Source organism: Prauserella rugosa, from assembly GCF_000719975.1.
GTDB classification, from domain to species: domain Bacteria; phylum Actinomycetota; class Actinomycetes; order Mycobacteriales; family Pseudonocardiaceae; genus Prauserella; species Prauserella rugosa.
Genome location: NZ_JOIJ01000009.1, coordinates 56,416 through 111,489 on the forward strand (window position 1 = coordinate 56,416; position 55,074 = coordinate 111,489).

The window sequence follows — 55,074 nt, forward strand, 5'->3', positions numbered from 1 at the left end:
CACGCTCGTCACCGACAAGTCGCGGCCGCAGGCGTACTTCCGGGGCGCCGACCGGCCTATTCCGCACAACCTGTACGTCCGCCCCGGCCGGCTTCCCGGGCAGGATCGCGACGCCGCCCCGCGCCCGGTGACCGACACGGGAGCCGCGCCGGAGGGCGGCAGGCCCGCAGGGCAGCACGAGGTGGCGTTCCGTGCGGCCGCCTACCGCTTCACCTGGTCCGAGTCCGACGGGCGCTACCGGGTTGCGCTCAACGGCTCGCCCGTGACGACGACCGAGGCCGGACCGGCGCTGGCGGGCACGGTGATCGTGCAGCGGACCGAGGTCCGCGAGGGCAGGCAGGTGCGCGACTCGGGAGGGCAGATGTCGCCGGTGGCCGTCACCGTCGGCAGGGGCGAGGCGACGATCCTGCGTGACGGCAGGGCTTTCGAGGCCACCTGGACGCGCGAGGGTCCGCAACAGCGGACCACCTACCGCACGGAGTCGGGCCGGCCCGTGCGGATGGCCGAGGACGGACCGGTGTGGGTGCTGCTCGCACCACGGTGAGCGGCCACCGGTCAGCTGCCGGCAGGTCAGGTGTCGGTGGTCTCCGGCTCCGGGCGCGCGATCATGACCGGACATCCGGCGTTGTGGATCAGCGCATGGCTGGTGGAGCCGAGCAGCATGCCGCGGAAACCGCCGCGGCCCCGGCTGCCCACCACGACGAGCTGTGCCCTGGTGCTCCACTCGATGAGTTCGTGGCGTGGTTTGTCCTTGACCAGCACCCGTTCGACGGGCACGTCCGGGTAGCGCTCGCGCCATCCGGCGAGCCGCTCGGCGAGGCTGCGTTCCTCGGTGTCCCGCACCGGCTCCCAGTCGAAGTGCATCCGGGACTGGCTGAACACCGTCGTGTCGGCGTCGCTCCACGTGTGCACCGCGACGAGGGCGACGCCGCGGAACGAGGCCTCGTCGAAGGCGTGGCCGAGCGCCCGTTCGCTCAGGGGACTGCCGTCGACGCCCACGACCACCGGCCTGCGGTCGGTTCCGCCTGCCCCGTCGGCACCGCGGACCGAGACCACCGGCCCACGGCTGTGCGCCACGAGGGCGATCGTCGTGGATCCGACGATGAGTCCGGTGATCCCGCGGTGCGCGGACGTGCCCAGCACCAGCAGCCGTGCCCGCTCGGAGGCGCGCACGAGGCAGGGAATGGGCTGTTCGGGGTCGAGGAGCGTGTGCACCTCCAGGCGCCGCGTGGTGCGGCCCGCTGCCGCGGTGGCCACACGTCGCGCGCCCGCACCGTCGACTCCGGAGTGTGCTCCGGTGGCGGCGCCGGTGGTGGTGGCGTCGGTGGTGGCGTCGGTGGTGGCGTCGGTGGTGGTGTGGGCGTCGGTGGTGGTGTCTGTGCCGTCGAAGAGGCCTGCCACCTCGTCGAGCGCGGCCTCACGCGCCTCGTGCAGGAACTCCCACCGCCGCCTGCGCATCTCGGCCTTGAACGTGTCGGGCGGCAGGATCGACTCGCCGGTGTAGCGCTCGGGATAGCCGGAGGCGTGCAGGATCTGCAGCGGCGCGCCCCGCATGGCCGCGGCCCTGGCCGCCCAGCGGACGCCCTGCAGTGCGGCCTCCGATCCGTCGGTGGCTGCCACGACGGGCCCGCTGCTGCGCACGATCTCGGTCATCGTCGACCTCCCCTCCGGGAGCGTTCGCCGGCAACGAACGCGACGCCGGTCACGGTACGACGTCGGTCCGCTCCGTGCGCGCTCAGCGGGGAAGTCGCCGCCAGATCGGACGGGGCAGCAGCCGCATCCCGAAGAACACCGGACGCAGGATCCGCGGCACCCAGACCGTGTGCCGGCCCGACCGCAGCGCGCGCACCGTCGCGGTGGCCACCTGGTCCGGGGTGCTGGCGAAGGGTGCGGGGGACATGCCTTCGGTCATCCGGCCGGTGACGAAGCCCGGACGGACGAGTAGCAGGTGCACTCCACTGCCGGCGAGCGCGTCGGCGAGGCCGGAGGCGAATCCGTCGAGGCCAGCCTTGGCCGAGCCGTAGACGTAGTTGGCGCGGCGCACCCGCACCCCGGCGACGGAGGAGAACACGACGATCCGCCCGGATCCCTGGGCGCGCAGGAGGTTCGCGACGTGCGTCAGCACGCTGACGTGTGCGGTGTAGTCGGTGTGCACGACCTGCAGTGCGTGGGCGGCGTCGGCCTCGGCGCGCGCCTGGTCGCCGAGGATGCCGAACGCGGTGACGGCGACGTCGACGGGGCCGTGGGCGGCCATGATCTCGCCGAGGACGTCGGCGTGCCGTGCGGTGTCGTCGGCGTCGAACTCGACGCGGGTGACGCGGGTGGCGCCTGCTTCGCGCAGCCGGTGTTCCTGTTCGTCGAGATCGTGGCTGCGGCGGGCGGCGAGGACGAAGTCCGTGGCTCCGCCACGGGCGAGCCGGGTGGCCACGGCGAGACCGATCTCGCTGCGGCCGCCGAGGACGACGACGGTTCCGTTCATGGCCGGACAGTCTGCTAGACGTCGCGCGGCACGGTGCACAGGACCTGGGCGAGACCGCTGCCGTCGGCCTTGAGGGCACGCTGCTCGGACACGACGACGCCGTTGATCGTGATGCTGCAGGTCACCGCGGGCCGGCCGGCCTGCTTGCTCGCGGCCAGGACGGTGATGCCGAGGTAGCCGTCGCTGCCGGCCGGTTCGGTGAACGAGTGGTCGAACGGCTCGCCGCGGAGCGCGACGTCGCTGCCACGGCGGTCGCGGACGACGCGCATGAGGGTGTCGTCGGGACCGGAGACGTGGATCCGCACGGTGTGCGGCCCGTCGGCCTCGTCCCCGCCGCGGGAGTCCCCGTTGTTCGAGTCCCCCTTACCCGAGTCCCCCTTGTTCGCGTCACCGTGGTCCGAGTTCCCGTGGGGCGGGGTTCCGTGCGGAGACGTGCGGTGGGGTGGCGTGCCGGGGGCCGCGGTGGCCGGTTCGGAGGGCGAGCCCATGCCGGGCGCTTCGAGTGCGGAACTCGCTGCGCCGGTGAGGAGGATGGCGGCTGTCACCGCGGTGGCGACGGCGGCGCGTCGTGCGAGCATGGCCCCTCCTCGCCGGCGGATCCAGGTGCCTGGGATTGTCGCATCCGTGACCGGGTGGCCACGCACCGCGTCGTCCCGTGCGGGTCCACGGCTGGGGTACCCGGCGCCGCGGCGGCGCAGACCCGGCGGCCGGTAGCCTCTCGCGGCATGGCCGACCAGCTGTATTTCCGTCAGTTGCTCGCGGGCCGGGACTTCGCCGTGGGCGACCCGGTCGCGACGCAGATGCGTAACTTCGCCTATCTCATCGGGGACCGGGAGTCCCGCGAGGCGGTCGTGGTCGACCCGGCCTATGCGGTCGGGGACCTGCTGGACGTGCTGGCCGCCGACGACATGCGCCTGACCGGGGTGCTCGTGACGCACCACCACCCGGACCACGTGGGCGGGGACTTCATGGGTTTCTCGTTACCGGGGCTGGCCGAGCTGCTCGGCAGGCAGCAGGTGCCGGTGCACGTCGCCGACGCCGAATCGGAATGGGTGCGGCGCACGACGGGGGTCTCGGAGACCGATCTCGTCGGGCACGCGCACGACGACGTGCTCGACGTGGGTGCGATCGGGATCCGGTTCCTGCACACCCCGGGGCACACGCCGGGCAGTCAGTGCTTCCTCGTCGGCGACAAGCTCGTCGCGGGGGACACGTTGTTCCTCGAGGGCTGCGGGCGCACGGACTTCCCCGGCGGGGACGCCGACGCGATGTACCACAGTCTGCAGGCACTGGCGCGGCTCTCGGGTGATCCCGTCGTGCACCCCGGGCACCTGTACTCGGCCGAGCCATCGGCGCCGCTGTCGGACGTCACGCGGACCAACTTCGTCTACCGCGCCTCGTCGTTGGAGCACTTCCGCGCGATGTTCGGCGGCTGAGCCGGTGCGCGGCGCGCTCGTTCAGTCCATGCCGAGTCGCCGGGTGAGGGTGATCTCGAGGACCACGCGCCGGGGATTGTCCCGCGGCGTGCGGTAGCGCTCGGCGTAGCGCCGTTCGGCCTCGGCGACCGATGCCGGGTCGTCGCGGACGACGGCGCGGCCTTCGAGCGTCGACCACCGCCTGCCGTCGACCTGGCTGACCGCGACCGGTGCGCCGTCCGGTCCGGCGCGGCGGACGTTGCGTGCCTTGACGCTCGTGCCCGAGCAGATCACGCGCGCGACCGTGAAGGTCTCGTCCACCGTCACGCCGACCGGAACCACGTGCGGACTGCCGTCGGCGCGCTGGGTCGTCAGCGTCGCGATGTGGCGTTCCCGCCAGAACTCGTCGAGCGCGGCGGACGGCGGGTCGGACGGGACTGCGGTCTGCGGGCCGGGCGGGGTGGTCATGGGCGTCAGCGTAGGCGGGCCCCTGGCGCGGGGAACCGCACGGGCCGGCGGCGTCACGCGAGCATGCGTGAGAGCGCGAGCGCGGCCGTGCGGACGGCGGGGGCGACGCGCTCGAGGCGCATGCGCGTGGTCCATCCGGACAGCGACAGCGCCCCGACCGCCGTGCCGTCGGAGCCGAGCAGGGGCGCGCCCGCACACACGACGCCGACGCCGGATTCCTCGCGGTCGTAGGCGATTCCCTCCTCGGCGATCGTCGCCAGCTGACGGCGCAGCAGTCCCGGAGCGGTGACGGTGCGCGAGCTGACCCGTTCCAGCTCGCCCGCCAGCAGCGCGTCGACGACGTGGGGTGGGGAGAACGCGAGGATGGCCTTGCCGACCGATGTGGCGTGCGCGGGGAACCGGCCGCCGACGCGGGAGGGCAACGTCGGGGCGTCCGGGCCACGCAGAATGTCCAGGTACACCACCTCGGATCCTTCGAGGACCGCCAGGTGCGCGGTGTTGCGGGTCGCCTCGCGCAGGTCGGCCAGGTACGGGCGCGCGGCGTCGACGAGTTCGCGCTGCTGGAGCGCGAGCTGGCCGATCTCGAACAGCTTCAGCGCCAGCCGCAGTCGGCCCCGCTCGGTGCGTTCCACGAACCCCTCGTCGAGCAGATGTCCCGTGAGGCGGTGGACGCTCGACTTGGGAAGGCCGGTGCGCCGGGCGAGTTCGGACACGCTGAGCGCACCGTCGCCGGGCCGGAAAGCGGTCAGGATCGCGGCGAGGCGGGTTGCCGTGGACGGGGTTGCTGTGGACGGGGTGGCTGTGGACTCGCCCCCGTGCTCGGCCGGCTCGTCCCGGTCAGCGGCACACATGCGTTGATCCTGCCCGATCGGCTCCGGCAGCGTCACCTGTCATGGACACACCACGAGCGACCGCGGCCATCGTCGGTCCCGGCAACATCGGGACGGATCTGCTGGCCAAGCTGCGCCGCAGCCGATGGGTCGAGGTGCGGTACATGGTGGGTATCGATCCGGACTCCGACGGTCTGGCTCGCGCGGCCGATCAGGGCGTGGAGGCGTCGGCGGGTGGCGTCGACTGGCTGCTCGCCCGTGAGGAGCTGCCGGACCTGGTGTTCGACGCGACCTCGGCCAAGGCGCATCTCGCCGCGGCGCCCCGGTACGCCGAGGCGGGCATCCGGGCGATCGATCTGACGCCGGCGGCGGTCGGCCCGTTCACGTGCCCGGTCGTGAATCTCGCCGAGCACATCGACGCACCGAACGTCAACATGATCACCTGCGGTGGGCAGGCGACCATTCCCATCGTCCACGCGGTCAGTAGCGTCACGGCCGTGCCGTACGCCGAGATCGTCGCCTCGGTGTCGTCGCGGTCGGCGGGACCGGGCACGCGCGCCAACATCGACGAGTTCACCGAGACCACGGCCACCGGGCTGGAGGTCGTCGGCGGTGCGGCTCGGGGCAAGGCGATCATCATCATCAACCCGATGGAACCGCCGATGATCATGCGGGACACGGTGTTCTGTGCCGTCGACCCCGGCGCGGACCGCGCGGCCATCGCACAGTCCATTCAGGACACCGTCCGGCGGGTGCAGGAGTACGTCCCCGGCTGCACGCTGAAGGCGGAACCGCAGTTCGACGACCCGAGGCCCGACTGGGACGGGTTGGCCCGGGTGGGCGTGTTCCTGGAGGTGGCGGGCAACGGGGACTACCTGCCGACCTACGCGGGCAACCTCGACATCATGACCGCGGCCGCCGCCAGGGTCGGCGATCTCGTGGCACAGCACATCCTCGAGCAGAAGGCGGTGCACGCATGACCGGCCCGGTCCGGATCGTCGACACGACCCTGCGCGACGGCAGCCATGCGATGGCGCACCGGTTCACCGAACAGAACGTGCGGGACACGGTGCGCGCGCTCGACGACGCGGGCGTGTCGCTGATCGAGGTGACCCACGGCGACGGGCTGGGTGGATCGACGTTCAACTACGGCTTCTCGCTCGTCGACGAGCGGACGCTGATCGCCGCCGCGGTGGAGGAGGCACGGCAGGCCCGGATCGCCGTGCTGCTGCTGCCGGGCCTGGGGACCGTGACCGACCTGCGGGCGGCGGCGGACCTCGGCGCGGGCGCGGTGCGGATCGCGACGCACTGCACGGAGGCCGATGTGTCGGTGCAGCACTTCGCCGCAGCCAGGGAACTCGGCCTGGAGACGGTCGGGTTCCTGATGCTCTCGCACATGGCCGAACCCGAACAGCTGGCGAACCAGGCGCGCATCATGGCCGACGCGGGATGTCAGTGCGTGTACGTCGTCGACTCCGCGGGTGCGCTGATCCTCGAGGAGGCCTCCGACCGGGTCTCCGCCCTGGTCGCCGAGCTGGGCCGCGACGCGCAGGTGGGCTATCACGGGCACCAGAACCTCAGTTTCGGCGTGGCCAACTCGGTGTTGGCGCATCGCGCGGGAGCGCGCCAGATCGACGGCTCCCTCGTGGCGCTCGGCGCGGGCGCGGGCAACTCGCCGACCGAGGTGCTCGCCGCGACGTTCGCGCGGCTGGGCGTCGAGACCGGGGTCGACGCGATGCGTCTGCTGGAGGCGGCCGAGAACGTCGTCAAGCCCTACATCACGCGGCTGCCGGTGATGGACCGTTCGTCGATCGTGCAGGGGTTCGCCGGCGTGTACTCGAGTTTCCTGCTGCACGCCGAACGGGCGGCGCAGCGCTACGGCGTGCCGGCGCACGAGATCCTGCTGCGGGTCGGCGAGCGGCGCTACGTCGGCGGCCAGGAGGACATGATCATCGACATCGCGCTCGAACTCGCCGAGGCGCAGGACGGCGATGCCGGGGGAGCCGCGGCGCGCGGAGCCGGTGCGGGCGCGCCGGAGAGCCGGGCGCGCTCGGCCGCCGGGGCGTGACGGGGTCAGGCGTGCAGCGCGTCGATGCCGAGCACGAGTTTGACGCAGTGCGCCACGAGGCGCTCCCTGCCGACGTCGAGCGTGCCGTCGAGGTAGGCGGTGAACAGGTTCGCGAGTCCGCCGACGAGCGCGGTCGCGGTCATGGCGCGGTCCTGCTCGTCGACCTTGTCGGACAGCTCGTCGCGCACGAGGGCGGCGAACAGGGGGATGCGCTCGACGCCGTGCCTGCTCAACGCGGGGTCGGCCAGCGGCGCGAGCAGCAGCACGTGTCCCTTGCGCGGGTCGTCGATGATGAGCTCGACGAACGCGGTCACGGCCGCCTCCGCCCTGGCGCGGCGGTCGTCGGTCGGCGCCGTCGCCACGGCGTCGACGAGAACGCGGTGCGCCTCGGCCACCACCATGTCGTGGACCGCGACGATCAGCTCGGCCCGGTCGGTGAAGCTCTCGTAGAAGTAGCGCTCGGTGAGCCTGGCGTGCCGGCACACGGCGCGCACACTCACCGCGCCACTGCCGCCCCCGCCGAGCAGTTCGAGGCCGGAGTCCAGCAGTTGCTGCCTGCGGGCGGCCCTGCGGTCGGACAACGTGGTGCCTGCCCACGTGCGGCTCTCGGCGGACATCCTGGATTTCCTTCTGTTGACCACGAACGTTGTCAACCGTACCGTGACCACGAATGTTGACAACGTGTGTAGTCAACTGTGGGAGTCGACGATGACGCGGAGCGCCACCGGGACGGCGCGGGCCGGCGAATCCGGGCCGGAACCGCTCGGTCCGGAATCGCTGACCTGGCGCGTGTTCGGTGACTGGCGTGGTCTGCTCATCGCGCTCTGGGCGGGCAGCATGCAGAACATGCACCCGGAGCTCGGCGCGGGTGTCGAACAGCACTCACAGTTCTTCGACGAGCGGTGGGAACGTCTGTACCGCTCGCTCTACCCGATCGGCGGGGTCGTCTACGACGGGCCGCGCGCCCACGCGACGGCGCGCGAGGTGCGCGGCTACCACACGACGATCAAGGGCATCGACGCGCGCGGCCGCCGTTACCACGCGTTGAATCCGCACACCTTCTACTGGGCGCACGCCACCTTCTTCGTCAGCACGCTGCTCATCGCCGAGAACTTCATGGGCGGCCTGACCGAGGCACAACGGCGGCAGCTGTTCGACGAGCACAAGCGCTGGTACCGGCTCTACGGCATGCCCATGCACCCGGTGCCGGAGACGTGGGCGGAGTTCCAGCAGTACTGGGACCGCATGTGCCGCGAGGTGCTCGAGGACAACAAGGCCACCCGCGACGTACTGGACCTCTCCCGCATCGGCAGGCCACCGATGCTGCCGTGGTTGCCACACCGCGCGTGGACGGCGATCCGCCCGCTGGTGCACCGCGGGTTCGTCTGGCTGACCGTCGGCATGTACGACCCGCCGGTTCGGGAGCTGCTGGGCTACCGCTGGCGCGCACGCGACGCGCGCCTGCACCGACTGGTGGGCAGGGCCGTCGGCCTCGCGTTCCGGTTCGTGCCGTGGCAGCGCCGGTACCATCCACGGGCGAGGGCCGGGTGGCGCAGAGCCCTCGGGACCGATCCGCCCGACGCGCCGCTCGTGGAGACGCCGGAGCGTAACCTGCCGCCGCAGGCCGAGCGCCGGCGGCCCACCCACTACGTGCCGGCCCGGTACCGGCCGGAGCGCGGCGGGAGCTGACATGACGCGAGACCCCGACGACGAGGTCGGGAAGGAGAGTGTGGCGTGAAGCTGGGTTACCACATCGGATACTGGTCCTCCGGTCCTCCCGAGGGGGCGCTCGAGGCGATCACCACCGCCGAACGGCTCGGCTTCGACTCCGTGTGGACGGCGGAGGGATACGGATCGGACGCGTTGACCCCGCTCGCGTGGTGGGGTTCGGCGACCGAACGTGTCACCCTCGGCACGAACATCGTCCAGATGTCGGCACGCACGCCCACGGCCACCGCAATGGCCGCCCTCACGCTCGACCACCTCTCCGGCGGGCGGTTCGTGCTGGGACTGGGCGCATCCGGGCCGCAGGTGGTCGAAGGCTGGTACGGCCAGCCGTATCCGAAACCGCTCGCCAGGACCCGCGAGTACGTCGACATCGTGCGGCAGGTCGTCGCGCGTGAGGCGCCCGTGGTGCACGCCGGCGCGCAGTACCAGTTGCCGCTGCGGGGCGGGACGGGACTCGGCAAACCGCTGAAGTCCACCGTGCACCCGCTCCGCTCGCGCATCCCCATCCATCTCGCGGCCGAAGGGCCGAAGAACGTCGCGCTGTCGGCCGAGATCTGCGACGGCTGGCTGCCGTTGTTCTTCTCCCCGAAGAGCGACGCCTTCTACCGCGCCGCACTCGAGGAGGGGTTCGCCGCGCGCGCCGATGACATGCCGGGCGGCAGGGAGGACTTCGAGGTCGCCGCGTCGGTGCCGGTGATCGTGCACGACGACGTGGAACAGGCGGCGGCGATGATCAAGCCGTCGCTGGCGCTCTACATCGGCGGCATGGGCGCCAAGGAGGTCAACTTCCACCACGACGTGTTCGCGCGCATGGGATACGCCGACGTGGCCGACACGGTGCAGGACCTGTACCTCGCCGGTCGTAAGGACGAGGCGACCGCCGCGATCCCCACGTCGTTGGTGGAGGACACCGCGCTCATCGGCCCGCCCGCCAAGATCCGCGACGAGCTGCAGGCGTGGGAGGAGACCGTGGTGACCACCCTGCTCGTGCGCGGCGATGCCGCGACGCTGCGGCGGGTCGCCGACGTGCTCGGCTGACCGTGCCTGCCTGACCGTGCTTGGCTGAACCGGTGGCACTCCGCGTCGCGGGCCGGCGGTCCGAGGCCTGCGTCCGGTACGCGGCCACGGGGGTGGCAGGATTCCTCCACTCGCACCATCCGAGGAGGAGCATGTCGGCGCTGGGCACCAGAACACGTCTCGGGTACTCGCTCGGGTCGTTCGCGACCGGGGCGTTCGGGACGGTGCCCGGTCTGCTGTTGCTGCCGTACCTGACCGACACGATGGCGGTACCCGCGGCGGTGGCCGGTGCGATCGTGCTCCTGCCGAAGGCGTGGGACGTCCTGTTCAACCCGATCGCGGGGCGGATCTCCGACAGCGCGCTGCGCAAGCACGGCAGCAGGCGGCCGTTGCTCGCCGTCGGGGGACTGGTGCTGGCCGTGTGCTTCGCGGCGTTGTTCGCCGGTCCCGGACTCGGATCGACGGCGGCCGACGCGGCCTACGTCGTGGGCGTGTTCTTCGTCTGTGCCACCGCGTTCGCGTTCTTCCAGGTGCCGTTCAACGCGCTGCCGGCCGAACTCACCGAGGACTACCACGAACGCACGCGCCTGACGTCGTGGCGGATCGCGGTGCTCGCGCTCGCGATCCTCGTCTCGGGCGCCGTGGCCCCGGGGATCGCCGACGGCATCGGCGGCACGGGTGGCTATCGCGTGATGGGCGTGTTCGTCGGCGTGCTGATCGCCGTGGGCGCGGTCGGGGTGTACCTCGGCACGCGTGGTGCGCCGGTCGGCCGGTTGCGGGAGCCGACGCCCGGGTGGCGGGAACTGCTGCGCACCATGCGCGAGTGGCGCGCGTTCCGGTGGCTGCTGGCCGTCTACTTCGTGCAGGCGCTCGGTGTGGCGACGTTGCTCGCCGGGGTGAACTACGTGGCGCGGTACGTGCTCGGTGATCCCGGCCTGCAGTCGATGTTGTTCGCGGGCTTCGTCGGCCCCGCGCTGTTGGTCATGCCGGTGTGGGACCGCATCGGGCGCACGGGTGGCAAGCTCACCGGCTTTCAGGTGTCGTCGGTGCTGCTGGCGATCGCGTTGGGGGCGTTGGCGTTCGCGCAGACGATGGCCACGCCCGCGGTGTTCGTGTTCGTGGCCCTGGCCGGGGTCGGCTACGCGGGGATCCAGGTCTTCCCGCTCGCGATCCTGCCCGACCTGATCTCCGCCGAGGAACGGCGCACCGGCGCCACGCGCGCGGGCATCACCGCCGGAGTCTGGACCGCGGCCGAGACGCTCGGTCTCGCCGTCGGACCCGGCCTGTTCGGGCTCGTGCTCTCGATGGGCGGGTACGTCTCGAGCGCCGAGTCCACGGCGAGCCAGCCGGACAGCGCCGTCACCGCGATCACGCTCGGCTTCTCGGCGTTGCCCGCCGTGCTCGTCGCGCTCGCGCTGCCGTTGCTGCGTCGCAGCGTTCTCGGCGGTGAGCCCCGTCCCGGCGGCTCGCAGGCCGAGCCGGCGGGACGCCGAGGGACGTCCTGATCCTCGTGGGGGCCGGTCACGGCCCGGCGGCTCGGCACCGGCCGGGCCGTGACCGGCCATCCGCGGCGGCGAGGACGTACCGCTGCCGCGGATGATGCGTTACCGGCGGCGTCCGGCCGAGGTGCTGCCGTAGCGGCGGCGGAACTTCTCGACCTGGCCCGCGCTGTCCATGATCCGCTGCGTGCCCGTCCAGAACGGGTGCGACGCGGAACTGATCTCGACGGTCACCAGGGGATAGGTGTTGCCGTCCTCCCATTCGATCGTGCGGTCCGAGGTGACCGTCGATCGCGTCAGGAATCGGTCGCCGGTGTTGGCGTCCTGGAAGACCACCGGGTGGTAGTCGGGGTGGATGCCGGACTTCATGGTTATCGCTCCTCCTGGATCCTGCTGTCAGGTCTGTCCACTGTGTTCAGTGGGTTGACGGGGTCCCTCGGCTCCGATGGTTCCCCGGTGTCGTTCCCCGTCTCGTTGCCCGCATCTGCCTCCGCATCTGCCTCCGCATCTGCCTCCGGGTCGGCCTCCGGGTCGTGGTGGGTTGCCGGGGCAGAGCCGAACGGGTCGGGGTAGCGCCGCCACGCCTCGACGCCTTCGGCGAGCTCCTCGTCGGTGAGCAGCGCCGCCCTGAGCTCGTGCTCGATCACCGCGGGCTCGGCGCGATGGGCCAGGATCACGAGTTCCTGCGCCCGGTCGCCCCACCGCGGATGCCACCGCAGGGACGCGATGGTTCGGCGTTCGGCCGAGACGCGGTCCCACGCCGGCCCGTGCGCGGAGTCCAGCCACGGCCCGGACACCCGGATACCCAGGCCGCCGCCCGCCGATTCGATCCACAGTCGCTCGTCCGGCCTGCTGGCGATCCACGCGCGCCCGCGGGTGCACACGACGCCGTCGAGCAGCACGTCCACGGCGGTGTGCAGACGTTGGGGGTGGAAGGGGCGCCGCGCCGTGAAACTCAGCAGCGACACCCCGCAGTCGGGCTCGAGCGGCGGCTCACCGGACAGCACGGCGCCGCCCGGGTCGCGGGGCAGACCGCGGAAGGCGTGCTCGCCCACGGCCCCGACGAGGCGTTGAGTCTCCACTCCGGACAGTTCGACGAGCGCGGCCCGCGGTGCGAGCCGTTCCAGGACGGCGCCGGTGCGCGCCGCCGTCCACGGATCGGGGGCGTGGCCCGCGAGCACGAGCACGTCGGCGAACTCGGCCTGGGCCACGGCGACCTGCGCCAGGGTGCGGTCGTCGTCGGGGCCGGCGTGCAGACCGCGTTCGCTCAGCGCCTCGTCCCCGGTGGCGTCGGCCAGCCAGGTGGCGTGGTCGATCGCCGTGGCGACGGCCTCGATCCGGACGTCCTCGACGACCGGGCTTCCGTCGAGCAGCACGCGGTGCAGCTCCTCGCACACCTGCTCGGGTTCCAGTGCCTCGTCGAGTCGCAGCACGATGCGTTCGACCGACGGTTCCCGCGCGAGCCTGCGCAGCAGCGGCAGGAGGTCCTCGCGCAGCGTGCAGGAGACGCAGTCGTGGTCGAGCGGTACCGCGTCGAGGCTGTCGTGGTCGCCGAGGCGGACGTAGCGATGCAGGAATCCCTCGTCTGCCGGCCGCAGGTCGTGGTGCACGAGGGCCGTCGAGGCTGAACCCCCGACGAGCCGGTCGGCCAGGCAGCGGGCGGGCGCTTCGGCCACCCCGGATACGAGCACGAGGGGTACGCGGTGCTGGTCGGTCACACCGTGTACTGTAATTGAAAACGATTATCAGAACCAAGGAGGGTTGATGTCGGCGATCTGCCAGGTCACCGGGCGTGCGCCCGGCTACGGCAAGCAGGTGTCGCACTCCCACCGGCGCACGTCGCGGCGGTGGGAACCGAACATCCAGCGGCGCCGCTACTGGGTGCCCAGTGAGAACCGGTGGGTGACGTTGCGGGTGTCGGTCAAGGGCATGAAGACGATCGACAAGCGGGGCATCGACGCCGTGGTGGCGGACCTGCGCGCCCAGGGGGTGAAGCTCTGATGGCGAGCACGACCGACGTCCGGCCCATCATCAAGCTGCGTTCGACCGCGGGTACCGGCTTCACGTACGTGACGCGTAAGAACCGGCGCAACGACCCGGACCGCATGGTGCTGCGTAAGTACGACCCGATCGTGCGCAAGCACGTGGAGTTCAGGGAGGAGCGCTGATGAGCCACTCTCGTGCTGTTTTTGGCTTGTCGGCGCGACCGGGTGTGGGTGTCCCACAGAACACCGAGGAGCGCTGATGGCGAAGAAGTCGAAGATCGCGAAGAACGAGCAGCGGAAGGTTGTCGCTGCGCGGTATGCCGAGCGGCGTGCGGAGCTGAAGGAGACGATTCGCTCGCCGCGGTCGACGCCGGAGGAGAAGGCCGCGGCGGTGTCGGAGCTGCAGAAGATGCCGCGCGATGCGAGTCCGACCCGTATCCGCAATCGCGACGCGGTGGACGGCAGGCCGCGCGCGTACTACGGCGCCTTCGGGTTGTCGCGTATCCGGCTGCGGGAGATGGCGCACCGGGGCGAGCTGCCGGGCGTCAGCAAGTCCAGTTGGTAGGAGGAGATCGGTGAAGCCTGCACCGCAGAAGCGCCGCAAGCGGAATCTGCTGCGCGCCGAGGGCGTGGAGTACGTCGATTGGAAGGACACGGCGCTGCTGCGCAAGTTCCTGTCCGATCGTGGCAAGATCCGCGCCCGGCGGATCACGGGCCTGACGCCGTCGGAGCAGAAGGACGTCGCGAGGGCCATCAAGAACGCCAGGGAGATGGCGTTGCTGCCGTATCCGGTCAAGAAGGGCTGAGGTCCTCCGGGGTCGGCCGCGGGACACGTTCCGGCGTGCGGGCACGGTGCGCCGGAACGTGTCACCCTGGGGCCATGACCGAGCGGGACAGTGGCGCGGATCCGGGCGGCGCCACCGAGATCGACCCGGAACTGCTCGAACTCTCGGCGCGCGTGTTCGACTTCGCCCGCGGCGGTGAGACCGACACGCTGGCCGCCTACGTCGACGCGGGCGTTCCGGTGAATCTGACCAATGACCGGGGCGACACGCTCGTGATGCTCGCCGCCTACCACGGTCATGCCGAGACGGTCGCCGCGCTTCTGGAGCGCGGGGCGGATCCGGATCGGCTCAACGACCGTGGTCAGAGTCCGCTGGCGGGCGCGGTGTTCAAGGGTGAGGCCGACGTGGTGAAGGCACTCGTGGCTGGCGGGGCCGACCCGCACGCAGGTCAGCCGACGGCCGTGGAGACGGCGCGGATGTTCGGCGCAGAGGAACTGCTCACGTTGCTGGGGCCCTGAGCGCACGGAGCTGACAGGGTGTCGTCATGCTGACTGGCATGGCGCAGGAGGAGCACTACCTGGTCGGTCTCGATCTGACCGGACGGCGGGTCGTCGTCGTGGGCGGCGGCACCGTCGCTCAGCGGCGGCTGCCCAGGCTGGTCAAGGCGGGGGCCGTGATCGAACTCGTGTCCCCGGAGACCACCCCGTCGGTCGGTGCGATGGCCGACGAGGGCGAGATCACCTGGACCCGGCGCGAGTACACCGACGGCGATCTGGCCGACGCGTGGTACGCCCTCGCGTGCACGGACGACGCGGAGGTCAACGCCGCGGTGTGCGCGGAGGCCGAGCGCAGGCGCGTGTTCTGCGTCCGTGCCGACTCCGGTCCCGAGGGCAGCGCCGTGACGCCCGCAGCGGGTGAACACGACGGGCTGCTCGTCGGTGTGCTCTCGGGTGGGGAGCCGCAGCGTTCGGCCGTCGTCCGGGACGGTCTGCTCGACGCTCTGCGCTCCGGCGCGGCCGAGGATCCGGGCCGCGGCTACGGGCAGGACGCCGGCGCCGGGGCCCCGCGTCCCGAGGCCGGGGTCGCGCTCGTCGGCGGGGGACCCGGGGACGCCGAGCTGATCACCGTGCGCGGGCGCAGGTTGCTGGCGCGGGCCGATGTCGTGGTCGTCGACCGCCTCGCGCCACGGGAGCTGCTCGACGAGCTGCCGCCGCACGTCGAGGTGATCGACGCGGCCAAGATTCCGTACGGCCGTGCGGCCAGCCAGGACGTGATCAACAGCGCGCTGATCGACAAGGCCAGGGCGGGCAAGTTCGTCGTCCGCCTCAAGGGCGGGGACCCGTACGTGTTCGGCCGCGGGTTCGAGGAGCTGCTCGCCTGCGTCGAGGCGGGCGTGAAGGTCACGGTGGTGCCGGGCATCACCAGTGCGTTCGCCGTGCCCGCGCTGGCCGATGTCCCGGTGACCCATCGCGGTGTGACCCACGAGGTCGTCGTCGTGTCGGGCCACGTGCCGCCCGAGCACGAGACGTCCCTGGTCGACTGGGACGCGCTCGGCAGGCTGCGCGGCACGATCGTGCTGATGATGGGTGTCGAGCGGATCGATCGTTTCGCCGACGCGCTGATCACCGCGGGCCGGCCTGCCGATACCCCGGTGGCGATGATCCAGGACGGCTCGATGCGCACCCAGAAGGTGCTGCGTTCGACGCTCAAGGAGGTAGGAGCCGACGCGGCACGTGAGGGCATCCGGCCCCCCGCGGTGACGGTCATCGGACCTGTCGTCGGGCTGCTGGACACCGGCACCGACGCGGGCTGACGGCCGCCGACGCGCACCTCGTGCGGGACCGGCGGCGCGCGTGGGCGAGGATGATCGCCATGAATGCCGCACGCACCGCCGACACACCCGAGGACCCGTTCGAGGGCCTCGTCTCGCTCGACGTCGCCCGCTCCGGCCACGTGGCCGAGGTGACCCTGCTCGGACCGGCCAAGGGCAACGCGATGGGACCGGACTTCTGGCGTGAGCTCCCGGAGGTCTTCCGCGCACTCGACGCCGACCCCGAGGTGCGGGCCATCGTCCTGACCGGCAGCGGGAAGCACTTCTCGTACGGCCTCGACCTGAACGCCATGCTGCCGGGCTGGGCCGAGTTCCTCGCCGCCGACGCCCAGGCCGGACCCCGCACGAGGTTCCTGGAGGAGATCCGCCGTCTGCAGGACGCGATCACCGCCGTGGCCACCTGCCGCACCCCGATCGTGGCGGCGGTCTCGGGCTGGTGCATCGGTGGCGGTGTGGACCTGATCTCGGCCGTCGACATCCGCCTCGCCAGTGCCGACGCGAAGTTCAGCGTGCGCGAGGTCAAGGTTGCGATCGTGGCCGACATCGGCAGCCTCCAGCGGCTCGGCGGGATCATCGGCGAGGGTCACCTGCGGGAGCTGGCGCTGACCGGCAAGGACGTCGACGCAGCCCGCGCGGAGAAGATCGGCCTCGTCAACGACGTCTACGCCGACCGCGACGAGCTGCTGGCCGCGGCCCGTGGTCTGGCCGACGAGCTCGCGGCGAATCCTCCACTGGTGGTCCGCGGTATCAAGGACGTACTGTCCATGGGCACCGAACAGCAGGTCGATGCCGGACTGCGGTACGTGTCGGCGTGGAACGCGGCGTTCCTGCCGAGCAAGGACCTGGGTGAGGCGGTGCAGGCGTTCCTGGAGAAGCGCCCGCCGCATTTCACCGGGCAGTAGCGGCCGCTGGACCGAGACGGCGAGCAAGGAGAACGACGAGCGTGAGCAACGACGCCACAGCCCCCACGGCCCCGGCAGGTCAGGCGGACGCCGCGGTCCGCGACGCGGGGCGCAGCGCACACGACGAGTTCCGCGCGGCGCGGGACTTCCTGGTGGCCCACCGCGAGGACTACGACGCGGCGTACACCGGATTCCGGTGGCCGGAACTGACGGAGTTCAACTGGGCGCTGGACTGGTTCGACCGGGTCGCGGCGGATCCGGCCAACGCCGAGCGGTACGCCCTGTGGATCGTCGAGGAGGACGGCACCGAGGGCCGCTGGACCTACCCCGAGATGGCTCACCGGTCCAACCAGGTGGCCACGTGGTTGCGCGCGCAGGGCGTGCGCCGCGGGGACCGGCTGATCCTCATGCTCGGCAACCAGGTCGAGCTGTGGGAGACGATCCTGGCGTGCATCAAGCTCGGCGCCGTCGTCATCCCGGCGACCACGCTGCTGGGACCGGCCGACCTGACCGACCGGGTCGAGCGCGGCCAGGCGCGGCACGTGGTGGCCCGATCGGCCGATGCGGGCAAGTTCGCCGACGTGCCCGGTGACTACACGCGGATCGCGGTGGGGGAGCAGGTCGAGGGGTGGGCGTCCTACGCCGAGGCCTACGACGCCGACGCCGACTTCACCCCGGACGGCCCGACGCAGGCCTCGGACCCCCTGCTGCTGTACTTCACCTCCGGCACCACGGCGAAGCCGAAGCTCGTGCAGCACACGCACGTGTCCTACCCGGTGGGTCACCTGTCGACCATGTACTGGATCGGCCTCGAACCGGGCGACGTGCACCTCAACATCTCGTCGCCGGGCTGGGCCAAGCACGCGTGGAGCAACGTGTTCGCGCCGTGGAACGCCGAGGCGACGGTGTTCCTGTACAACTACACCCGCTTCGACGCTGGCGCACTGATGGCCCAGATGGACCGGTGCGGCATCACGAGTTTCTGCGCCCCGCCGACCGTGTGGCGGATGCTGATCCAGGCCGATCTGAGCGCCCTCGCCACGCCGCCCACCAAGGTCGTGGGCGCGGGCGAACCGCTCAACCCCGAGGTGATCGACCAGGTGCGGTCGGCGTGGGGCGTGACGATCCGCGACGGATTCGGCCAGACCGAGACCACCGTGCAGATCGCCAACACCCCCGGACAGGACGTCAAACCCGGTTCGATGGGCAGGGCCGTGCCCGGCTTCTGCGTCGTGCTCGTCGACCCGTCCACGGGGCAGCCGGCGTCCGAGGGTGAACTCTGCCTGGACCTGAGCAGCAGGCCGACCGGCCTCATGGTCGGCTACGCGGGCGACGAGGACCGCACCGCCACGGCGTTCGCGGGCGGCTACTACCACACCGGTGACGTCGGCTCGATCGACGAGAACGGTTACATCACCTACGTCGGACGTACCGACGACGTGTTCAAGGCATCCGACTACCGCATCTCCCCGTTCGAGCTCGAGAGCGTGCTGCTCGAACACGAGGCCGTCGCCGAGGCGGCCGTGGTGCCCGCACCGGACCCGATCCGGCTCGCCGTGCCCAAGGCCTACGTCGTGCTCGCCTCTGGTCACGAGCCGGATGCCGCGACCGCCGAACGGATCCTGGCGTTCTGTCGCGAGAACCTGGCTCCGTACAAGCGAATCCGCAGGCTCGAGTTCGGCGAACTGCCCAAGACGATCTCCGGGAAGATCCGCCGGGTCGAGCTGCGGGGCAAGGAGAACGAGGCCGCAGAGCGGCCCTCGGGGGAGTACCGCGACGAGGATTTCCCTTCGCTGAAAGGCTGAATCCCGACCCGGGCCCGAGACGTCCATAGTGGACGAATCGGGCCCGGGTCCGCGCGGCCGGGTGAACCTGGTCTCCGGCGGTTAACGTGACCGCCTCCGCTGCCGATGACCCGGGTGATGAACGAGAGTGACACATCCGCGACCACCGGCACGTCCGGCTCCGACCGCACACCTCCGACGACGCCTTGCACGGTCGTGTGGAGTCAGGGCAGGCCCTACGTCCTCGAGAACGGCGCGGGCCGTCCCCGCTGGATGGGCATGGACCGGCACGGGCGCCCGCAGGCGCTCACGCGGGACGAGCTGTGCCGTCGCGGCTGGAGCTACCGGCGCGGTCGCTGACCCGCCGACTTCACGGATCCCTCACCTGCGCCCGCGGTGGTGCGGCTACGGTGAACGGGTGAGCGAGTCTGCGGGATCCCGGCAGCGTGACGAGCTGTCCGATACTCGGTCTGACCGAGCGGCCGGTGGCCTCGAGCCCCGTCCCGGCGGAGCCGGCCGTGGAACCGGCGCCGGACCGGCCGCCGGCGAACCGTCCCTGATGCGGCAGGCGTTGACCGCACCCAATCTGTTGTCCCTGCTCCGGGTGGCGGGCGTGCCGCTGTTCCTGTGGTTGCTCCTCGGCCCGGAGGAGGACGGCTGGGCACTGCTCGTGCTCGTGCTCAGCGCGCTCACCGACTGGCTCGACGGCAAACTCGCCCGCTGGCTCAACCAGATGAGCAGGCTCGGCCAGCTGCTCGACCCCGCCGCCGACCGGCTCTACATCGTCGCCACGCTCGTCGCCTTCCTCGTGCGGGACATCGTGCCCTGGTGGGCGGTCGGCGCGCTGCTGTTGCGGGAGGCCATCGCCGGGGTCTGCGTGCTCGTGCTGCGCCACTACCGCTTCGCGCCACCCGAGGTCACCTACGTCGGCAAGGGCGCCACCTTCGTCCTGATGTACGCCTTCCCCCTGCTGTTGCTCATGCAGGGCGACTCCACGGCCGCCGAGATCGCCAGGCCGCTGGCGTACGCGTTCATGATCTGGGGCGGCGTGCTGTACCTGTGGTCGGGTGCCCTGTACGTCACCCAGACCATCCTGGCCGTCACGCGGTTCCGGAGGGGAACCCTCGTGGTGGAGGCGGGTCCGGCCGGCGACGACCGGGGCGCGGACGAGGTCCGCACCGGACGACCGGACACGGCCGATGGAGCGAAGGGCGCCGCCACGGACTGACGCCGGGTGACGACCGTGCGAGGATGCCCACCGATCGCCTCCGACGAGCCGCGGCCGCGAAAGCCACGGAAAGCTACCGAAGCCACCGAAGCTACGAAAGCCACCGAGGCCACGGAAACACCCCGGAAACCCGTGGCCACAGCACCACCACAACCGACCATCCGCCAGAGACCGACTCGGAAGACGCCGAAAGGACGAGAAAGGGGAACGGCCTTGGCTGCTCAGTCCGCTCCGGAAGAGCTGCGCTACACCGAGGATCACGAATGGGTCGCCGAGCGCACCGAGGGCGTCGTGCGGGTCGGCATCACGGAGTACGCCCAGGACCAGCTCGGCGACGTCGTGTTCGTCGACCTGCCCGAGGCCGGATCCACCGTGACCTCGGGCGAGTCGTTCGGCGAGGTCGAGTCGACCAAGAGCGTCTCGGAGATCTACGCGCCGCTCGACGGCGAGATCGTCGCCGTGAACGACGTCGTCACCGAGACACCGGAGCTGATCAACGCCGACCCCTACGGCGAGGGGTGGCTCGTCGAGATCAGAGTGTCCGACCCCGACACCCTCGACGGCCTGCTCGATGCCGAGGCATACCAGCGGGTCATCGCCGGTTGATCAGGGAGCCCGGGGACCGTGGGCGGCCCCGCGCGCGGTACGTTGAGGCGCACCAGGTTTTCCGGTCCGGAGGCGAGCAGAGCCCCTGGCCGGCGGCCGAAGGCCAAGCGACACACTGTCAGTGCGTAAGGAGAGCTCAGGTGAGCACGAACGACGGGCCCGAGATTCCCCCGGAGGGGGCTCCGGAGAAGACCTCCGTGTTCCGGGCGGACTTCCTGTCGGAGGCGGAAGGGCAGGAGGCCCCGGCGGTCGAGCCGCAGGAAGCCGGCGTCGACGCGCTGCCTGCGGGTTCGGCGTTGCTGGTGGTCAAGCGGGGACCGAACGCGGGTTCGCGGTTCCTGCTCGACCGCGACACGACCAGCGCGGGACGGCACCCGGACAGCGACATCTTCCTCGACGACGTCACGGTCTCCCGCCGGCACGCGGAGTTCCGCCGGGAGGGCGGCTCGTTCGTCGTGATCGACGTGGGCAGCCTCAACGGCACGTACGTCAACCGTGAGCCGGTCGACCAGGCGGTCCTGGCCGGCGGCGACGAGGTGCAGATCGGCAAGTTCCGTCTGGTGTTCCTGACCGGAGGCCAGGGGGCGCAGTGACGGCTGCCGGACGGCAACCACGCGAAGGGCTGAGTATCGGGGCCGTCCTGGCACAGCTGCGCCAGGACTTCCCCGACGTCACGATCTCGAAGATCAGGTTCCTCGAGTCCGAGGGTCTGGTCCGCCCTGGTCGCACGCCGTCCGGTTACCGCCAGTTCAGCGCCGCCGACGTCGAACGACTGCGGTTCGTCCTCACGGCTCAGCGCGATCACTACCTGCCGCTGAAGGTGATCAAGGAGCGGCTGGATGCCGCCGACCGGGGAGTAGATCCGGACGCCGACGGCGCGGTGTCCGGTCGCGCCGTGTCCGATCGCTCCGTGTCCGGCGGCGCCGGTCCGGACGGTGCGACCGGCGCGCCGCGGCTGCCGCGCAGGCTCGTGCCCCTCGACGGTGCGGACACCGGGGGAGTGCCGGCACCGACGGCGGACGACTTCGCCGGTGGCGCGCCGATGCGGCTGACGCGGGAGCAGCTGCTCGCCGAGGCGGCGATCGACGAGACGCTGTTGGCCGAGCTCGTGCAGTACGGCCTCATCCGGCCGGGTGCAGCGGGGTTCTACGACGCCGACGCGGTGCACATCGCCAGGACCGTCACCGCGATGGCCGAGTTCGGGATCGAACCGCGGCACCTGCGCGCGCTGCGCGTGTCGGCCGACCGGGAGGTCGGGCTGCTCGAGCAGATCGCCGCGCCGGTGTACCGGCACCGCGACTCGGGGGCCCGGGAACGCGGGGACGAACTCGTCCGCGAGCTGGCGGCGCTGTCGGTCACGCTCCACACGCTCCTTGTCAAAGCGGGCATTCGGGGCATGACCGGAGGGTGAGCCACGCTCGGACGGAGCAACCTGCGGGTCGCGATTGTTAAGCAGTGCGGCGAAACTTCGGTGACGCCGCCGGGATGACGTACGGTTGAAAGCGGGCTCGAAGAGACCGGGCCGGCGAGAGTGAGAAGCGAGCACAGCGCACCGATGACGGGTAGCGTCGACGGTGTCCGCGCGGTGACCACCGCGGGGCAGCGCCGAGTGTCGGATCCTCAGCGAAGCGCTGCAGCCCGCGCAGGAGAGGGAGGCGAAGCCCGATGAGCGAGATGCGCGTCGTCGGCGTCCGGGTCGAGCTGCCCGCGAACCAGCCGATCTTGTTGCTGCGGGAGACGGAAGGCGAGCGGTACCTGCCGATCTGGATCGGCTCGGTGGAGGCGACCGCGATCGCCTTGGAACAGCAGGGTGTGCGGCCGGCGCGTCCGCTGACCCACGACCTGCTCAAGGACGTCATCGGTGGGCTCGGCAGGGACCTCGAGCAGGTGATCATCACCGACCTGCAGGAGAGCACGTTCTTCGCCGAGCTCGTCTTCGACGGGGACGTGCGGGTCTCGGCGCGGCCGAGCGACTCCGTGGCGCTCGCGCTGCGGATGGGCGTGCCCATCCACGCCGAGGAGGGCGTCCTGGAAGAAGCCGGGCTCATCATCCCGGACGAGCAGGAGGACGAGGTCGAGAAGTTCCGCGAGTTCCTCGACTCGGTCTCCCCGGAGGACTTCCGCGGCGCGGACACCTGAACCGAACCCGATCGGACCTCCGCCCGGACACTTCCGGCCCCAGGGTCGCAGTAGGGCGCGTGCGATTCGACGACAACCACGGCCGCGGTCGGCGATGCCCTGCATCACCGACCGCGGCCGTTGTGGTTGGCCGGTTGTCGTTGGCCGGCTGTCCTTTCCGGCGGCTGCTGTTCGGCCGGCTGTTGTGGCCAGCTGTTTCGCGGCCGGTGGGATCAGTCGGCGCGGATGGCGCGGTCGAACAGCTCGGCCAGTTCTCGCCCGTAGGCCTCCACGTCGAGGTCGGGCTCGTGGCGGAGCCGGAGCGTGACCCCGTCGACGGCCTGGCGCATGGCCAGCGCTGTCACCCGGGGGTCGAGCTCGCGGAACACCCCGGCGCGGATGCCCTGGCCGAGTTGCCGTTCGAACCTGCCCACCTGTACCGCCTGCACGACCTGCGCCGACACGCCGTCGGACTCGGCGTGCGCACCGATCTCGACCAGTGCGGTCGACTCCCGGGGGTGTCCGGCAAGGAAGGCGAGCTCGGCGCGGAGATGTCCGAGCAGCAGCTTCCGGAGGTCCTGCTCGGCGGTCTCCGATTCGAGACGTGCCGTGACGAACGCGTCCCGCTTGTCGATGATCGCGCCGAGCGTGGCCGCCATCAGCTCGCTCTTGTTGGCGAAGTGGTACGAGACCATCCGGGTGCTCGACAGTCCGGCGCGTTCCACGATGCGTGCGAACGAGGTCCGGCGGTAGCCGAGCTCGGCCACGGTCTCGACGGTGGCGTCGATGATCTGTCTGCGCCGCGCGTCCTCGGTCACGGTGAGCCCGGCACCGGCGCCGAACTCGCTGAGGCCCTGCGGGGCGGACTCCCTGTTTACCTGCATGAGTAAATAATGACTCAGCGGAGTAAATCGCGCAAGGGGTGAGCTGTCATCTCGGGTGAACGGCACATGGCTCGGCATTCGAGTCGAGATGTCGCCCGCGTGCCCGCGCGTCGCGTTGACCGCCGGATGGGGTGGGCATACCGTTCGAAGGACGATGAATCGCGCCGGTGCCGATACCTCGCGGCACCGCTGCGCGTGTGTCGTACCGGTCGGCCATCCGGGCCGGCGGTCTTGTTTCGTCGGCCGCGTGGCCGGACGAGAGGAGGCGTGCGTGGTCGACGACAGTTCGATCAGGGGTATCGACGGCGGGGAGCAGGGCGAACTGTTCCCCGATGACTCGCTGCCTGACGAGCTGGTTGGCTACCGTGGCCCGGCGGCGTGTCAGATCGCCGGCATCACCTACCGGCAGCTCGACTACTGGGCGCGGACCAAGCTGATCGCGCCCAGCATCCGGACCGCGCACGGTTCGGGTTCGCAGCGGCTGTACTCGTTCAAGGACCTGCTGGTCCTGAAGATCATCAAGCGGCTGCTCGACACCGGTATCTCTCTGCAGAACATCCGCGTGGCGGTCGACCACCTGCGCGGCAGGGGAGTGCGCGACCTGGCGCGGGTGACGCTGTTCTCCGACGGCACGACCGTCTACGAGTGCACCTCGCCCGAGGAGATCGTCGATCTCCTGCAGGGTGGCCAGGGCGTCTTCGGGATCGCCGTCAGTGGCGCGATGCAGGAGATCACGGGTTCGCTGCACGAGTTCCCCGCCGAGCGGGCCGACGGAGGCGAACTCGAGACTCCTGTCCGCGACGAGTTGTCCGAACGCCGGAAGGCCCGCCGCACGGGCTGAGACGCGCCCCCTCATGTTCAGGCCGTCGTCACGACTGCGTGGCGGCGGCCTTGCCGTATCCGGGGGGCGCGACGAATGTATAACGTCCTATACTGCTGGTCGACAGTGTGCGGTCAGCCGACCGAGCGGGTCCCGACAGCACGTCGGCCCGGCCGATCGCTGGGGACCGGGCCGGGCCGACGTGAACGGACGTGACTGGGGTGCGAGGGTCAGCGGCCGCCCTGCCCGGCGAAGGCCTTCTGCTGGGCGGGCTTGGCCAGGTAGGCCTGGAACGACTGCGCGGCACGCTGCTGGATGCTGTCGACGCCGTCCCCGGCCAGGCTGAGGTAGGTGAACGAGCCGTCGGAGGTCTCGGCGATCGTTTCCGGGGAGGCGCCGATGCGCTCCGGCTGCGTCGATTCGAGCTTCTCGGTCCAGGACGGGTCGTCCATGATCCAGGCCGCAGGCGTACCGCGTGCACGGTTGCCGGTGAGGTCGTCGAAGACCACCTGGGGTGTTCCCGGCTGCACGGTGATGTCGATGCAGTGGCCGTGGACCACCGTCTTGTCCGCGTTCCACGACTTGGCCGCCTGCCGGACGGCGTCGGCCGCACCCGGCGCGGTGGCCACGCGCAGGGTGGCCGTGCCCTCCTGGCACGCGGCGGCCTGCGCCTCGGCCCGGTTGGACAGGACGCCGTCGGCCCAGTTCCAGCCGAAGATGCCGGCCACGATGAGTACGACGAGGATGCCGCAGGCGATCGGCCACGCGGCGACCCGGCGGCGCTTCGACGTCGTCTCGACGGCGCGATGACTTCCCGTCGAGGTGACCGTGCGGTGCCCGCCCGTCGACGTCACCGCGCGGTGACTGCCGGTCGAGGTGACTGTGCGGTGACTGCCGGTGGAGCTCACGGTGCGGTGGCCGCCCGTCGACGTCACGGCACGGTGTCCGCCGGTGGACCCGACGGTGCTGTGCCTGCCCGTGGAGCTCACCCGGCCCTGCGTACCGGTCGACGTGGTGCGGCTGACGGGCGCGCTCGGCTCGTCGGCCGACGGGGCGCCGTCGGAGGCGTGCTCACCGGCGTCGGGTGCCTCGTCTTCGGACGCGCCGGCATGGGGTGCGACGGTGTCGGGTGCGGCGGAGTGGGATGCGCCGGCGTGGGATGTGGGGTCGCGCTGGTCGCCGTCGTGAAAGCGTGGACGGGACGCGCCGGCCTCCGGTGAGGCGGGTACGTGCGGGTGCTGGGGTGCGGCGCCCGCCGGCGGCGCGGGCGTGGCGGTCGGTGCCGAGGGAGCGGGCATCGCGGGGATCGTGCGCTCGACCTCGGGAACCGGGCGGGGGGCGACGCGGCGGGCGCCGCGGTCGGCGGAGCGCCGGGGCCGGGGAGTCGGGCGGGGTGCGTTCTCGGTGTCGCCGACGGCATGCATGGCAGGCCGTGTCTCCCGGACCTCGTCCGGTGCAGGGGCGTAGCCGGGCGCGCCGCGGTATGCCGCGGGCGGAGTCGTCGTGTCGCTGAACCAGTACGAGGACCGGCCGCGTCTGCCGGTCGTCGTCTGCGGATCAGGCTGCTCGGGAGCCGGATCGTCGGCTCTGCTGTGCCGCCCCATTCGCGTCCTCTCGCGTGCGTCGAGTGCTGACTACACTCTGTCGACGTGACAAAAACGTAACCACCCTAACAGCCGAGCGCGTCGAATCAGTGTGATTCGGATCGGACGTCGGTTCCCGAGAGCAACCCGCGGTAGAGGGTGATCAGTCGTTCGCGTAGCGGGGCGGCCCGACGAGTGAACGCGGCCTGCCGGCGTGCGTACTCCGCCCTGCCCTCGGGGGTTTCGATGCGCACGGGATCGTAGCCGAGCGAGGACAGGTCGTACGGGCTGGCCCGCATGTCGAGCACGCGGATGTCTGCCGCGAGCTCGAAGCAGTCCGCCAGCAGTTCGGACGGCGTGAGCGGACCCAGCTTGTAGGCCCACTTGTAGAGGTCCATGCCGACGTGGAGGCATCCCGGTTGGTCCAGGTCGCGCTGCGTCTCCCTGGTCGGCTGGAGACTGTTGAGCGGCCGGGCGGGTTCGGTGAAGAACCGGAAGGCGTCGTAGTGGCCGCAGCGGATGTCCAGACTCTCGACGACCTCGTCCGTGCCGTCCGAGCCCAGGCGCAGGGGTAACTGCGCGTGACGTACCTGATCCGCTGGGTGTCGATACACCATCGCCCATTCGTGAAGCCCGAAACAGCTCAGGCGTGGCGCACGGGCAGCTGTGGCCTCGAGCAGCGCGAGCACGTGCCGCGCCATCCGTGCGCGTTTGGACGTGAACGCGGCCGGGTCGACCCGTACACCGGCGTCGTGCGGGGACGCGGGATCCACGGCGACGTAGCCGGTGCGGTCCAGGAACCGGCGGGCGCCGGGCCCGGTCAGCACGACACCCGTGCCGGGCTGCCAGCGTTCGAGCTGGGCGGGCGGCAGCGAGTAGTACGTGAACAGGAAGTCCAGCACCGGATGCTTCTCGCCGCGGGAGCGACGTTGCTGATGCGGCCGGGTCCACACGCGCATGCGCTCGACGTGCGCCTCCTCGCGGGCGCGCCAGTCCGGCTCGGCGAGTACGAGCGGCGCGGGCTCAGGTGACATGCGTGCCGTCCCGCACCGTGCCGACGTACTCCTCGACGAGGTCCTCCAGCGCCGCCACGCCGACCACACGGCCCGCGTCGTCGGCAGCCGTGGCCAGATGGCTGCCTTCCCTCCGCATGGCCGACAGTGCCGTGTCGAGCCGGGCGTGTACGGGCAGCTGCGTCAGCCGGCGGATCTTGCCGGCGGGCACGGGGGAGGAGGGATCGTCGCCCACCTGGTCGAGCACGTCCTTGACGTGCAGGTAGCCGACCAGCCTGCCGTCGTCGGCACGCAACGGATACCGGGAGAAGCCGGTCGCGGACACGGCGTCCTCGACGTCGCCGAGGGTCGGGCGATCGGGGACGGTCCGCAGCTCGCTCATCGGCACGATGATGTCGGCGACCGTCTTGTCGGCCGACGACAGGGTCTGGGTGAGCCTGCGGTGCTCGGCCTGCTCGATCAACCCCTCCCTGCGGGACTCGCTCAGCAGCGCGGCGAGTTCGTCGGAGGTGTACCCGGTGTCGACCTCGTCCTTCGGCTGGACACGCATCAGCCGCAGGATGCCGTTGGCGACGCCGTTGAGCAGCCAGATGAACGGTTTGACCAGGCGCACCCACGCCACGTGCACCGGGACGAGCCACAGTGCCATGCGTTCGGGCTCGGCGATCGCGATGTTCTTCGGCACCATCTCGCCGACCAGTACGTGCAGCAGGGTGATCGCGATGAGTGTGACCGTGAAGGCCACCGCGTGCACGACGTACACCGGGATGGGCAGGCCGAGTGCGTGCACGCCCGCCTCGAGCCGGTGGGCCACCGCGGGTTCGCCGAACTGCAACAGCAGCAGCGAGCAGATCGTGATGCCGAGCTGGGCGCCCGCCAGCATGAGCGAGACGTTCTGGCTCGCCTTGATGACGATCTTCGCTCGGCCCTTGCCCTGCTCGAGCAGCGCCTCGAGCCGATCGCGGCGCGAGGAGATCAGGGCGAACTCCGCGCCGACGAAGAAGGCGTTGAGCGCCAGCAGGACGGCGATGAGGGAGATCGCGACCCAGTCGTTCATGCCGGCGCCTCCCCGGGTTCGATCCGCACCTCGGCGACGCGGTGGCGGTCCATCTCGGTGACGGTGAGCCGCCAGCCCTCGACGTCCACGGTGTCGCCGGGCTGCGGGATACGGCCGAGGCGTTCCAGCACGAGGCCCGCGATCGTCTCGTAGTCGCCCTCGGGCATCTTGAAGCCGGTGATCTCGAGGACCTCGTCGTCGCGCAGTTGGCCCGAGACGGCCCAGCTGTCGGTGCCGATCCGCTGCGAGGTCGGTTGCTCGCGCTCGTCGTGCTCGTCGCGGACGTCACCGATGATCTCCTCGACGACGTCCTCGAGCGTCACCAGTCCGGCGCTGCCGCCGTACTCGTCGACCACGATCGCGAGCTGGAAACGCGACGCCCTGAGCCGGTCGAGCAGTGCGTCGCCGGGCAGGGACTCCGGCACGGTCGGCACCGGCCGCATCACCGAGCTCACCGGCACCGACCCGCGTTCGTCGGCGCGCACCGTGAAGGCCTGTTTGACGTGGACGGCGCCCTGCACGTCGTCGAGATCCTCGCGGTAGACGGGGAACCGCGAGGTGCCGGTGCGCCGGGACAGCTCGACGAGGTCCTCGACGGTGTCGTCGACGTGCAGGGATTCCACGCGCACGCGCGGGGTCATCAGCTCGTCGGCGGTGCGCTCGCCGAACCGCAGTGAACGGTCCAGCAGGTGCGCGGTCGCCACGTCGAGCGTGCCGCTCGCGGCGCTGGTGCGCACGATCGAGCCGAGCTCCTGCGGGGAGCGTGCCGAGCGCAGTTCCTCCTGCGGTTCGATCCCGACCTTGCGCACGACCCAGTTCGCGCTGTTGTTCATGAACGTGATGAGCCAGCGGAACAGGGCCGAGAAGCGGGAGTGGTAGCCGGCGACGGCGCGAGCGGTCCGCAGCGGCAGTGCGACGGCCAGGTTCTTCGGCACCATCTCGCCGATGACCATCGACAGCGTCGTGGCCAGCAACATCGACACCACGAGCGACGTGCCGCCCACGGCGCGCTCGGGCAGTCCGACGGCGGTCAACACAGGGCGGATCACCTGGCCGAGCAGCGGCTCGGCGACGTAACCGGTGACGAGGGTGGTGAGCGTGATCGCCACCTGCGCGCCCGAGAGCTGGAACGACAGCGTGCGGTGCGCCTTGAGGACGGTGCGCGAACGCCGGTCGCCGACCTGGCGCACGTTGGCCTCGATGGTGCTGCGTTCGAGCGTGGTCAGGGAGAACTCGGCGGCCACGGCGAGTCCGGTGCCGACGGTGAGCAGCACGACGAACAGCAGGCCGCCGATGGTGAGGACGACATCCATCAGAACGCGCCGCCCCTGAGCGGGCCGCGGGGGCGGGCGGGAACGGGAATCACGAGGGACACCGGAGGGGAGAACGGGGAGCCGGGCCTGTCACCCGGCCGAATACTGTCACCCGGCGATGGCGCATCGCGCACGAACGACGTCACTCCTCGGACAAGAGAATCGAACAGGAAATGCGGGTCATCCTAACCAGGACAAACGGTGACGACACGCGTGGTGTTCCCCGCGGCCGCTCGCGCGCAGGGTGGGCCTCACTCGCCGCGATGCCTGCGGACGCTGTCCTCGACGACGTCCAGCACCGGTTCCAGGTCGTCGGCAGGCAGTCCCATCGCCAGGTGTGACACGAGACCTTCCAGGACGAGCTGGAGGTAGTCCGCGAGCACCTCGACGGAGATGTCGTCCCGGAGGTTGCCGGACCGGCGCTGCCATTCGAGACGTTTCCGCGTCGCGGTCGTCAGCTGCTGCGAGTGCTCGGCCCAGCGGCCACGGAACTCGGGGTCGGTGCGGAGTCTGCGGGACACCTCGAGCCGGGTGCCGAGCCAGTCGGCCGGGTGTTGCGACTCGCCCGAGAGCAGGTCGCGCATGACCTGGACGAGACCCTGTTCGGCCACGACGTCGGCCATGCGGGCCGCGTCGTCCTCGGCGAGTGCGAGGAACAGCGACTCCTTGTCCCGGAAGTGGTGGAAGATGGCGCCGCGGGACAGTGCGGTCGCCTCCTCGAGCCTGCGGACCGTGGCGCCCTCGTAGCCGAAACGCCCGAAGCACGCGCGGGCGCCGTCGAGGATCTGGCGCCTGCGCGCGTCGAGGTGGTCCTGGCTCACGCGTGGCATTCATCGATCTTGACACCGGGCAGTGACCCGACGCAAACCGTACGTACGTACTGCGATTGTGGTCTCGGCCGCTCCGGCGAACTCGAACCCGGATCCGGGCATGCGGGGTGAATCGGGCCGATTCGCGTTCGACGGCCTGCGACTGTCGGACCCTCCCGGTAACGTCCGGCACGACGGCCCCGAACCGATCCGGCCCTACCGAATACGGGTGGTCGCATGACGGCGATGCACGGTCCTGTCAGTCCCTCGCACCGACCTTCTCCCCAACCCTCCCGGTCCCCCTCGCGGGCGCCTTCCGGGCCACCGCAGGGAAAGCCGCCGGACCCGGCGGTCCCCGCGGAGCCGGACACGTCGGCGCGCGATCACGCCGCGCGCGTGATCGCCGACCGTGCCGAGGGCGAGGCGTACGTCGCGTCGGTCTGTTTCAAGCACGGTCCGCCGCGGCTCGTCGGCGTCGAACTCGAACACCTCGTCCACGACCACGCCGACCCCGCCGCACCGGTCGATCCCGAGCGACTCCGGCGGGCCCTCGGCAACCATGCTCCGCCCACGCTCGCCCGTACCGTCTCCGCCGATCCCACGCGCCCTGCCGCCCCGGCAGTCCCCGCTGCGCCACACCCTCCACCCGTTCCGCTCGTTCCCGCCACGCCCGCGGAACTTCCCGCAGGCTCGGCGTTGTCCGTCGAACCCGGCGGGCAGGTGGAGATCTCGACCCGTCCGCACCCCACACTCGGTGGGCTCATCGCCGCGGCCGACTCCGATCTCGACCATGTCACCGCCGCACTCGCCGGCGAGGGACTCGTCCTCGGCGCCGCGGCGATCGACCCGGTGCGACGGCCGCGGCGTGTCCTCGACACCGAGCGGTACGCCGCGATGGAGCGGCGCTTCGCCGCACGCGGCAGCGGCGGCATCACGATGATGTGCAGTACCGCCGCGGTGCAGGTGTGTCTCGACGCCGGAGCCCCGGAACAGCTGCCCGCACGGTGGGCGGCCCTGCACGCGCTGGGGCCGGTCCTGCTCGCCCTGTTCGCCAACTCGTCGCGGCACGCCGGTCGCGACACCGGGCACGCCAGCGCCCGCTGGCTGTCGGTGATGGATACCGAACCCGCGCGCACCCGCCCGGGTTCCGCCGACCACGACCCGGCCGTGACGTGGGCGCGCCGGGTCCTCGACACGCCGCTGATGGTGCGGCGCAGACCCGAAGGTCCGTGGGACGCGCCCGGCAGGCTGACCTTCGCCGACTGGATCGCCCGCCGCGGGGCGGCACGTGGATGGCCCCCGCCCACGGTCGGCGACCTCGACTACCACCTCACCACCCTGTTCACCCCGGTGCGGCCGAGAGGTCACCTCGAGGTGCGGTACCTCGACGCCCAGCCGCCGGGGCGGTGGGTCGACCCGGTGGCCGTGCTCGCGGCACTGCTGCACCGCCCGGCCACAACGGACCGGGTGCTGGACCTGTGCGAGTCCGTCGACGGCCGATGGGACACCGCGGCGCGGCGCGGGCTCGCCGACCCCGACCTCGCGCGGGTCGCGGCCCACGTCGTCGAGCTCGGCTGCACCGAGCTGGGCGGGCTCGGGCTCGCGCCGCGCGCCGTCGACGAGATCACCACCGCCGTCCACGCCCGTCTCGCCCGGCCGCGACTGCCGCACCAGCGGCCCGCCGGCAACCCGGCCCGGAGGCCATCGGAACCGGAATCGCCATCGGAACCGGGTTCGGCATCGGGTTCGGAATCGGGATCGCAGCCCACCAGGAGGAGGACGCCATGAGCACCGAGACCTCACCACAGACGCCCGCTCGCACCCCGTCCGCGACGGCGAACGGGAACGTGGCACCCGAGGACATCCGGGTCCGCGCCGCTGCCGCGCTCGAACGCGCGCGCACGCGCACCGCGGCCCTGACCGACATCGACGACGACGAACTGACCCGGCAGCATTCCCGGTTGATGTCCCCGCTGGTGTGGGACCTGGCGCATGTCGGAAGTCAGGAGGAGATCTGGCTCGTGCGCGACGTCGGCGGACGCGAGCCGCTGCGCCCCGACATCGACGAGCTCTACGACGCGTTCCGGCATGCCCGCGCCGACCGCCCGGCACTGCCGTTGCTGGGCCCGGCCGAAGCGCGCGCCTACGTCGACCAGGTGCGCAGGAAGGCGCTCGACACCCTCGAATCCGCTCCGATGGAGGGCCGCAGACTCACCGAATCGGCCTTCGCGTTCGGCATGATCGCCCAGCACGAGCAGCAGCACGACGAGACGATGCTGGCGACCCACCAGCTGCGCCGCGGCGAACCGCTGCTGCATGCGCCCGCACCGCCGGTCCGCAGGGCCGGTCCGGCGCCCGAGGAGGTGGTGGTGCCTGCCGGTCGGTTCGTGATGGGCACGTCGGCCGAACCGTGGGCGCTCGACAACGAACGCCCCGCGCACGAGGTGTTCGTCGACGGGTTCGCCATCGACACGTTCCCGGTGACCTGCGACCGGTACGCCGCGTTCGTCGACGCGGGCGGCTACCGGGATCCACGGTGGTGGAGCACCGAAGGCTGGGACTACATCACCGCCCACGGCATCACCGCGCCCCGGTTCTGGCGGTTCGACGGCGGCCGCTGGTGGCGCAGGCGGTTCGGCGTCTACGAACCCGTGCCCGACGACGAACCGGTGCTGCACGTGTCGTTCCACGAGGCCGAGGCGTACGCGGCGTGGGCGGGGCGGCGCCTGCCCACCGAGGCGGAGTGGGAGAAGGCGGCGCGCCACGACCCGGCGACCGGACGCTCACGCCGGTACCCCTGGGGCGACGACGAACCGGGCCCCGACCACGCCAACCTGGGGCAGCGGCATTTGCGCCCTGCGCCCGTCGGCGCCTATCCGGCCGGTGCGTCCCCGCTGGGGGTGCACCAGCTGATCGGCGACGTGTGGGAGTGGACCTCCAGCGACTTCGCCGGCTATCCGGGCTTTCAGGCCTTCCCGTACGCCGAGTACTCGGAGGTGTTCTTCGGCGGTCGGTACAAGGTGCTGCGCGGGGGGTCGTTCGGGACCGATCCGGTGGCGATCCGTGGCACGTTCCGCAACTGGGACTTCCCGATTCGCAGGCAGATCTTCACCGGGTTCCGGTGCGCCCGCGATCTGGCCCCTGGCGAGGGCTGAACCGTGTGCCGGCACGTGGCCTACCTCGGCCGTCCCCGCTCGCCTGCACGGGCGTGGTTCGACGCGCCGCACTCGTTGCTCGTGCAGTCGTACGCGCCACGGGACATGCGGGGCGGCGGCACCGTGAACGCCGACGGGTTCGGCTTCGCCTGGATCGCCGACGACGGGGATCCGGTCCGCTACCGGCGCGCGAATCCGTTGTGGACCGACGAGTCGGCGCCCCGGCTGGCGCAGACCGTGCGGTCACCGCTGTTCGTCGGCGCGGTGCGGTCCGGGACCCCGGGAATGCCCGTCGATGAGGCGGCCTGTGCCCCGATGCTGGACGGTCATTGGATCTTCAGCCACAACGGTGTCGTGCGCGGCTGGCCCGATTCCGTGGCCGGACTGGCCGAGAAACTGCCCGCCGCGGAGCTGCTGCGGCTGGACGCGCGCACCGATTCGGCGCTGCTGTGGGCGGTGCTGCGCAGGCGGCTGGCCGAGGGGGCCGACCCGGCCGCCGAGGTCGCCCAGCTGGTGTCCGATGTGGAACGCGCGGCGCCCGGTTCGCGGCTGAACCTGCTGCTGGCGCGTCCGGGCATGCTCGTGGCGACCGCGTGGACGCACGCACTCGCCATGCGGGTCTCGCCCGACGGCTTCGAACTGGCCTCCGAACCGTACGACGACGATCCGGCATGGCAGGCCGTCCCCGACGGCAGCCTCGTGACGGCGTCGGCGCCGGCGTCCGCGATGGACGAACCGGACGGAGCGGAGGGAGTGGACGAGGGGATCCGCGTCACCACCACCGCCATCGCAAACCCGGCCGGCGGTCCGGCCGGCAATGAGGGGAGCCAGACGTGCAGCACGTGAGGATCGACACCCACCGCAGCAGTGCCGACACCGACGAACAGCTACGGCGGGATGTCCGGGAAGGACTGTCGGCGGAGCGGAAGCGGCTGCCCGCCAAGTGGTTCTACGACGCGCGGGGCAGTGAGCTGTTCGATCGGATCACGGCGCTGCCGGAGTACTACCCGACGAGGGCCGAACGGGAGATCCTCGTGCGGGAGTCGCAGGCGATCGCCGCGGCGACCGACGCGCGCACGCTGGTCGAGCTGGGCGCCGGCTCGAGCGAGAAGACGCGGGCACTGTTGGACGGCCTGCGGCGGCACGGGACCGTGCGGGAGTTCGTACCGCAGGACGTGTCGGCCTCGGCGTTGACCGCGGCCGCCGAGGCGATCGCAGCCGACTACCCGGGCCTGGACGTGCACGGCGTCGTCGGCGACTTCACGGAGAATCTGGGCGTGTTGCCGGGTACGCGCCCCCGGCTCGTGGTGTTCCTCGGCGGCACGATCGGCAACTTCCTGCCGGCAGAGCGGGCGAAGTTCCTGCGCTCGGTGCGGGACGTGCTGGCGCCCGGCGAATGGTTGTTGCTGGGCACCGACCTGGTGAAGGATCCGCGCACGCTGGTGCGTGCCTACGACGACGAGGCCGGCGTGACGGCCGAGTTCAACCGGAACGTCCTGGCGGTGCTGGCCGAACGCCTGGGTGCCGACGTCGATCCGGCCGATTTCGACCACGTCGCGGCGTGGGACGCCGAGCACGAATGGATCGAAATGCGCCTGCGTGCGCGCAGGGACCTGGTGGTGCGGATCCCGGGTGCGGACCTGGAGGTGTCGTTCGCGGCGGGGGAGGAGGTGCGTACGGAGGTGTCCGCGAAGTTCCGTGAGGACGGTGTGCGCACCGAACTCGCCGACGCCGGCTTCGCCCTCGAACACTGGTGGACAGACGCCGAGGCACGGTTCGGAGTCTCCCTCGCCAAAGCCACCTGAGTCGTCGGCACCCGGCGCTCTGACGGAGACGGATCCGGGAGAATCCGGATGCGGGCAGGGGAGTGCGGGTGGTCGAATGTCCGGTATGCCGTCGACTCCCCGTGCGCCTCGGTCGCTGAGGTCCTGGCGTGGCCGCAATCCGTTGCCCGCGTTGGCCCGCGTGCTCGGCAGGCGGCGGGGACTCATGCGGCTCGCGCCCGCCATCGTGTGGGCCGATGCGCGGTTGCAGCGGCTCTCCCGGGGCCGGGTGACGCTCGTGGGGATCGCGGGACTGCCCTCGATGCGGCTCGTCACCACGGGCAGGCGCACCGGTCTGCCGCGGGAGACCAACCTGCTGTACCTGCCCGATCGCGACGCCTACATCGTCACCGGCTCCAACTGGGGGCGGCCGAGCGAGCCCGCCTGGGCCCACAATCTGCGCGCCGATCCGCGCGCATGCGTCGTCGTCGGTGGGCGGGCTACGGCCGTCCAGGCTCGGGAACTGACCGGTATGGACCGGGAGGCGACGTGGCGCCGGTTGCTGGCCTTCTGGCCCGGCTACGCGATGGAACGCGACGAAGCGGGCCGCGACTTCCCGATCTTCGTACTCACGCCGGACGCGGATCGCTCGCGATGATGCCCATCGCGATCACGTCGTGCCAGATCCCGTTCCACCACAGCGCGCCGCGGTGGACCCCTTCCCGCACGAAGCCGCACTTCTCGTACGAACGCTGCGCCCGCACGTTGAAGTCGAACACCTCGAGCCCCACCCGGTGCAGCCCCGCCACGTCGAACGCGTAGTCCACCACCGCGCGCGTGGCCTCGGTGCCGTAACCACGGCCGAACACCTCCGGCCCGACCAGGCAGATGCGGAACTGCACACTCGCATTGGGTGGGTCCAGTTCGTGCAGCACCGCTTCACCCAGGAACGCGCCGTCGTCGGTGATCGCCCAGTGCGCCCTGTCGCCCCGTAACGGCAACGCGGCGAGATGGTCGCGGACCTCGTCCTCGTCGAACGTCCGATGTGTACCGGTGAGCCTGCGCGCCTCCGGATCGGAGAGCATCCGCATCATGCCGTCCAGATGCGACGGTGCCAGCGGTTCCAGGCGCACCCGGTCGCCGGTCAGGACCGGTAGCTGACGGAACACATCGTGGGAGACGTCGACGGTGCTCATGCCGACACCGAACCACGGCCCGCGGCCGGTCCGCCACCGGTATTCACCGGGCCCGACCAGCCCGCGTCGCGGGCGGTCGAGGCGGAGCAGGCACCCAGTACCTGTCCCGAGGTCCCGAGGCCTTCCGGCCCGGCTGTCGGCCTGATCAGCGCGAGGTCACCTGTTCCTGCCGGGTGGACAGATGGTCGGCCTTCGTCGTCCGCGGCACCCGCTCCGGTGCGAGGAACGCCTCGGCGATTCCGCGGGCCTGCGTCAGCCCGGCCTCGCGCCGGGGTGCGTTGTGCTCGCCCTCGACGTCGTAGATGAGATGACTCTCCACGTCGTCGATGCCGCAGTAGACGAAGATGCCGACGTCGATCTGCGCGCGCATCGCCTCGTGGTAGCCGTACTTGTCATACGTTCGCTGCTTCGACCCGCCCACGCCGATGAGCACCGTGGGGATACTGGGCAGCAACGCGTGGAGCGGCTGCTTGCCGCGGTCGTCGACCCCGGCGCCGTACTGGTACGCCCAGCCACCGGTGAAGACGCGTTCGATCCACCCCTTCATCATCGCGGGCATCCCCCACCAGTAGACGGGGTAGACGATGGCGAGCCGGTCGGCGGCCTCGACGCGCCGGTGCATCTCGGAGATGCCGTCGGGGATCGGACCGCCCCAGAAATGCGCGTGATCGGCTTCGGTGAAGCGTGGATCGAACCGTTCCCGGTGCAGGTCGAGGACATCGATCGAATGTCCGCCCCGGCGGAACGGCTCGTGAAACGCCTCCATCACCGCGGCCGGGTAGCGATCGCGGAAGGGGTGGGAGAAGACGGTCAGCACGTGCATCAGGGAAGCTCCGTTCGGCAGATAGGGGACCGGCTCAGGTACGGGCGACCAGCAGGGACCGCGCTACGCTCCGCGCGGCCTCGACAGCCCGTGGTCCGCGGTAGGAGGCCGCAGAGGTCGCGCCCTCGAAGGCCACGAGCAACTGCTCGGCCAGGAGTTCGTCCGCGGCGCCGGTTTCCTGCTCGACGATCGACGACAGCACCCGGCGGAGCAGGTCCCGGTACTCCGAGACCGCGCGCTCCACCTCGGGGACGTCGCGTCCGTCCTCTCCCAGCGCGCGCAGGAACAGGCACCCGCGTGCACCCTCGGAGCGGACCCAGTCCGCCAACGCATCGAAGAGCTCGTCGACCGTCGAAACGGCGAAGCCACGGCGGAAACGCTCCCGGCGAGCATCCAGAACCGCGGCGATGAGCCCGGTCTTGCTCCCCATGTGCTTGTACAGGGTGCGGGAGGAGACCCCGGCTGCCTCGGTGAGCCGGTCCACGCCGATGCCGGCGAACCCGTGCTCGTCGAAGACGGGTTCGGTGCTGGTGATGATGCGTTCGCGCGTCGTGGTCACCGCACAAAGGTACCACGATCGTTTTACATCTGCTGTCCGCCATCGGCCGGCGGGGTCCGAACACAGAAGCGCCCCGCCAGGCCGGAGCCTGACGGGGCGCTTCTGAGAGCTCAGCGGCTGGACCGCCTCGTGGTCGAGGTGGTCAGGCGCTGGTCATCTTCCGCAGCACGTACTGCAGGATGCCGCCGTTGCGGTAGTAGTCCGCCTCGCCGGGGGTGTCGATGCGCACGACCGCGTCGAACTCCACCTTCTGGCCGTCGGTCTTGGTCGCGGTGACCTTGACCGTCGACGGCGTCTCACCGTCGTTCAGCGCGGTGATGCCGGCGATGTCGAACGTCTCCGTGCCGTCCAGGCCCAGCGAGTTCGCCGACTCGCCCTCGGGGAACTGGAGCGGGACGACGCCCATGCCGATCAGGTTGGAGCGGTGGATGCGCTCGAACGACTCGGCGATCACCGCACGCACGCCCAGCAGGCGCGTGCCCTTGGCGGCCCAGTCACGCGACGAACCCGAGCCGTACTCCTTGCCGCCCAGCACGACCAGCGGCGTACCCTGCGCGGCGTAGTTCTGGGCCGCGTCGTAGATGAACGCCTGCGGGCCGCCCTCCTGCGTGAAGTCGCGGGTGTAGCCACCCTGGACCCCGCCCTCGACGACAGCGTCGAGCAGCAGGTTGCGCAGCCGGATGTTGGCGAACGTGCCCCGGATCATCACCTCGTGGTTGCCGCGGCGGGAACCGTACGAGTTGAAGTCCTTGCGGTCGAGGCCGTGCTCCTTGAGGTACCGGCCCGCGGGCGAGTCCTCCTTGATGGCGCCTGCCGGGGAGATGTGGTCGGTCGTGACCGAGTCGCCCAGCAGCGCCAGCACACGCGCACCCGAGATGTCCTCGACCGGCGCGGGCTCGGCCTGCATGCCGTCGAAGTACGGGGGCTTGCGGACGTAGGTGGATTCCGGGTCCCACTCGAACGTCTTGCCCTCCGGCGTCGGCAGCGACTTCCAGCGCTCGCCGCCGTCGAACACGTCGGAGTAGTCCTTGGTGAACATCTCCTGCGTGATCGCCGAGTCGATCGTCTGCTGGATCTCCTGCGGCGACGGCCAGATGTCGCGCAGGTAGACGTCGCCTCCCTGCTCGTCCTGGCCGAGCGGCTGGTTGTCGAAGTCGAAGTCCATCGTGCCCGCGAGTGCGTACGCGATGACCAGCGGCGGCGAGGCCAGGTAGTTCATCTTGACGTCGGGGTTGATCCGGCCCTCGAAGTTGCGGTTACCGGACAGCACCGACACGGCCGTGAGGTCGTTGTCCTGGATCGCCTGGGAGATCTCCTCGGGCAGCGGGCCGGAGTTGCCGATGCACGTGGTGCAGCCGTAGCCGACCAGGTGGTAGCCCAGCTTCTCCAGGTACGGCCACAGGCCGGCCTTCTCGTAGTAGTCGGTGACGACCTGCGAACCCGGCGCCATGGAGGTCTTGACCCACGGCTTGACCGACAGGCCCTTCTCCACGGCGTTGCGCGCAAGCAGCGCCGCGCCGAGCATGACCGACGGGTTCGACGTGTTGGTGCACGAGGTGATCGAGGCGATCACGACGGCGCCGTGGTCGAGCACGAACTCGCCGCGCTCCTCGGAGCGCACGGTCACCGGCTTGCTCGGGCGGCCGGTCGCACCGTTGGCGGCCGACTGCACCGGCAGCGCGTCCTCGTCGGCGAACGACAGCGCGGGCGCGTCGCTGGCCGGGAACGACTCCTCGACCTTCTCGTCGATCTTCGTGTGCGGCGTGGCCTGGTCGTCCTGGATGTAGTCGCGGACCGACTTGCGGAACGAGGCCTTGGCGTCGGTCAGCTCGATGCGGTCCTGCGGGCGCTTCGGACCGGCGATCGACGGGACGACCGTGGACAGGTCGAGCTCGAGGTACTCGGAGTACTCCGGCTCGTGGGCCGGGTCGTGCCAGAGGCCCTGCTCCTTGGAGTAGGTCTCGACCAGAGCCAGCTGCTCCTCGGAGCGGCCGGTCAGCTTGAGGTAGCGGAGCGTCTCCTCGTCGATCGGGAAGATCGCGGCGGTGGAGCCGAACTCGGGGCTCATGTTGCCGATCGTGGCGCGGTTGGCCAGCGGCACGGCGCCGACGCCCTCACCGTAGAACTCGACGAACTTGCCGACCACGCCGTGCTTGCGCAGCATCTCGGTGATCGTCAGCACGACGTCGGTGGCGGTCGCGCCGGGCGGGATCTGGCCGGTCAGCTTGAAGCCGACCACGCGCGGGATCAGCATCGACACGGGCTGGCCCAGCATCGCGGCCTCGGCCTCGATGCCGCCGACGCCCCAGCCGAGCACACCGAGACCGTTGACCATGGTCGTGTGCGAGTCGGTGCCGACGCAGGTGTCCGGGTAGGCCTGGCCGTTCCGGGACATGATCGTGCGCGCGAGGTGCTCGATGTTGACCTGGTGGACGATGCCCGTCCCCGGCGGGACGACCTTGAACTCCTCGAAGGCGTTCTGGCCCCAGCGCAGGAACTGGTAACGCTCCTTGTTGCGCTCGTACTCGATCTCGACGTTGCGCTCGAAGGCGTCCGCGCGGCCGAAGATGTCGATGATCACCGAGTGGTCGATGACCAGCTCGGCGGGGGCGAGCGGGTTGACCTTGTCCGGGTCGCCGCCGAGGGCGGTCACGGCCTCACGCATCGTGGCCAGGTCGACCACACACGGCACGCCGGTGAAGTCCTGCATGACCACGCGAGCGGGGGTGAACTGGATCTCGGTGGCCGGCTCGGCCTTCGGATCCCAGCTACCCAGGGCGCGGATGTGCTCCGCGGTGATGTTGGCGCCGTCCTCGGTGCGCAGAAGATTCTCCAGGAGAATTTTCAGGCTGTACGGCAGCCGCTGCGAGCCCTCGACCTTGTTCAGGCGGAACACCTCGTACGAGGCGTCACCCACCTTCAGTGTGTCTCGAGCGCCGAAGCTGTTCTTGCTGGCGGGTGCAGTCACGTCTCACTCCATGCGGCGGTTAGTTCGGGTACCCAGGGCCGAGTCTTGCGCACCCCCGTCGCGCCCGCAGAGGTGGGCTCGGATGATCCCTGCTTCCCAAACAGTACGCGTGTCCTTTTTTCTCTTCAAGGGCGGCCCACGGGCGGATGTCGCCTGCGGCGTGTGATATCCGCCCGCCCTCGCCGGGTGACTCCCTCCAGGTCTGCCCGTGCGGTGATAGGCCTATGCCAGCCTGCCGCACACGACGTGAAGGGGAGGGCCGCCTCATGACTGACTCCGAGTCCACCGCCGAACCCACCGAACCCACCGAACCCACCGAACCCAGCGAGCCCGCCGAGCCCACCGCATGGGAGGTGCTGAACACCACGCCGTCCCGGCGCTACCTGGCGCCCGATCCCATCCCCGACGACGTGCTCTGGGACATCCTCGACACGGCCGTGCGCGGCCCGTCCGGAGGCAACCGGCAGGGCTGGGGCTGGGTCGTGGTGACCGATCCGGAGATCAAGAAGCGGGTCGCGCCGTGGTACCGGGAGAACTGGCAACGGGCCTACGGCCGGCGCAGGGAGGAGTTCCTGGCGGGCACGGCCGAGGGGCTGAGCCCGGCCGGCTTCCGCGGCGCCGAGTACCTGGCCGAACACCTCGAGGAAGCGCCGGTGTGGGTGTTCCCCGTGCTGCGCGGGGCCGCCGAGGCGAACGACCCGCGCACCGGGTCCTCGATCTACGGCGCCGTGCAGAACCTGTGCCTGGCGGCACGGGCGCGTGGCATCGGCACCTCGCTCACCACGCTGTACGCCGGACACGAGGGCGAACTGCGCGAACTGCTCGGCCTGCCCGACGACGCGCTGACGATGGCACTGATCCCCATGGGCTATCCGGCGCGGGGCCGGTGGGCCCGTCCCAAGCGGGCACCGGTCGAGGAGGTCGTGCACTGGAACCGCTGGGGCGCGCAGGGCAGGCGCGACTCCTGACGCCCGCCGCCGGCGGTGCCCGATGGCGCCGCCGGCGGCGGGCGTTGCTGAGCGCGGGGCGCCGCGGCCGCACCGCGCTCAGCAACGCGTCGGTCAGAATCCGTCGCTCTCGAGCATCGCCCGGAAGTCCTCGGGCGTCAGGCTCCGCACGACGGTCATGCCGAGTTCGGTCACGGTGCGCACCGGGCTGACGTAGTGCTTGCCGTCGACCTCGGTGGTCACCACACCGATGCCCTGCTTCATCACCCCGTCGCCGAGGTTGGCGATCATCTGCAGCACCTGCGGCGGCATGTCACCGGAGTCCTCGGCGGCGAGCCGGGCGATGTCGTCGGGGCAGAGTTGCTCGGACTTGCCCTGCGCCTCGGCGCGGTAGCACCCGCCGTCCTTGGCGACCGTGAACGTGGTGCCCTCCGCGGCGACCGTCACCGACGTGACCGTCACACGCGTGCCGCCCTCGACGTCGCTGGTCTCGGTCTGCAGGTCGGTGACCTCCGCGCCGGAGGCACCCTCGACGTCCGCCGCGGCGTCGAGCAGCAGGGGCCCGGCGTCGTGCAGTACGCCCATCTCGTCCGGGGGCAGGAGCTGGATCACCCGCTCCAGGTCGCCGGCGACCGCGGCGTCGACCATGTCACGCAGGGCCTGTGCGGGAGTGTCCGCTCCCTCGGCGGGCACCGGCTGTGCCGGCCAGTCGGCGCCTTCCTCCTGCAGGATGTTGTCGGCGATCGTGTAGAAGAGGCTGGGGTACCACTCGTCGCCCTCCTTCACGGCGGCGATGCGGATGGGCTCGTCGGCCTCCTCGGCGATGTCGATCGTCGCGGTGTCGCGGGCGCTGCCCGCCTCCGCGATCAACTGCCGCTTGTACTCGGGCGTCACGGGAAGCTTGTTCAGATCGGCCTCCAGCGTGAGCGTGCCGCCGGTCAGCTTCGTGATGGCGAGGTGGTCGTTGAGCCGTTCCTCCGCGCTCTCGTCGAACCGCAGGTTCTCGGCCTTGACGGTCAGTCCGCCGAGCTGGTTCGGATCGGCGTCGTCGCTGAACAGGCCGAGTCGCTGGTACTCGCTGACGGCCTCGTCCAACGGGTCGGTCAGCAGCGTGGCCTCGGACGGGGCGAGCGTGCTCAGGGTTCCGGCGAGATCGCCGCCTTCGAAGGAGGACGCCAGGGTGCGCACCGCCTCCGTCGGTGACTCCGATCCGGCGGCCACCGAGTTCTGCCGGAAGAACGCGAAATAGCTGCCGACCGCTCCGGCCGCCACGACGAGAGCGACCACGAGGCCGATCACCAGCCCGCGCTTACCCGTTCCCTGCCCGCCGGGGCCGCCGACCGGTGTCATGGTTCCCTGCCCGCCGGGCGGCCTGCCGTACGGGTCCGTTCCGTACTGGGGCTGGCCGTACTGGGGACCCGCGTAGCCGGGACTTCCGTACGGCGCAGTGCCGTACTGGGGCGTGCCGTGCTGGGGAGCGCCGTGCTGGGGAGTGCCGTACTGGGGTGCGGCATAGCCGGGTTGTCCGTACGGCTGCGCCGGCGGGGTCTGCTGTGGATATCCACCCTGCGGATGTCCGCCCGGTCCGCCCCACGGGCTGCCGGGGTCTGAGGGAGTCGTCACGATTCGCACCTGTCTCGTCGATCCGGGCGCGCACCCCTCCCGGTGTGCGCGCGGCTACGGCCGCCCCGCCCGATCCCGGGTGCGGCGTCGCGATGCGGCGGCGCTCACCAGAACGCCCACCGCGGCGACGATCGCGAGTCCCGTGCCCGTGGCGGTCACGACGGGACCGGTGGCGGTGATGCCGATCGGTCCGTCGTCCTCGCCCGCTTGGACGGCGACCGCCACCGCAACGGTTCCCATCACGAGCGCGGTCGCCAGCGATGTCACCGCCGCGGTGCGGCGCAGCCTGGTCAGCAGCAACGCGGCGCACACCGCGCACAGCAATGGGACGGCCGTCCACAGGGTGAGCACGGCCTCCGCGTCACCGGCGAGCCCGAACACCGCGACCAGCCCCGTCGTCTCGTAGCTGTCGCGCGTCACGGTGCCGGATCGGAACCAGGGCAGGAAGGTGCCGAGGACGGCCACGGCGAGGCCCGTGGCGACGGTGAGGCTCCAACCCAGCGCGGCGCGCGAACGGGTGACCGACATGCGGGTCATCGTGCCCGGTCCGGCCCGCGAACGTGCCGGAATCACGCAGGTATGCGTGACGGGGTCCCCCGAAACGGGGAAATGTGATGAGAGATAACGGTGTTTCGCATGTGACAACTGGTGACGGCGAGGCCACGGTGGCAGAGTTCTGCTCGGAGTAGCAGGAGGTGGGCCCAGGTGAGGACGAGGGCGAAGGGCGCGACGCTGGCGACGGGGGCGCTGGTGCTCGCCGCGGTGATGGCGGGGCCGGGAACGGCCGTGGCCGTGCCGCCACCGCCGCCGAACCCGAGCGACTCCGAACTCGAAGCCGGACGTGCGGAGGCCGGCGAGCGTGCGGGCGAGGTCGGCAGGCTGACGAGCAGGCTCGCCGACGCCGAGGCGCGGCTGACCACGCTGCGCAACGAGGTCGAGCGCAAGATGGAGGAGGCCAACAAGGCCCGCGTCGACCTCGAACGGGCCCGTTCGGCCGCCGACAGCGCCGAGGAGGCCGCCAGCACGGCGAACGCCGAGGCCGAGGCCGCGTCGGGGGCGATCCGCAACGTTCGCAGGTCGCTCGACCGCTTCGTCGCCGGCAGCTACCGGCAGGGGAGCACGGTCGGATCGCTGAGCGCGTACCTCGGGGCGTCCTCGCCCAAGGACCTGTTGGCTCGCGAGCAGCTCCTCGGTGCCGTCAGCGGCAGCGAGATCGACGCGCTCGAGAGCATGCGCCGCGCGCAGGTGCAGAAGTCCAACAAGGACGCCGCCGCCAGGGAGGCGCTCGAGCGCGCACGCGCGAAGCGCGCGGAGGCCGCACAGGCCCGGACCGCCGCGGAGGAGGCGCAGCAGACCGCGGTGCAGGCTCGCAGGCAGCAGGCGAGCAGGACCGAGAGCCTGGAGGCCGAACGCAGCCAGGTCGAACAGCAGCTGCAGGAGGCCCGTTCGCGCGTCAGCGGCCTGGAAAGGCAGCGGGACGCCTACGAGCAGTGGCAGGCGGAGAAGGAGGCCGAGGAGGCGGCTCAGGCGCAGCAGGCCGCGCTGGCCGCCTCGGGCTCCGGGGGCTCCGGCAGCAGCGGTGGCTCCTCGGGCGGTGCGCCGTCGTCGAGTGCGCCTGCGTCGGCTCCTGCCGGGGCGACGGTCGAGGCGGTGGTGCAGCGGGCGATGTCCCAGCTGGGCGTCCAGTACGCCTGGGGAGGCGGCAACGCGAGCGGTCCGACCTACGGCATCCGCGACGGCGGCGTGGCCGACGCACACGGTGACTACGCGAAGATCGGCTTCGACTGTTCCGGCCTGATGATCTACGCCTTCGCGGGCGTGCAGGCCCTGCCGCACTACAGCGGTTACCAGTACGAGGCGGGCCGCAAGGTGCCGCTGTCGCAGATGCGCCGGGGCGACATGCTGTTCTGGGGCAACGGCGGCATCCATCACGTCGCGATGTATCTCGGCAATGGCCAGATGATCGAGGCGCCGTACTCCGGCGGCCACGTGCGGGTCGTTCCGGTGCGCTACGGCGACATCCTGCCGTACGCCACGCGTTTGATCGGGTGAGTGGCGGCCGCTCCGGCGACGTCGCCTGCGTGGTCCTCGCCGGCGGCGGGGCGAGCAGGCTGGGTGGCGTCGACAAGCCCATGCTCGAGGTCGGCGGCCGGACGCTGCTGTCGCGCGCGATCGATGCAGGCACCGCGGGCACCGCGGGCGCCCGTGCCGCCGCCGTCGACGTGGTTGTCGTGGGCCCTCGGCGTGCGGGCGTGGACGGCGTGCGGTGGGTGCGGGAGCGACCGCCGGGCGGGGGACCGGTCGCGGCGCTCGCGGCCGGACTGTCCACCGTGGACGCACCGGTGGTCGTGGTGCTGGCCGCGGATCTGAAGGGGGTGCGGCCGGAGACGGTGGCGCGCCTGCTGTCCGCCCTGGGTGAGCCATCCGCGCAGCCCGGGCCGGACGACTCGGAACGCCTGGACGGGGCGGTGCTCGTCGATGCCGAGGGCCGGCGTCAGTGGTTGCTGAGCGTGTGGCGGACGGCGGCGGCGCGCGGCGCGCTTCCTCGCGAACCGGCAGGCAGGTCGCTCAGGGCGAGCCTCGGCGGCCTGCGCATCGTGGAGGTGCCCGCCGTCGGCGACGAGGCCGCGGACGTCGACACTCCGGGCGACCTGTGACGGCCCGGACACGGGGTTCACAGCGGTCATACCGCCCGCACGGTTCCATGTGATCGGAGCACCTCGCCCGGCTGTGTTCCCCCGGCGGGCGGTACGGTCCCGGCGGAGAGGGAAGATCACCGGCAAGGAGGTTAGGTGTGACGGAGCCCGGCACCCCCGACGGAGCGAACGGGGCCGAACCCGGCGCACCCGCACGTGACGCCCAGCTGCTCGAGCGGACCGTGTTCGAGGTCAAGCGGGTCATCGTCGGCCAGGACCGGCTCGTGGAGCGCATGCTCGTCGGTCTGCTGGCCAAGGGGCATCTGCTGCTGGAAGGTGTGCCCGGCGTCGCGAAGACCCTCGCGGTGGAGACGTTCGCCAAGGTCGTCGGCGGATCGTTCTCGCGCGTGCAGTTCACCCCCGACCTCGTGCCCGCCGACATCCTCGGCACCCGCATCTACCGTCAGGGCAGCGAGAAGTTCGACGTCGAGCTCGGCCCCGTCGTGGCCAACTTCGTGCTCGCCGACGAGATCAACCGTGCGCCCGCGAAGGTCCAGTCCGCGATGCTCGAGGTGATGGCCGAGCGGCACGTCTCGCTCGGCGGCGAGACCTTCCCCATGCCGGATCCGTTCCTCGTGCTCGCCACTCAGAACCCGATCGAGAACGAGGGCGTGTACCCGCTGCCCGAGGCGCAGCGTGACCGTTTCCTGTTCAAAATCATCGTCGAGTACCCGTCGGCGGAGGAGGAGCGGGAGATCGTCTACCGGATGGGCGTGTCGGCGCCCGAGCCGCAGGCGGTCCTGTCCCCGGAGGAACTGGTGCGGCTGCAGGGCGTCGCCGCGCAGGTGTTCGTGCACCACGCGCTGGTGGACTACGTCGTGCGGCTGGTGCTGGCGACAAGGACGCCGGGTGAGCACGGACTGTCCGACGTGGCCGGATGGGTGTCCTACGGTGCCTCGCCGCGCGCCAGCCTCGGCATCATCTCGGCCGCGCGGGCGCTCGCGCTCGTACGCGGACGGGACTACGTGCTGCCCCAGGACGTCGTGGACGTCGTGCCGGACGTGCTGCGCCACCGGCTCGTGCTGTCCTACGACGCGCTGGCCGACGGCGTCCCGCTCGACCACATCATCACCCGCATCCTTCAGACCGTTCCGCTGCCGCAGGTGACCGCCCGTCCGCAGGGTGGCCAGCCGGTGGCGGCAGGCGTTCCGGGCAGGTAACCGGCCGACATGGCATGGACGAAGCGCACCGGAGGGACCGGCCGGGGGCAGGAAGGCGACCAGCCCGGTGTCGCGGGCACCGGACCCGCGGGGGCCGAGCGGCCGAGCTGGGCGCCCCCGGTGCTGCGCGGTGACCGGCTCGAGGCCGGACTGCGCACGTTGGAGTTCGACGTCCGGGGCAGGCTCGACGGACTGCTGCAGGGCAACCATCTGGGACTGGTGCCGGGACCCGGATCCGAGCCGGGGGAGGCGCGGCCCTACCAGCCCGGCGACGACGTGCGGCGTATGGACTGGGCGGTCACCGCGCGCACCACGACCCCGCACATCCGCGAGACGATCGCCGACCGGGAGTTGGAGACGTGGATCGTCGCCGACGTCTCGGCGAGTCTCGACTTCGGCACCGCGTTCTGCGAGAAGCGCGATCTGGTGGTGTGCGCCGCCGCCGCGATCACCCATCTGACCCTCGGTGGCGGCAACCGGATCGGCGCGCTCGTGTCCAACGGCGCCGAGACGGTGCGTGTGCCCGCGCGCGGGGGGCAGGCGCACGCACGCAACCTGATCCGCACGATCGCGCAGATGCCCCGCGCGGAGGAGGGCACGGCCGGTGACCTGAGCCTGCTCGTGGACCAGCTGCGCAGGCCGCCCCGGCGGCGCGGGCTGGCCGTGGTCGTGTCGGACTTCCTCGGTGACACGGCATGGCAGCGGCCGTTGCGCGGCCTGTCCGCGCGGCACGACCTGATCGGGGTCGAGGTGCTCGATCCCCGTGACGTCGACCTTCCGGAGGTCGGCGACATCGTGCTGGCCGATCCGGAGACGGGACGGCAGCGGGAGGTGCACGCGTCGGCGTTGCTGCGCAAGGAGTTCGCCGCCGCGGCCCAGCAGCACCGGTCGGAGGTCGCCCGCGCGCTGCGGCAGGCCGGCGCGGGCCATCTCGTGCTGCGCACCGACTCGGACTGGATCGCCGACGTCGTGCGGTTCGTGGTGGCGCGCAAGCGAGGTTGGTCGGGGGCGGCGTCATGAACCTGACCGGATTCGCCTCGCCGTGGTGGTTCCTGCTGCTGCTCGTGGTCGCCGCGGTCGTCGTCGGCTACGTCCTGGCCGCCCGCGCGCGGCGCAAGCGCACGTTGCGTTTCTCCAACCTCGCGTTGCTCGAACGGGTCGCGCCGAGCGGGAAGCGCTGGACGCGGCACGTGCCGTCGGCGCTGCTGGTCGTGTCGCTGCTGCTGCTGACGTTCGCGCTCGCGGGACCGACGGCGGAACAGAAGGTGCCGCGGAACAGGGCGACGGTCATGCTGGTCATGGACGTGTCGCTGTCGATGGAGGCCACGGACGTCGAACCGACCCGGCTGAAGGCGGCGCAGGATGCGGCGTCCCAGTTCGCCGAGGGGCTGACGCCGGGAGTGAACCTCGGCCTCATCTCGTTCGCCGGTACCGCCACGGTCCTCGTGGCACCGACGACCGAACGCGACGGGGTCACGCACGCGATCCGCAACCTCAAACTGGCGCAGTCCACCGCGACGGGCGAGGGCATCTTCGCGGCGCTGCAGTCGATCGAGAGTTTCTCCGCCGTCGTCGGAGGCGCCGACGGTCCGCCGCCGGCGCGGATCGTGCTGATGACCGACGGCAAGCAGACCGTGCCCCAGGACGAGTACGCCCCGCGCGGCGCCTTCACCGCGGCCGCCCAGGCCAAGGAGAAGAAGATCCCCGTCAGCACGATCTCGTTCGGCACCTCGCACGGGTCGGTGGAGATCGAGGGCAAGGAAGTGCCGGTCCAGGTCGACGACGCCTCGATGCGCGAGATCGCCCGGCTCTCCGGCGGCGACTTCTACAAGGCCGCGACCGCCGAACAGCTCGGCGAGGTGTACGACAGCCTGGGCGAGCAGATCGGCTACGAGACCAAGGACACCGACGCCAGCAGGCCGTGGGTCGTGCTGGGCACGCTCGTGCTGTTCGCGGCCGCCGCCAGTTCGCTGGCCATCGGCAGGCGCCTGCCCGACTGACCGGCCACGGACCCGCGCGCTGCGGCCACGTGATCAGGCGCCGGGGAAGTCGAGCTGACGCCACGCCTCGTAGACGGCGATCGAGGCGGTGTTGGTGAGGTTCAGCGACCGCGACGTCGGCAGCATCGGCAGGGACACCCGCTCGGTGATCGCCGGGTCGGCCAGCACCTCCTCGGGCAGGCCGGTCGACTCGGGACCGAACAGCAGTACGTCGGAGTCGGTGTAGCGCACGTCGGTGTAGCGGCGCGTGCCCCTGGCCGTGAACGCGTAGACGGCCGAGGGAAGGAGCGCCTCCCACGCGGCTTCGAGGTTCGGATGGACGTGCACGTGTGCGAGGTCGTGGTAGTCCAGGCCGGCGCGCCGCAGCTGCTTGTCCTCGAGGGAGAACCCGAGCGGTTCGATCAGGTGCAGTTCGCACCCGGTGTTCGCGGAGAGCCGGATCGCATTGCCCGTGTTGGGCGGGATCTCGGGGTGGTAGAAGACGACCCGGAACACCTGGGGCGATTCCTTTCTGCTCGGACGGGATCCTGCTCGGTGGACGACTCCGCGATTCTGCCGCCGGGGCATCACGGTCCCGACGCCGCCCCGCCGGCGGTTCGGGCCGGGCCGGGCGTGTGGTCAAGACCATGCCGGTTACCTGTGGGTACACCGGCGGCGCCGCTTTCCCGTCCGCGGTGAGCAGATAGCCTCACGGGCGACGTCGGGCGAGCTGCGACGGTGCGCGCCGGCGGAAGCGCACGAGTATGTGGAGGAGTGTTTCGTGGGACGGTCGGTTCTGGTCACCGGAGGCAACCGCGGCATCGGCCTGGCGATCGCGCGGACCCTGGCCGACGCCGGACATCGGGTGGCGGTGACCCATCGTGGATCGGGCGCCCCGGACGGCCTGTTCGGTGTGCAGGCCGACGTGACCGACGTCGAGCAGATCGACGCGGCGTTCGAGCAGGTGGAACAGCATCAGGGGCCGGTCGAGGTGGTGGTCTCGAACGCGGGGATCACCGACGACACGCTGCTGATGCGGATGGACGAGGAGTCGTTCACGAAGGTGCTCGACGCCAACCTCACCGGGGCCTACCGGGTGGCCAAGCGCGCGACGCGCGGGATGCTCAAGGCCAAGTGGGGCCGGTTCGTGTTCATCTCGTCGGTGGTCGGCCTGTCGGGAGGCGCGGGCCAGGTCAACTACGCCGCCAGCAAGGCCGGGCTCGTCGGCCTGGCGCGGTCGCTGACGCGGGAACTGGGCTCGCGCAACATCACCTCCAACGTCGTCGCCCCTGGTTTCATCGAGACCGACATGACCGGCGAGCTCACCGACAAGCAGCGCGAGGCGGCGCTGGCCCAGATCCCGGCTGGCCGCTACGGCGCCCCGGAGGACGTCGCCAACCTCGTCCGTTTCCTGGCCTCCGACGAGGCCGGTTACCTCAACGGCGCGGTGCTGCCCGTCGACGGCGGCCTCGGCATGGGCCACTGAGGCCGGTTCCCGGAACCGGCCCCGGAGGCGGGCGGGAGCGCCGCACCCCGTACCGGCCGGACTCCCGGGCCGCGAAGCTGTCGAGGCCCCACGCGGCGGCCGGCGATCATCATCTGCACCATCATCATCGAAGGGAATACTTCCGTGTCCGGACTGCTCGAAGGTAAGCGCCTGCTGATCACCGGTGTGATCACGGACGCGTCGATCGCGTTCCACGCCGCGCGGGTGGCGCAGGAACAGGGCGCGCAGGTGGTGCTGACCGGCTTCGGCCGGCTCTCGCTCGTGGAACGCATCGCCAAGCGGCTGCCCGAGCCCGCGCCGGTGATCGAGCTGGACGTGCAGAACACCGAGCACCTGGACACGCTCGCCGACCGGGTGCGCGAACACGTCGACGGGCTCGACGGTGTGCTGCACTCCATCGCGTTCGCACCGGAGAGCTGCCTGGGCGCGCCGTTCATGGACGCTCCGGCTGCGGACGTGACGAAGGCCGTGGACGTCTCGGCGTACTCGTACATGGCCGTGGCGAAGGCCGCGCTGCCGCTGTTGAGCCGTGGTTCGGCCGTGGTGGGCATGGACTTCGACGCCCGTGTGGCCTGGCCCGCGTACAACTGGATGGGCGTGGCGAAGGCCGCCCTGGAGTCGGTGAACCGCTACCTGGCCCGTGAGCTCGGGCCGCACGGTGTGCGCAGCAACCTGGTGTCGGCGGGGCCGGTGAAGACGATGGCCGCCAAGTCCATCCCCGGGTTCAACGAGCTGGAGGACGGCTGGGGCGACCGCGCCCCGCTCGGATGGGACACCACCGACCCGACGCCCGTGGCCAAGACGATCTGTGCCGCCCTGTCGGACTGGATGCCCGCCACGACCGGCTCGATGATCATGGTCGACGGCGGCGTGCACGCGACCGGCCAGTGACGATCCCGCGGTGACACCCGGACCGGTACGGCCGCACCGTGACGGCCGTACCGGTCGTCACGGTCCCGAGTGGATGGGTGAACCCGGTTCTGCGTGCTCGCCGCCACAGCGGAAAGATGGGCACCGTGAGTTACGACGCGTTGCTGTGGTTGTCCTTCGGAGGCCCGGAAGGTCCTGAGGACGTGATGCCGTTCCTGGAGAACGTGACGCGCGGCAGGGGAGTGCCGCGGGAACGTCTCGAGGAGGTCGCCGAGCATTACCGGCACTTCGGCGGGGTGTCGCCGATCAACCGGTTGAACCGGGAGGCGATCGCGGCGGTCGAGAAGGAGCTCGCGGCCCGCGGTGTCGACCTGCCGGTGTACTTCGGCAACCGCAACTGGCACCCGATGGTCGAGGACACCCTCGAGCGCATGAAGGCCGACGGGGTGCGCCGCGCGCTGGTGTTCCCCACGAGCGCCTACGGCGGGTACTCGGCGTGCCGGCAGTACGACGAGGACATCGCCCGCGCCCGCGACGCCGTGGGTGAGGGCGCGCCCGAGTTGCTGAAACTGCGGCAGTTCTTCGACCACCCGCTGTTCGTCGCCGCGAACGCCGACGCGGTCCGCGCGGCCCACGCGCAGCTGGGCGGGCGCGCGGCCCGGACCGTCTTCACGGCGCACTCGATCCCCACGGCCGCCGACGAGGCCGCCGGCCCGCCGGAGACGGGTGGGCAGTGGTACTCGAAGCAGGTCTTCGAGGCGGCCCGGCTCGTCGCGGCGCAGGCAGGGGTCGAGAGCTACGACGTGGTGTGGCAGTCCCGGTCCGGCCCGCCGCAGGTGCCGTGGCTGGAGCCGGACATCGTCGACCACATCGACGCGTTGCACGAGCAGGGTGTCGAGGCCGTGGTGGTGAGCCCGATCGGGTTCGTCTCCGACCACCTGGAAGTCGTGTGGGACCTCGACAACGAGGCGGCCGACCGCGCCGCCGAACTGGGCATGGGGTTCGCCAGGGCGGCCACACCGAACGGGGATCCGCGGTTCGCCGAGTTGGTCGTGGAACTCGCCCAGGAGCATCTCGCCGGTGGCGGCGTGCGCAAGCTCTCGGAGGCCTTCCCCGTGGCGGGATGCACGCTCAACGGCGCGCCGTGCGCCGAAGGCTGCTGCGCCCCGGTGCGCAAGCCGCGGTGATCGGCGCGGGCCGTCGGCCGCGGCGAGCCGCTCTGTATAACGACCTATACCGCGCGGCTCGTCACGGCCGGTTGGCCTGATCGGCGAACACCCGCACCGCCTCGTTCACCGCCGCACACCTGGCGGTGCGCACCGCATCGGACAGCGGGCGCAACGCGTCGGCCCGGCGCACGGCCGCCGACGCCGACAGCGCGCCGCCGGGCTCGTCGGTCTCGGCGACGGCCAGGATTGCGCCGATCTCCTCCGCGCGCTGCAGCACCCGCAGGGCGCGACCGGGAGTGCCTGCGGGCCAGTCGGGCGCCGGGCGGGAGCGCAGGTGTGCCGACAGCTCGGCCCGCACACTCGGCCGATCGCTGGCCACATCGAGGCTCTGGAGCGCGCCCGCGCTGTCCCGGATCGCGTCGGTGAGGGCGTGCTCGGCGTCGGCGAGGCCCACGTACTCCGGAGGCTGCGGGCTCGCCGAGGCGAGCGGGTGCACCGTCCAACGCACGAGACCTTCGGCGATGTGGTGCGGCACGATGCCGTAGCCGTGGTCGGCGAACACGACGGCCTCGCCCTCGCTGAGCGCCGCCTTCGCGAACTCACCGCCTCCGCCCAGGCCCCGGACGTCGCCGGGCACGGGCAGCACCAACCGGGCATCGTTCACACCCGTTCGGCGCAGCGCGCCGAGCAGCTGAGCGGGCTGGGCCGGGAATCCGCCGGTGACGGGAAGGTCGAAGGCATCCGCCGTGGCCTCGTCGGCCGTCACCACCTCGTGCGCCTCGCCCCACGCGAGCAGGGCGTCGAGCACGTTGTCGGACGGGGCCGCGCCGTGGAGCCAGGCCGAGGACCACACGGCCAGGGTCGCGCTGGGACAACACACAGCGTCCGAGGGTACCGGTCGGGCCCGGCCTGCCGATGCGCCCGAGCGGGCGCCGGTCGTCGATCGTGACGAGTCGCCGGGAACGTGATTAGGCTCGGCGGGGTGAACGCCGCAGTGGAATCCGCACCGTCCGAGCTGCCCACCACTCTCGGCGAGCTCCGCGCCGCGGGATACGCGCCACGGAGCGTCAAGGCCGAGATCCAGGAGAACCTGCTGGCCGCCCTCCGGGACGGCCGCGACCCGTGGCCGGGGATCGTCGGCTTCGACGACACGGTCGTTCCCCAGCTGGAACGCGCTCTGCTCGCCGGGCACGACGTCGCGCTGCTCGGGGAACGCGGTCAGGGCAAGACCCGCTTGTTGCGCACCCTCGCCGGGCTGCTCGACGAGTGGACCCCGGTGATCGAGGGGTCCGAACTGGCCGAGCACCCGTTGGAGCCGATCACTCCCGCGTCGCTGCGCAGGGTCGCCGAACTCGGGGACGCACTGCCGGTGCGGTGGATGCATCGCAGCGAGCGCTACACCGAGAAGCTCGCCACCCCGGACACGTCGGTGGGCGACCTGATCGGCGACGTCGACCCGGTGAAGGTCGCCGAGGGACGTACCCTCGGTGACCCGGAGACCATCCACTTCGGACTGGTCCCGCGGGCGCACCGGGGCATTGTGGCCATCAACGAACTGCCCGACCTCGCCGAGCGGATCCAGGTCGCACTCCTGAACGTCATGGAGGAGCGCGACATCCAGGTTCGCGGCTACACGTTGCGACTTCCCCTGGACGTGCTCCTGGTCGCCACGGCCAACCCGGAGGACTACACGAACCGCGGGCGCATCATCACGCCGCTGAAGGACCGCTTCGGCGCCGAGATCCGCACGCACTACCCGTTGGAGCTGGCCGCCGAGGTCGAGGTCGTCCGGCAGGAGTCCGAACTGACGGCCGAGGTGGGCGATCCGCTGGTGGAGGTCCTGGCGCGGTTCGTGCGGCACCTGCGGGAGTCGACGGTGGTCGACCAGCGGTCCGGCGTGTCGGCCCGGTTCGCCGTGGCGGCCGCCGAGACCGTGGCCGCGGCAGCGCTGCGCCGATCGGCGTTGACCGGGGAGGACCCGGCGGTGGCGCGACCGGTCGACCTCGAGTCGGTGCCCGCCGTGCTGCGCGGCAAACTCGAGTTCGAGCCCGGCGAGGAAGGCAGGGAGCACGAGCAGTTGCTGCACCTGCTGCGGGTCGCGATCGCCGAGACCGCCCGCGACCGGTTCGCCGGGCTCGACCTGACACCGCTGGCCGACGCCGTCGCCGACGGCCACGCCGTCGAGACCGGCGAGCGCGTGCGCGGTGCGGACCTACTGGCGGCCCTGCCCGAACTGCCGGTGCTGCACGAGGTCGCGGCGCGGTGCGGTGTGGGCGCGGACGAGCCTGCCCCGCGGATCGCGTCCGCGGTGGAACTGGCGTTGGAGTCGCTGTATCTGAGCCGGAAGGTGGCCAAGGACGTGCGCGATTCGGGCGATGCGGTGTACGGGCCATGAGCATCCCCTCCGGTGGCTACGAGTACGGGCCGTACCACGACG

General features: G+C 71.3%; 60 protein-coding genes (2 of these 60 cut by a window edge). 38 read left to right on the forward strand and 22 right to left on the reverse strand.

Annotation, left to right across the window (positions count from 1 at the left end; translation table 11 throughout):
- Nucleotides 1–544 carry the 3' portion of a DUF3048 domain-containing protein gene (locus IF64_RS0114345; protein ID WP_030532607.1) on the forward strand. It extends 416 nt beyond the left edge of the window, so only the last 544 of its 960 coding nucleotides appear in the window; its start codon lies off the left edge, out of view; the stop codon is at nt 542–544.
- 26 nt (nt 545–570) lie between these two features.
- Here IF64_RS0114345 and IF64_RS0114350 read toward each other — a convergent pair whose 3' ends face one another.
- From IF64_RS0114350 to IF64_RS0114360, 3 genes are all read right to left on the reverse strand, one after another.
- Nucleotides 571–1,653 carry a universal stress protein gene (locus IF64_RS0114350; RefSeq protein ID WP_030532608.1) on the reverse strand — a complete coding sequence of 361 codons (1,083 nt, stop codon included), beginning with the start codon at nt 1,651–1,653 and terminating at the stop codon, nt 571–573.
- A gap of 82 nt (nt 1,654–1,735) precedes the next feature.
- Nucleotides 1,736–2,479, reverse strand: a complete 744-nt coding sequence (gene dprE2, locus IF64_RS0114355; RefSeq protein WP_030532609.1) for a decaprenylphospho-beta-D-erythro-pentofuranosid-2-ulose 2-reductase — start codon at nt 2,477–2,479, stop codon at nt 1,736–1,738.
- Between the two features lie 14 nt (nt 2,480–2,493).
- Nucleotides 2,494–3,057 (reverse strand): hypothetical protein, encoded by a 564-nt coding sequence (locus tag IF64_RS0114360; RefSeq protein ID WP_030532610.1) that lies wholly within the window; start codon nt 3,055–3,057, stop codon nt 2,494–2,496.
- Between the two features lie 147 nt (nt 3,058–3,204).
- Here IF64_RS0114360 and IF64_RS0114365 point away from each other — a divergent pair, with 147 nt between their 5' ends.
- Complete coding sequence (locus IF64_RS0114365; protein ID WP_030532611.1) at nt 3,205–3,915, forward strand: MBL fold metallo-hydrolase; 711 nt, start codon at nt 3,205–3,207, stop codon at nt 3,913–3,915.
- A gap of 21 nt (nt 3,916–3,936) precedes the next feature.
- Here the strand turns inward: IF64_RS0114365 and IF64_RS0114370 are convergent, their stop codons facing one another.
- Together IF64_RS0114370 and IF64_RS0114375 are read right to left on the reverse strand one after the other, a co-directional pair.
- On the reverse strand, nt 3,937–4,362 hold the full coding sequence (locus IF64_RS0114370; protein ID WP_030532612.1) for a pyridoxamine 5'-phosphate oxidase family protein: 426 nt from the start codon (nt 4,360–4,362) through the stop codon (nt 3,937–3,939).
- Nucleotides 4,363–4,415: 53 nt separating this feature from the next.
- Complete coding sequence (locus IF64_RS0114375; protein WP_084705881.1) at nt 4,416–5,213, reverse strand: IclR family transcriptional regulator; 798 nt, start codon at nt 5,211–5,213, stop codon at nt 4,416–4,418.
- A 41-nt stretch (nt 5,214–5,254) separates the two neighbouring features.
- Between IF64_RS0114375 and IF64_RS0114380 the strand changes: the two genes are divergently transcribed.
- Nucleotides 5,255–6,172, forward strand: a complete 918-nt coding sequence (locus tag IF64_RS0114380) for an acetaldehyde dehydrogenase (acetylating) (RefSeq protein ID WP_030532614.1) — start codon at nt 5,255–5,257, stop codon at nt 6,170–6,172.
- Nucleotides 6,169–7,260 (forward strand): 4-hydroxy-2-oxovalerate aldolase, encoded by a 1,092-nt coding sequence (gene dmpG, locus IF64_RS0114385; RefSeq protein WP_051757860.1) that lies wholly within the window; start codon nt 6,169–6,171, stop codon nt 7,258–7,260. The genes IF64_RS0114380 and dmpG overlap by 4 nt, the downstream gene beginning before the upstream one ends.
- Before the next feature lie 5 nt (nt 7,261–7,265).
- On the opposite strand, the gene IF64_RS0114390 is transcribed toward dmpG, so the two are convergent.
- Nucleotides 7,266–7,877 carry a TetR/AcrR family transcriptional regulator gene (locus IF64_RS0114390; protein ID WP_030532616.1) on the reverse strand — a complete coding sequence of 204 codons (612 nt, stop codon included), beginning with the start codon at nt 7,875–7,877 and terminating at the stop codon, nt 7,266–7,268.
- A 91-nt stretch (nt 7,878–7,968) separates the two neighbouring features.
- On the opposite strand from IF64_RS0114390, the gene IF64_RS0114395 reads away from it, so the two are divergent.
- The 3 genes from IF64_RS0114395 to IF64_RS0114405 all read left to right on the forward strand — a co-directional run bounded on the left by IF64_RS0114395 (nt 7,969) and on the right by IF64_RS0114405 (nt 11,510).
- Nucleotides 7,969–8,949, forward strand: a complete 981-nt coding sequence (locus tag IF64_RS0114395) for an oxygenase MpaB family protein (protein ID WP_051757861.1) — start codon at nt 7,969–7,971, stop codon at nt 8,947–8,949.
- 45 nt (nt 8,950–8,994) lie between these two features.
- Nucleotides 8,995–10,026, forward strand: coding sequence for an LLM class F420-dependent oxidoreductase (locus IF64_RS0114400; protein ID WP_030532618.1), 1,032 nt, complete (start codon nt 8,995–8,997; stop codon nt 10,024–10,026).
- A gap of 131 nt (nt 10,027–10,157) precedes the next feature.
- Nucleotides 10,158–11,510 carry an MFS transporter gene (locus IF64_RS0114405; RefSeq protein WP_030532619.1) on the forward strand — a complete coding sequence of 451 codons (1,353 nt, stop codon included), beginning with the start codon at nt 10,158–10,160 and terminating at the stop codon, nt 11,508–11,510.
- 99 nt (nt 11,511–11,609) lie between these two features.
- Here IF64_RS0114405 and IF64_RS0114410 read toward each other — a convergent pair whose 3' ends face one another.
- Together IF64_RS0114410 and mrf are read right to left on the reverse strand one after the other, a co-directional pair.
- Entirely contained in the window at nt 11,610–11,873 is a 264-nt protein-coding gene (locus IF64_RS0114410) for a type B 50S ribosomal protein L31 (protein WP_030532620.1), read from the reverse strand.
- 2 nt (nt 11,874–11,875) lie between these two features.
- Complete coding sequence (mrf, locus tag IF64_RS0114415) at nt 11,876–13,222, reverse strand: ribosome hibernation factor-recruiting GTPase MRF (RefSeq protein ID WP_084705866.1); 1,347 nt, start codon at nt 13,220–13,222, stop codon at nt 11,876–11,878.
- 46 nt (nt 13,223–13,268) lie between these two features.
- Here mrf and rpmB point away from each other — a divergent pair, with 46 nt between their 5' ends.
- From rpmB to IF64_RS0114485, 14 genes are all read left to right on the forward strand, one after another.
- Nucleotides 13,269–13,505 (forward strand): 50S ribosomal protein L28, encoded by a 237-nt coding sequence (gene rpmB, locus IF64_RS0114420; protein WP_030532622.1) that lies wholly within the window; start codon nt 13,269–13,271, stop codon nt 13,503–13,505.
- Nucleotides 13,505–13,672, forward strand: a complete 168-nt coding sequence (gene rpmG, locus IF64_RS0114425; RefSeq protein WP_030532623.1) for a 50S ribosomal protein L33 — start codon at nt 13,505–13,507, stop codon at nt 13,670–13,672. The genes rpmB and rpmG overlap by 1 nt, the downstream gene beginning before the upstream one ends.
- Nucleotides 13,673–13,748: 76 nt before the next feature.
- Complete coding sequence (gene rpsN, locus IF64_RS27685) at nt 13,749–14,054, forward strand: 30S ribosomal protein S14 (protein ID WP_030532624.1); 306 nt, start codon at nt 13,749–13,751, stop codon at nt 14,052–14,054.
- Nucleotides 14,055–14,064: 10 nt separating this feature from the next.
- Nucleotides 14,065–14,295 (forward strand): 30S ribosomal protein S18, encoded by a 231-nt coding sequence (gene rpsR, locus IF64_RS27690; protein WP_030532625.1) that lies wholly within the window; start codon nt 14,065–14,067, stop codon nt 14,293–14,295.
- A gap of 74 nt (nt 14,296–14,369) precedes the next feature.
- A complete protein-coding gene (locus IF64_RS0114440; RefSeq protein ID WP_030532626.1) occupies nt 14,370–14,792 on the forward strand; it encodes an ankyrin repeat domain-containing protein in 423 nt (140 codons plus the stop codon).
- Nucleotides 14,793–14,818: 26 nt separating this feature from the next.
- Nucleotides 14,819–16,087 (forward strand): uroporphyrinogen-III C-methyltransferase, encoded by a 1,269-nt coding sequence (gene cobA, locus IF64_RS0114445; protein WP_030532627.1) that lies wholly within the window; start codon nt 14,819–14,821, stop codon nt 16,085–16,087.
- Nucleotides 16,088–16,146: 59 nt separating this feature from the next.
- On the forward strand, nt 16,147–17,007 hold the full coding sequence (locus IF64_RS0114450; protein WP_030532628.1) for a crotonase/enoyl-CoA hydratase family protein: 861 nt from the start codon (nt 16,147–16,149) through the stop codon (nt 17,005–17,007).
- 152 nt (nt 17,008–17,159) lie between these two features.
- Nucleotides 17,160–18,812 carry an AMP-binding protein gene (locus tag IF64_RS0114455; RefSeq protein WP_281292282.1) on the forward strand — a complete coding sequence of 551 codons (1,653 nt, stop codon included), beginning with the start codon at nt 17,160–17,162 and terminating at the stop codon, nt 18,810–18,812.
- Nucleotides 18,813–18,929: 117 nt separating this feature from the next.
- Nucleotides 18,930–19,151 (forward strand): hypothetical protein, encoded by a 222-nt coding sequence (locus IF64_RS0114460; protein WP_036876699.1) that lies wholly within the window; start codon nt 18,930–18,932, stop codon nt 19,149–19,151.
- A 58-nt stretch (nt 19,152–19,209) separates the two neighbouring features.
- Nucleotides 19,210–20,019, forward strand: coding sequence for a cardiolipin synthase ClsA (gene clsA, locus IF64_RS0114465; protein WP_425468430.1), 810 nt, complete (start codon nt 19,210–19,212; stop codon nt 20,017–20,019).
- Between the two features lie 213 nt (nt 20,020–20,232).
- The gene (gene gcvH / locus IF64_RS0114470) at nt 20,233–20,625 is read left to right on the forward strand and encodes a glycine cleavage system protein GcvH (protein ID WP_030532632.1); all 393 of its coding nucleotides are present in this window, start codon (nt 20,233–20,235) and stop codon (nt 20,623–20,625) included.
- Between the two features lie 140 nt (nt 20,626–20,765).
- A complete protein-coding gene (gene garA / locus IF64_RS0114475; RefSeq protein ID WP_030532633.1) occupies nt 20,766–21,218 on the forward strand; it encodes a glycogen accumulation regulator GarA in 453 nt (150 codons plus the stop codon).
- Entirely contained in the window at nt 21,215–22,036 is an 822-nt protein-coding gene (ftsR, locus tag IF64_RS0114480; RefSeq protein ID WP_030532634.1) for a transcriptional regulator FtsR, read from the forward strand. The genes garA and ftsR overlap by 4 nt, the downstream gene beginning before the upstream one ends.
- 254 nt (nt 22,037–22,290) lie before the next feature.
- On the forward strand, nt 22,291–22,764 hold the full coding sequence (locus IF64_RS0114485) for a bifunctional nuclease family protein (RefSeq protein ID WP_030532635.1): 474 nt from the start codon (nt 22,291–22,293) through the stop codon (nt 22,762–22,764).
- A 212-nt stretch (nt 22,765–22,976) separates the two neighbouring features.
- Here the strand turns inward: IF64_RS0114485 and IF64_RS0114490 are convergent, their stop codons facing one another.
- The gene (locus IF64_RS0114490; RefSeq protein ID WP_030532636.1) at nt 22,977–23,627 is read right to left on the reverse strand and encodes a TetR/AcrR family transcriptional regulator; all 651 of its coding nucleotides are present in this window, start codon (nt 23,625–23,627) and stop codon (nt 22,977–22,979) included.
- A gap of 271 nt (nt 23,628–23,898) precedes the next feature.
- Here IF64_RS0114490 and IF64_RS0114495 point away from each other — a divergent pair, with 271 nt between their 5' ends.
- Nucleotides 23,899–24,468 carry a MerR family transcriptional regulator gene (locus IF64_RS0114495; protein ID WP_030532637.1) on the forward strand — a complete coding sequence of 190 codons (570 nt, stop codon included), beginning with the start codon at nt 23,899–23,901 and terminating at the stop codon, nt 24,466–24,468.
- A 209-nt stretch (nt 24,469–24,677) separates the two neighbouring features.
- Here the strand turns inward: IF64_RS0114495 and IF64_RS27940 are convergent, their stop codons facing one another.
- The 5 genes from IF64_RS27940 to IF64_RS0114525 all read right to left on the reverse strand — a co-directional run bounded on the left by IF64_RS27940 (nt 24,678) and on the right by IF64_RS0114525 (nt 30,243).
- A complete protein-coding gene (locus tag IF64_RS27940; RefSeq protein WP_246134704.1) occupies nt 24,678–26,051 on the reverse strand; it encodes a substrate-binding domain-containing protein in 1,374 nt (457 codons plus the stop codon).
- A gap of 86 nt (nt 26,052–26,137) precedes the next feature.
- A complete protein-coding gene (locus IF64_RS0114510) occupies nt 26,138–27,064 on the reverse strand; it encodes a hypothetical protein (RefSeq protein ID WP_030532639.1) in 927 nt (308 codons plus the stop codon).
- The gene (locus tag IF64_RS0114515; RefSeq protein WP_030532640.1) at nt 27,054–28,100 is read right to left on the reverse strand and encodes a hemolysin family protein; all 1,047 of its coding nucleotides are present in this window, start codon (nt 28,098–28,100) and stop codon (nt 27,054–27,056) included. The genes IF64_RS0114510 and IF64_RS0114515 overlap by 11 nt, the downstream gene beginning before the upstream one ends.
- The gene (locus IF64_RS0114520; protein WP_030532641.1) at nt 28,097–29,413 is read right to left on the reverse strand and encodes a hemolysin family protein; all 1,317 of its coding nucleotides are present in this window, start codon (nt 29,411–29,413) and stop codon (nt 28,097–28,099) included. Before IF64_RS0114520 ends, IF64_RS0114515 begins: the two co-directional genes overlap by 4 nt.
- Nucleotides 29,414–29,664: 251 nt before the next feature.
- Nucleotides 29,665–30,243 carry a TetR/AcrR family transcriptional regulator gene (locus tag IF64_RS0114525; protein WP_030532642.1) on the reverse strand — a complete coding sequence of 193 codons (579 nt, stop codon included), beginning with the start codon at nt 30,241–30,243 and terminating at the stop codon, nt 29,665–29,667.
- Between the two features lie 375 nt (nt 30,244–30,618).
- On the opposite strand from IF64_RS0114525, the gene IF64_RS0114535 reads away from it, so the two are divergent.
- The 5 genes from IF64_RS0114535 (at nt 30,619) to IF64_RS0114555 (ending at nt 35,798) form a co-directional block, all read left to right on the forward strand.
- Complete coding sequence (locus IF64_RS0114535; protein ID WP_246134705.1) at nt 30,619–32,010, forward strand: glutamate-cysteine ligase family protein; 1,392 nt, start codon at nt 30,619–30,621, stop codon at nt 32,008–32,010.
- Nucleotides 32,007–33,377, forward strand: coding sequence for an ergothioneine biosynthesis protein EgtB (egtB, locus tag IF64_RS0114540; RefSeq protein ID WP_030532644.1), 1,371 nt, complete (start codon nt 32,007–32,009; stop codon nt 33,375–33,377). The genes IF64_RS0114535 and egtB overlap by 4 nt, the downstream gene beginning before the upstream one ends.
- A gap of 3 nt (nt 33,378–33,380) precedes the next feature.
- Complete coding sequence (egtC, locus tag IF64_RS0114545) at nt 33,381–34,223, forward strand: ergothioneine biosynthesis protein EgtC (protein WP_084705868.1); 843 nt, start codon at nt 33,381–33,383, stop codon at nt 34,221–34,223.
- Entirely contained in the window at nt 34,211–35,182 is a 972-nt protein-coding gene (egtD, locus tag IF64_RS0114550) for an L-histidine N(alpha)-methyltransferase (RefSeq protein WP_030532646.1), read from the forward strand. The genes egtC and egtD overlap by 13 nt, the downstream gene beginning before the upstream one ends.
- 85 nt (nt 35,183–35,267) lie before the next feature.
- Nucleotides 35,268–35,798 carry a nitroreductase family deazaflavin-dependent oxidoreductase gene (locus IF64_RS0114555; protein ID WP_246134706.1) on the forward strand — a complete coding sequence of 177 codons (531 nt, stop codon included), beginning with the start codon at nt 35,268–35,270 and terminating at the stop codon, nt 35,796–35,798.
- Here IF64_RS0114555 and IF64_RS0114560 read toward each other — a convergent pair.
- From IF64_RS0114560 to IF64_RS0114575, 4 genes are all read right to left on the reverse strand, one after another.
- Nucleotides 35,770–36,336: a GNAT family N-acetyltransferase gene (locus IF64_RS0114560; RefSeq protein WP_030532648.1), complete on the reverse strand. Its 567-nt coding sequence runs from the start codon at nt 36,334–36,336 to the stop codon at nt 35,770–35,772. The genes IF64_RS0114555 and IF64_RS0114560 overlap by 29 nt on opposite strands.
- A gap of 145 nt (nt 36,337–36,481) precedes the next feature.
- The gene (locus IF64_RS0114565; protein ID WP_030532649.1) at nt 36,482–37,159 is read right to left on the reverse strand and encodes an NAD(P)H-dependent oxidoreductase; all 678 of its coding nucleotides are present in this window, start codon (nt 37,157–37,159) and stop codon (nt 36,482–36,484) included.
- Between the two features lie 34 nt (nt 37,160–37,193).
- Nucleotides 37,194–37,718, reverse strand: coding sequence for a TetR/AcrR family transcriptional regulator (locus tag IF64_RS0114570; protein WP_030532650.1), 525 nt, complete (start codon nt 37,716–37,718; stop codon nt 37,194–37,196).
- A 142-nt stretch (nt 37,719–37,860) separates the two neighbouring features.
- Nucleotides 37,861–40,686 (reverse strand): aconitate hydratase, encoded by a 2,826-nt coding sequence (locus IF64_RS0114575; RefSeq protein ID WP_030532651.1) that lies wholly within the window; start codon nt 40,684–40,686, stop codon nt 37,861–37,863.
- A 266-nt stretch (nt 40,687–40,952) separates the two neighbouring features.
- On the opposite strand from IF64_RS0114575, the gene IF64_RS0114580 reads away from it, so the two are divergent.
- A complete protein-coding gene (locus IF64_RS0114580) occupies nt 40,953–41,654 on the forward strand; it encodes a nitroreductase family protein (RefSeq protein ID WP_084705869.1) in 702 nt (233 codons plus the stop codon).
- A 93-nt stretch (nt 41,655–41,747) separates the two neighbouring features.
- On the opposite strand, the gene IF64_RS0114585 is transcribed toward IF64_RS0114580, so the two are convergent.
- Both IF64_RS0114585 and IF64_RS0114590 read right to left on the reverse strand, forming a co-directional pair.
- Complete coding sequence (locus tag IF64_RS0114585) at nt 41,748–43,256, reverse strand: flagellar basal body protein FliL (protein WP_211252583.1); 1,509 nt, start codon at nt 43,254–43,256, stop codon at nt 41,748–41,750.
- A 54-nt stretch (nt 43,257–43,310) separates the two neighbouring features.
- On the reverse strand, nt 43,311–43,784 hold the full coding sequence (locus IF64_RS0114590) for a hypothetical protein (protein WP_051757862.1): 474 nt from the start codon (nt 43,782–43,784) through the stop codon (nt 43,311–43,313).
- A 237-nt stretch (nt 43,785–44,021) separates the two neighbouring features.
- On the opposite strand from IF64_RS0114590, the gene IF64_RS0114595 reads away from it, so the two are divergent.
- The 5 genes from IF64_RS0114595 (at nt 44,022) to IF64_RS0114615 (ending at nt 49,112) form a co-directional block, all read left to right on the forward strand.
- Nucleotides 44,022–45,308, forward strand: a complete 1,287-nt coding sequence (locus IF64_RS0114595; RefSeq protein WP_084705884.1) for an NlpC/P60 family protein — start codon at nt 44,022–44,024, stop codon at nt 45,306–45,308.
- Nucleotides 45,305–45,913 (forward strand): molybdenum cofactor guanylyltransferase, encoded by a 609-nt coding sequence (gene mobA, locus IF64_RS0114600; RefSeq protein ID WP_030532656.1) that lies wholly within the window; start codon nt 45,305–45,307, stop codon nt 45,911–45,913. Before IF64_RS0114595 ends, mobA begins: the two co-directional genes overlap by 4 nt.
- A 137-nt stretch (nt 45,914–46,050) precedes the next feature.
- The gene (locus IF64_RS0114605) at nt 46,051–47,112 is read left to right on the forward strand and encodes an AAA family ATPase (RefSeq protein WP_030532657.1); all 1,062 of its coding nucleotides are present in this window, start codon (nt 46,051–46,053) and stop codon (nt 47,110–47,112) included.
- 9 nt (nt 47,113–47,121) lie between these two features.
- Nucleotides 47,122–48,132, forward strand: a complete 1,011-nt coding sequence (locus IF64_RS0114610; RefSeq protein ID WP_048808359.1) for a DUF58 domain-containing protein — start codon at nt 47,122–47,124, stop codon at nt 48,130–48,132.
- On the forward strand, nt 48,129–49,112 hold the full coding sequence (locus IF64_RS0114615; RefSeq protein ID WP_030532659.1) for a VWA domain-containing protein: 984 nt from the start codon (nt 48,129–48,131) through the stop codon (nt 49,110–49,112). Before IF64_RS0114610 ends, IF64_RS0114615 begins: the two co-directional genes overlap by 4 nt.
- Nucleotides 49,113–49,145: 33 nt before the next feature.
- Here the strand turns inward: IF64_RS0114615 and IF64_RS0114620 are convergent, their stop codons facing one another.
- Nucleotides 49,146–49,607 carry a tRNA (cytidine(34)-2'-O)-methyltransferase gene (locus IF64_RS0114620; RefSeq protein WP_030532660.1) on the reverse strand — a complete coding sequence of 154 codons (462 nt, stop codon included), beginning with the start codon at nt 49,605–49,607 and terminating at the stop codon, nt 49,146–49,148.
- 265 nt (nt 49,608–49,872) lie between these two features.
- On the opposite strand from IF64_RS0114620, the gene fabG reads away from it, so the two are divergent.
- The 3 genes from fabG to IF64_RS0114635 all read left to right on the forward strand — a co-directional run bounded on the left by fabG (nt 49,873) and on the right by IF64_RS0114635 (nt 52,655).
- Nucleotides 49,873–50,577: a beta-ketoacyl-ACP reductase gene (gene fabG, locus IF64_RS0114625; RefSeq protein ID WP_030532661.1), complete on the forward strand. Its 705-nt coding sequence runs from the start codon at nt 49,873–49,875 to the stop codon at nt 50,575–50,577.
- A 144-nt stretch (nt 50,578–50,721) separates the two neighbouring features.
- Nucleotides 50,722–51,489, forward strand: a complete 768-nt coding sequence (gene fabI, locus IF64_RS0114630; protein WP_030532662.1) for an enoyl-ACP reductase FabI — start codon at nt 50,722–50,724, stop codon at nt 51,487–51,489.
- Between the two features lie 125 nt (nt 51,490–51,614).
- Nucleotides 51,615–52,655, forward strand: a complete 1,041-nt coding sequence (locus IF64_RS0114635; protein ID WP_030532663.1) for a ferrochelatase — start codon at nt 51,615–51,617, stop codon at nt 52,653–52,655.
- 61 nt (nt 52,656–52,716) lie between these two features.
- Here the strand turns inward: IF64_RS0114635 and IF64_RS0114640 are convergent, their stop codons facing one another.
- The gene (locus IF64_RS0114640) at nt 52,717–53,517 is read right to left on the reverse strand and encodes a hypothetical protein (protein ID WP_030532664.1); all 801 of its coding nucleotides are present in this window, start codon (nt 53,515–53,517) and stop codon (nt 52,717–52,719) included.
- Between the two features lie 114 nt (nt 53,518–53,631).
- Between IF64_RS0114640 and IF64_RS0114645 the strand changes: the two genes are divergently transcribed.
- The gene (locus IF64_RS0114645) at nt 53,632–55,032 is read left to right on the forward strand and encodes an ATP-binding protein (RefSeq protein WP_030532665.1); all 1,401 of its coding nucleotides are present in this window, start codon (nt 53,632–53,634) and stop codon (nt 55,030–55,032) included.
- Nucleotides 55,029–55,074 carry the 5' portion of a vWA domain-containing protein gene (locus tag IF64_RS0114650; protein ID WP_030532666.1) on the forward strand. It continues 1,913 nt past the right edge of the window, so 46 of the gene's 1,959 nt are visible here — the first part of the coding sequence; the start codon lies at nt 55,029–55,031; the stop codon falls past the right edge of the window. The genes IF64_RS0114645 and IF64_RS0114650 overlap by 4 nt, the downstream gene beginning before the upstream one ends.

What these genes read in the sequence shown, in the direction of transcription:
- IF64_RS0114395 (WP_051757861.1), top strand. Translation starts at nt 7,969, where the DNA reads ATGACGCGGAGCGCCACCGGGACGGCGCGGGCCGGCGAATCCGGGCCG.
- IF64_RS0114370 (WP_030532612.1), bottom strand. Translation starts at nt 4,362, where the DNA reads ATGACCACCCCGCCCGGCCCGCAGACCGCAGTCCCGTCCGACCCGCCG.
- IF64_RS0114380 (WP_030532614.1), top strand. Translation starts at nt 5,255, where the DNA reads ATGGACACACCACGAGCGACCGCGGCCATCGTCGGTCCCGGCAACATC.
- egtB (WP_030532644.1), top strand. Translation starts at nt 32,007, where the DNA reads ATGAGCACCGAGACCTCACCACAGACGCCCGCTCGCACCCCGTCCGCG.
- IF64_RS0114350 (WP_030532608.1), bottom strand. Translation starts at nt 1,653, where the DNA reads ATGACCGAGATCGTGCGCAGCAGCGGGCCCGTCGTGGCAGCCACCGAC.
- IF64_RS27940 (WP_246134704.1), bottom strand. Translation starts at nt 26,051, where the DNA reads ATGGGGCGGCACAGCAGAGCCGACGATCCGGCTCCCGAGCAGCCTGAT.
- IF64_RS0114405 (WP_030532619.1), top strand. Translation starts at nt 10,158, where the DNA reads ATGTCGGCGCTGGGCACCAGAACACGTCTCGGGTACTCGCTCGGGTCG.
- IF64_RS0114515 (WP_030532640.1), bottom strand. Translation starts at nt 28,100, where the DNA reads ATGAACGACTGGGTCGCGATCTCCCTCATCGCCGTCCTGCTGGCGCTC.
- IF64_RS0114580 (WP_084705869.1), top strand. Translation starts at nt 40,953, where the DNA reads ATGACTGACTCCGAGTCCACCGCCGAACCCACCGAACCCACCGAACCC.
- IF64_RS0114615 (WP_030532659.1), top strand. Translation starts at nt 48,129, where the DNA reads ATGAACCTGACCGGATTCGCCTCGCCGTGGTGGTTCCTGCTGCTGCTC.
- IF64_RS0114525 (WP_030532642.1), bottom strand. Translation starts at nt 30,243, where the DNA reads ATGCCACGCGTGAGCCAGGACCACCTCGACGCGCGCAGGCGCCAGATC.
- rpsN (WP_030532624.1), top strand. Translation starts at nt 13,749, where the DNA reads ATGGCGAAGAAGTCGAAGATCGCGAAGAACGAGCAGCGGAAGGTTGTC.
- IF64_RS0114360 (WP_030532610.1), bottom strand. Translation starts at nt 3,057, where the DNA reads ATGCTCGCACGACGCGCCGCCGTCGCCACCGCGGTGACAGCCGCCATC.
- IF64_RS0114520 (WP_030532641.1), bottom strand. Translation starts at nt 29,413, where the DNA reads ATGGATGTCGTCCTCACCATCGGCGGCCTGCTGTTCGTCGTGCTGCTC.
- IF64_RS0114560 (WP_030532648.1), bottom strand. Translation starts at nt 36,336, where the DNA reads ATGAGCACCGTCGACGTCTCCCACGATGTGTTCCGTCAGCTACCGGTC.
- IF64_RS0114485 (WP_030532635.1), top strand. Translation starts at nt 22,291, where the DNA reads ATGAGCGAGATGCGCGTCGTCGGCGTCCGGGTCGAGCTGCCCGCGAAC.
- IF64_RS0114450 (WP_030532628.1), top strand. Translation starts at nt 16,147, where the DNA reads ATGAATGCCGCACGCACCGCCGACACACCCGAGGACCCGTTCGAGGGC.
- IF64_RS0114555 (WP_246134706.1), top strand. Translation starts at nt 35,268, where the DNA reads ATGCCGTCGACTCCCCGTGCGCCTCGGTCGCTGAGGTCCTGGCGTGGC.
- IF64_RS0114490 (WP_030532636.1), bottom strand. Translation starts at nt 23,627, where the DNA reads ATGCAGGTAAACAGGGAGTCCGCCCCGCAGGGCCTCAGCGAGTTCGGC.
- IF64_RS0114365 (WP_030532611.1), top strand. Translation starts at nt 3,205, where the DNA reads ATGGCCGACCAGCTGTATTTCCGTCAGTTGCTCGCGGGCCGGGACTTC.
- rpmG (WP_030532623.1), top strand. Translation starts at nt 13,505, where the DNA reads ATGGCGAGCACGACCGACGTCCGGCCCATCATCAAGCTGCGTTCGACC.
- rpmB (WP_030532622.1), top strand. Translation starts at nt 13,269, where the DNA reads ATGTCGGCGATCTGCCAGGTCACCGGGCGTGCGCCCGGCTACGGCAAG.
- IF64_RS0114510 (WP_030532639.1), bottom strand. Translation starts at nt 27,064, where the DNA reads ATGTCACCTGAGCCCGCGCCGCTCGTACTCGCCGAGCCGGACTGGCGC.
- IF64_RS0114460 (WP_036876699.1), top strand. Translation starts at nt 18,930, where the DNA reads ATGAACGAGAGTGACACATCCGCGACCACCGGCACGTCCGGCTCCGAC.
- IF64_RS0114590 (WP_051757862.1), bottom strand. Translation starts at nt 43,784, where the DNA reads ATGTCGGTCACCCGTTCGCGCGCCGCGCTGGGTTGGAGCCTCACCGTC.
- IF64_RS0114440 (WP_030532626.1), top strand. Translation starts at nt 14,370, where the DNA reads ATGACCGAGCGGGACAGTGGCGCGGATCCGGGCGGCGCCACCGAGATC.
- cobA (WP_030532627.1), top strand. Translation starts at nt 14,819, where the DNA reads ATGCTGACTGGCATGGCGCAGGAGGAGCACTACCTGGTCGGTCTCGAT.
- dprE2 (WP_030532609.1), bottom strand. Translation starts at nt 2,479, where the DNA reads ATGAACGGAACCGTCGTCGTCCTCGGCGGCCGCAGCGAGATCGGTCTC.
- IF64_RS0114410 (WP_030532620.1), bottom strand. Translation starts at nt 11,873, where the DNA reads ATGAAGTCCGGCATCCACCCCGACTACCACCCGGTGGTCTTCCAGGAC.
- IF64_RS0114390 (WP_030532616.1), bottom strand. Translation starts at nt 7,877, where the DNA reads ATGTCCGCCGAGAGCCGCACGTGGGCAGGCACCACGTTGTCCGACCGC.
- dmpG (WP_051757860.1), top strand. Translation starts at nt 6,169, where the DNA reads ATGACCGGCCCGGTCCGGATCGTCGACACGACCCTGCGCGACGGCAGC.
- IF64_RS0114565 (WP_030532649.1), bottom strand. Translation starts at nt 37,159, where the DNA reads ATGCACGTGCTGACCGTCTTCTCCCACCCCTTCCGCGATCGCTACCCG.
- IF64_RS0114595 (WP_084705884.1), top strand. Translation starts at nt 44,022, where the DNA reads ATGGCGGGGCCGGGAACGGCCGTGGCCGTGCCGCCACCGCCGCCGAAC.
- IF64_RS0114375 (WP_084705881.1), bottom strand. Translation starts at nt 5,213, where the DNA reads ATGTGTGCCGCTGACCGGGACGAGCCGGCCGAGCACGGGGGCGAGTCC.
- IF64_RS0114610 (WP_048808359.1), top strand. Translation starts at nt 47,122, where the DNA reads ATGGCATGGACGAAGCGCACCGGAGGGACCGGCCGGGGGCAGGAAGGC.